Origin of the sequence: Microvirga lenta, from assembly GCF_020532555.1 — a bacterium.
GTDB classification, from domain to species: Bacteria; Pseudomonadota; Alphaproteobacteria; order Rhizobiales; family Beijerinckiaceae; genus Microvirga; species Microvirga lenta.
Genome location: NZ_JAJBBR010000001.1, coordinates 1 through 56,848, shown reverse-complemented (window position 1 = coordinate 56,848; position 56,848 = coordinate 1). Strand labels below are relative to the sequence as shown.

Genomic DNA, 56,848 nt, shown 5'->3' with positions numbered 1-56,848 from the left:
AGGAGCCGATGACGAGCCTCAACCCGGTTCATACCGTTGGGTTCCAGATCGTCGAGGCGCTGCGGGCTCACCGCAAGGAAACGGCCGCTCGCCTGAAGGAGGAGGCGATCGAGGCCCTTCGCAAGGTGCGCATCCCGTCGCCCGAGCGCCGGTTCGACGAGTATCCGCACCAGCTTTCGGGCGGCATGCGCCAGCGCGTGATGATCGCGATGGCCCTTGCCTGCAAGCCGGATCTCCTCATTGCGGACGAGCCGACGACAGCCCTCGACGTCACGATCCAGGCGCAGATTCTGGAGTTGCTGCGGGAGCTTCAGGCCGAAACCGGCATGGCGATCATCCTGATCACCCACGATCTCGGCGTCGTCGCGCAGGTCGCCGACGAAGTGGCCGTCATGTACGCGGGGAAGGTCGTGGAGAGGGCGCCGGTCAGCCGGGTGTTCCAGGATCCGCAGCACCCCTACACGATCGGCCTCATGGGCTCGATGCCGCGGATGGAGGAGGACGTGGATCGCCTCGTTGCCATCTCCGGCGTCGTACCGCCGCCCTTCAGGCTGCCGCCAGGCTGCCGCTTCAATCCGCGCTGCCCCTTCGTCGGCAGCGAATGCCGCGTCGAGCAGCCCGCCCTCGCGGCCCTGACCGACGCTCATGCCGTCGCCTGCTGGAAGGCCCCGCTGGAGGAACACGTATGACGAAGCCGCTTCTCGAGCTGGAGGACGTCCGCAAGCTCTACCCGGTCAAGAAGGGCCTCATCGTCCAGAAGGAGGTCGGCACCGTCCGTGCGGTCGATGGGGTGAGCTTCCAGCTGATGCCCGGCGAGACGCTCGCCGTCGTGGGCGAAAGCGGGTGCGGAAAGTCGACGACCGCGCGACTTGCGATGCGCCTGATCGAGTCCACGTCCGGAACGATCCGTTACGACGGGCAGGACATCACCAAGGCCACCCGGCAGGACATGCGGCGCCTGCGCCGCGACATGCAGATCATCTTCCAGGATCCGTATTCGAGCCTCAACCCGCGCATGACGGTCGAGGAGATCATCGCCGAGCCGATGGTCGTTCACAATGTAGGTGACAGGGCCTCTCGCCGGGATCGCGTGCGCGAGCTCCTGCGCCTCGTCGATCTGGCGCCCTACCATGCGGACCGTTATCCGCACGAATTCTCGGGCGGCCAGCGTCAGCGCATCGGCATCGCCCGGGCGCTGTCCGTGTCGCCCCGTCTCGTGGTCTGCGACGAGCCGGTTTCGGCCCTCGACGTGTCGATCCAGGCTCAGATCGTGAATCTCCTCAAGGATCTCCAGAAGGAGTTCGGCCTCACCTATCTCTTCATCTCTCACGGCCTCGCGGTCGTGAAGCATGTGTCCGACCGTGTTGCCGTGATGTATCTCGGGCAGATCGTCGAGATCGCCGACAAGAAGAGCCTCTACGACAACCCGCGCCACCCGTATACGCAGGCCCTGCTGGCGGCTGCGCCTGAGCCTGATCCGTCCCGCCGCACGGCGATGAAGAGCCTGGGCGGCGACCTCCCGAGCCCGCTCAGTCCGCCATCCGGATGTCGGTTCCATACCCGGTGCCCGCTGGCACAGGAGCGCTGCCGCTCCGAGGTTCCGGCTCTTCGGGAGATCGGCGCCGGCCATCGGGCGGCCTGCCATTTCGCCGAGAGCGTCCCCGCCTTCGACCGCTTCCGGAATGGAGAGGGCATCCACCCGCGCCTGCAGGAGCGGCTGGCGCTCTATGCCCGCCACAAGGCGGCGCTTGCAACAGTCAGCGCATAACGAAAAGACCTTCAAGGAACGCTCAAATCATGAATGGTGCCGACCGCCTTTGCGAGGAACTCCTCGCAAACGATATCGATGTGTGCTTCGCCAATCCCGGCACATCCGAGATGCATTTCGTGGCGGCCCTCGACCGCAAGCCGCGCATGCGCTGCGTGCTCGGCCTGTTCGAGGGTGTCGTGACGGCCGCCGCGGACGGATATGCGCGCATGGCCGACAAGCCTGCGGCCACGCTTCTCCACCTCGGTCCGGGTCTCGCCAATGGGCTCGCCAATCTCCACAATGCCCGGCGCGCCTCGACGCCGATGATCAACGTGGTCGGCGAACACGCGACCTACCACATCCGGCACGACGCGCCGCTGACCAGCGATATCGAGAGTCTGGCCCGCCCCATGTCGCAATGGGTGCACCGCATCGAGAAGGCGGAGGATGTGGGCCGCGATACCGCAGCCGCCTATGAGGCGGCGATGTCGCTGCCAGGGGTGGCGACGCTCATCCTGCCGGCGGACGCGGCCTGGGGCGAAATCCCGGATACGCCCGTGGCGCGGACGGCATTGCCTCTCCCCGCTTCCGTCGATGCAGGCACCATGCGGAAAGCGGTGGAGGCGATCCGGTCCGGGCGCCGCACGGCGCTTCTCCTGAGCGGAAAGGCGCTGAGGGCAGAGGCTCTGGAGACGGCGGCCCGCATCGCCGATGCTGCGGGCGTGCGCCTGATCGCGCAGATGTCCAACGGGCGCATCGAGCGGGGAGCCGGCCGCGTCCCGATCGGCACGGTGCCCTATCCGGTCGACATGGCGCTCGAAGCGCTGAAGGACATCGAGTGCGTCGTCCTGATCGGCTCACAGGTTCCGGTTGCCTTCTTCGCCTATCCCGGCAAGCCGGGACGCCTGATTCCGGACCATTGCGAGGTGGTCGAGCTGGCGACGCGGGCGAACGACCTGAAGGAGGTGCTGTCATGGCTGGCCTTCGAGCTCGGCGTCAAGCCGGATGCGCCCGTCACGGTCTCGCAGCCCTGCACGGAGTGGGAGGCGCTGCCCGATGGGGATCTGACGGAGGACGCCATCTCGATCGCCGTGGCGCAGATGCTGCCGGAGGGGGCGATCATCTGCAACGAGTCGCTCACATCGGCCCGCCGCTTCTTCGGGCTGTCCCATCGCTCGGCTCCGCACGATTTCCTGTCGCTGACCGGAGGCGCCATCGGTATCGGCATTCCTCTCGCGGTGGGGGCGGCGGTCGCCTGTCCCGACCGCAAGGTGATCGGCCTGCAGGCCGATGGCAGCGGCATGTACACGGTGCAGGCGCTGTGGACCCAGGCGCGCGAGAATCTGGATGTCGTCACCATCGTCTTCGCCAACCGGAAATACGCCATTCTCCAGGGAGAGATGCGGGCGGTGGGCGCAACCGATTTCGGCCGCAACGCTCAGCGCATGCTCAATATCGATGAGCCTGCCTTGGACTGGGTGAGCATGGCGAACGGAATGGGAGTGGAGGCCGCCCGAGCGACGACCGTCAGAGGGTTCGTGGATCTGCTGAAAGCCGCGATGTCGCGACGTGGTCCGTTCCTGATCGAGGCCGTCATCTGACGTCCGTGCATCGCTGCAACGAAGGTCCCTATCGGCGCGGATCTTGAAGACTGCGCATCCAGCAGGCACCGGGATCGAGCCTGCAAGGGCCATGCAGGCCCTTGCGTTCACGACGCTGCCGACTGCCTCCGAAAACCTGACAGGCAGCGGGCCGACGAGAAGGCTCGTACCGGCTTCCGCCTGGGCCATGGACACCGTTGAGACCCCCTGCATCGCCTACCTTGGGCTGCCTGTCGAAGGTGGCCGGGTTGCCCCATGGCGCGGGCTCGTGTAGTTAAGTGGCTGAAAAACATAGCACATTTTAAGTGTTCTAAACTGGACGCGGTTCCGCCGCTCCGAAGAAGGAGGTTCCTCGCGTGAAGTCCGCTCGTTCCCTGCTCGCCGCCACGGCGCTCCTCGGTGCGCTCGCATTCTCGCCCGCCTACAGCGCCGCTCCGGAACCTCGGGAAGTGGTCTCGACCTATGCGGACATCGCACAGGCCATGTACGAAGATGCGCTGAAGGCCGCCCGCAATCTGAGCAAGGCGGTGGATGCCTTCCTGGCGACGCCGAACGAGGCGAACCTGAAGGCGGCCCGCGAGGCGTGGCTTGCCGCGCGCGTGCCCTATCAGCAGACGGAAGGTTTCCGCTTCGGCAATCCGCTCGTGGACGAGTGGGAGGGCAAGGTGAATGCCTGGCCTCTGGACGAGGGGCTGATCGATTACGTGGACACGTCGTCCTATGGCGAGGCGTCGGACGAGAACCCGCTCTACCGCGCCAACGTGATCGCCAACAAGCAGATCCGCATCGGGCGCGACCAGGTCGATGCCGGCAAGATCACCAAGGAGCTCTTGAGCGAGAAGCTGCAGGAGGCGGGCGGCGTCGAGGCCAATGTCGCCACCGGCTACCACGCCATCGAGTTCCTGCTCTGGGGGCAGGATCTGAACGGAACAAAGGCCGGGGCGGGCGCGCGGCCTGCGAGCGACTACTCGCTCGACAACTGCACCCACGGCAATTGCGAGCGCCGCCGCGACTATCTGCGCGCTGCGACGGAGCTTCTCGTGGACGATCTGTCCGAGATGGTCGAGGCCTGGAGCGCCGACGGCGCCGCCCGCAAGGACCTGACGGCGAAGAGCCCGGAAGAGGGGCTTTCCACGATCCTCACCGGACTCGGCAGCCTCTCCTATGGCGAACTGGCCGGCGAGCGCATGAAGCTCGGTCTCATCCTGCACGATCCCGAGGAGGAGCATGACTGCTTCTCGGACAACACCCACAACTCGCACTATTACGATCAGGTCGGCATGACCGCGATCTACAACGGCCGCTACGTTCGCCCAGACGGCAGCGTCTTCGAGGGTGCGAGCCTGGCCGAATATGCCAAGAGCAAGGCCGGCGATGCCGCCGGCAAGGTCGAGGCCGCCATGAAGAGCGCGACGGACAAGCTCGGCGCCATCAAGCAGCGTGCCGACAAGGGCGTCGAGGCTTACGATCAGATGATCGCCGAGGGCAATGCCGAGGGCAACCGCGTGGTCGAGGAGGGCGTCAATGCGCTCGTCGCGCAGGCTCGGGCCATCGAGGGATTGGTGAGCGCGCTCGGTCTCAAGATCGAAATCGAAGGCTCCGACAGTCTCGACAATCCCTCCGCGGTGCAGTGAGGCTTCCATGCTGACGCGCCGCACCGTTCTGGGCGGCATGGCAGGACTTGCGGGAGCCGGCGCTCTCGCGGGGATCGGAATGCGGACCTCGCCTGCGCGGGCGGGCGAAGGTCTGCCCGCGCGGCCTTCCGTCCCTGCGGGGCGTCGGCACGATCTCACTTTCGTGGCGGCCGAGCGCGAGGCGCGGCTCCTGGGGCCTTCCGGGCCCGCGTCGCGCGTCTGGACCTATACGGACGATCTGTTCGGCGTCGTGCGGATGCGCCTCGGCGACACGCTGTGCGCGCGGCTCGACAATCGGCTGCCCGAGCACACCTCCATGCACTGGCACGGCATCCGCGTGCCCAACAGCCAGGACGGGGTGCAGTATCTGACCCAGCCGCCGGTGAATCCGGGCGAGACCTTCGCCTACGAGTTCACGCCCCCCGATACGGGCACCTTCTTCTTCCACCCGCATTGCAACGAAACCGGGCAGGTCGGCCGCGGGCTTGCCGGCATCCTGATCGTCGAGGGCGACGAGCAGGAGCCGTCCCATGCCGATCTCGTGCTCGCCAACAAGGACTGGCGCTTGGCGGAGGACGGATCGTGGCTGTCCTTCGACACCCTGGAAGGCGCAAGCCGCGCGGGCACCTTCGGCACCGTGCGCGCGGTCAACGGAGAGCAGGCGTTCTCGGCGGAGGTTCCCGCCCATGGGGACATTCGCCTTCGCATCCTCAATCTCGACGCCACCCGCATGATCGAGGTCGGCGTCGAGGGAGCCGAGGCTTACGTGATCGCCACGGACGGCAATCCGATCACGCCTTTCCCGCTGCACAGCTGGCGCCTTGGCGCGGCGATGCGGCTCGACGTGCTCGTGCGCGCGCCCGCCGCGGGCACGACCTTCCGGGTGCTCGACTACTTCTCCGCCGAGCCCTGGCCGTTGGCGACGGTGCGGGCGGCCCCGTCCGGCCTGCAGCCGCGTCCCTTCTCGCCCAAGCCGCTCTACGCATCGAGCGTGCCGCGCGCCGATCTGAAGAATGCCGAGCGCATGAGCTTTGCGTTCAGCGCCGCGACGGGCGCGGCCGGTTTCGTGCAGGCGGTGGCGCAGGACGATCCTCTCGCCAAGGTGCTGCTCGACTCGCTCTGCGTGCAGGAATCGACGTTCTGGGCCATCAACAAGACCTCCTGGCCCAATGCCGATCACCGCCGGATGCCTCCACCGCTCGCCATGCTGGAGGCGGGCCGGTCCTACGTGTTCGAGCTGATGAACGCGACGCCCCATCCGCACCCGATCCATCTTCACGGCCATATGTTCGAGGTTCTCTCCGCCTCGCGTTCCGACGTGCCGCGCTTTCTCGCAGACACGGTGCTGCTGCACCCGAAGGAGCGGATCGAGATCGCCTTCGTGGCCAAGCGCGGCGACTGGATGTTCCACTGCCATATCCTGGAGCATCTGGAGTTCGGCATGATGGGCTATGTGAGGGCTGTGTGATGCGCGCCGCCCTCGGCCTCGCCCTGGCAGGCATCGCGCTCGCGGGGAGTGCGGTCGCCGAGGGGCGGATGAGCCGCACCATCGGAAAGGCGCTGTTCGAACGGGCCTGGGTGCCCGCGCCGTCCTCGACGCGGGCGAATGACGGGCTCGGCCCCCTGTTCAACGCCCGGGCCTGCATCTCCTGCCATGCGGGCCTGGAGCGCATGCCCGTTGCGACCGACGCCTCGGGCAAGATCGTGAGCGACAATCTCGTCCTGCGTTTCTCGGACGGGGCGGGCAGGCCTGATCCGGTCTATGGCAGTCAGCTCCAGACTGCCGGGGTGCCGGGCGTCGCGCCCGAAGGCCGTCTGGCCTTTGACGAGACAGGACCCATTCCCCTTGCGCTGGCCCATGGGGCGCCCGCATCCGGCACCCGCTACGGCGCGCGTCTCGCGCCGGCCTTGCGTGGGCTCGGGCGCCTGGAGGACGTCCCCGATGCGGTCCTGACCGCCCTGGCCGATCCGGCCGACGAGAACGGCGACGGCATCTCGGGCCGCGTCGGCCTTGTCCGGGCGCCCGATGGCACGCAGCGGGTCGGGCGCTTCGGCTGGAAGGCATCCGCGGCGAGCCTTGCCGGCATGGTCGAAGCGGCCTTCTCGACCGATCTCGGCCTCTCGACGCCGGGACGGCCCGCGCCCTGGGGCGATTGCGGAGAGCGTCAGCCGGAGTGCCGTGCCGCGCCTCATGGCGGAAGCTGGAACGAACCCGAAATCACGGGCGAGCTGGTCGCCATGATCCGCGACTACCTGGCCGCCGTTCCGCCGTCCGCGCGCGCCGCACCGGCCGACCATGCACGGAGCGAAAGCACTTTCGCGCGCATCGGCTGCGCCGCCTGTCACGTGCCCGCCTTGTCCTCGCCGCGGGGAACGGTGGAGGCCTATACCGATCTTCTGCTGCACGACATGGGCGAGGAGCTCGACGGCGGCGCGACGGAGCCGGGCGTGGAGGCCCGCGAATGGCGCACGGCGCCGCTCTGGGGCCTCTCGCGGATCCTTGCATCCGGCGCCGGGCTCCTGCATGACGGGCGCGCTACGACGCTCGACGGGGCGATCCGCGCCCATGGCGGGGAGGGCGGCCATGCACGCGCGCGCTACCTCGCTCTCGACCATGACGAGCGGGAACGGCTTTTCGCCTTCCTGTCCTCTCTCTAGGAGCTTGCTGTGCCACGTCTTCTCGCCGGCATCGTCTTCGTTCTCGTCTTCGCATTCGGCATCCCTGCGAGCGCGGCCGACCACCGGGAGACGGCGCTGCGGGCTGCGCGCGACTTCGTGCTGCCGCGCTACGAGGCGCTGGCCGCCGCCACGTCGGCCCAGGTCCGGGCATGGGCCGAATTCTGTAAGACATCGCCGCCGCGCGATCCGGCGGCTCTCGACGCGGCCTTCGGTGCCGCCGCGGATGCGTGGGCCCGCATCGAATTCCTGCGCTACGGCCCCATCGGGGCGGAGTTCCGCTTCGAGCGCATGGCCCATTGGCCGGAGCGCCGCAACGCCGTCTCGCGGGCGCTGTCGGGCCTCGTCGCCCGCCCGGATGCGGAGGTCTTCGCGCCGGAGCGCTTCCGGGAAACGAGCGTCGCCGGACAGGGGCTCTCGGCCCTGGAGCGGCTTCTGTTCGAGGACGAGACCCGTTCCGCTCTCCGTTCCGGCGCACCGCCCGCCGAGCGGCTTTGCCGGATCGGGCAGGCGATTGCGAACGCCCTGGCCTCGACCTCGCGCGATGTTGCCGACGAGTGGCGGCGCGACACCTTGCCGGCGCTGGAGAATGCAGGCGAGGCGCAGGCGCGCGAGGCGGTGACGCGCTTCGCGACGGAGCTGATGACCGGGCTGCAGGTCGTCGAGGAGCTCAAGCTCGGCGGCCCGCTCGGGCGCGGCATCGATGCGGCCCGTCCGAGCCTCGCCGAAATGTGGCGCAGCGGACGCGCGGCGCGGACGATCCGCCTCAACCTCGAAGCCGCGCGTGCGCTGGCGGCGGCGCTGCTCGGCCCGCAGGCGGACGGGGAGGGACGCACCGTCGTCGACACCATCGGAGGCGCGTCCCTGATCGCCGAAGGCACCCCGGAGGATCTCGGCGAGGCCGCGGCCGATCCGGCCCGGCGATCCCGCGTCGTCCTCCTTCGCGACGCCGTGGCCTCGGCCCGAGCGGTGACGGCGGCCGCTCTGCCGCCGATCCTGGACATCACGACGGGGTTCAATTCACTCGATGGCGATTGACCGCAGAAGCTTTCTCGCCGCCCTCGGAGCCGCAATCGGCGCGGGGCTCGCCCCGCGCGCCGCGCTGGCGGGAGAGCCCGTCTACGTGTCGGCCTGCGCGGACGCGGCGGGCGTTCACCACGTCGCGGCGTTCTCGCTCGACGGAAGCCTGCGCTTCGCGACGACTCTGCCCTCGCGGGGGCACGACATCACGCTGCGCCCTGGCGGACGCGAACTCGTCGTCTTCGCGCGCCGACCCGGCAACTGGCTCGCCGTGCTCGATCCCGGCAGCGGACACGTCCGAAAGGTGGTGCCTGCAGCGCCCGACCGGCACTTCTACGGCCACGGCACGTTCTCGCCCGACGGCCGGCTGCTCTTCGCCACGGAAAACCGCATTGTGACAGGTGAGGGGATCGTCGGAATCTACGACGCCGATGCCGGTTACGCCCGCATCGGCGAGATGGCCACGAACGGCCCCGGTCCGCACGATCTCGCCTTCCTGCCCGGCGGCGAGCGCCTCGTGATCGCCAATGGCGGCGTGCGCACGCACCCGGACAGCGGCCGCAAGGCCCTCAACGAAGGCGCCCTCGAACCGAGCCTGGCGCTTCTGCGCGCCGGAACCGGCGAGGTCGAGAGCGTGGTCGAGCTCGGGCGGGATCTTCGCAACCTCAGCATCCGGCATCTGGCCTGCGCGCCGGATGGCGAGACCGTGTTCGGGTGTCAGTTCAAGGGCGATCCGCTCGACATCGTCCCCCTGGTCGGGATTCTCACCGCCCGCGGCGAGACGATCCTTCTCGACATGCCGGAGGACGATCTCGCCTCGATGGCGAACTATGTCGGCTCCGTGTCCCTGGACCGATCGGGGGAGCTGATTGCCGCGACGAGCCCGCGTGGCAACGTCGTGGCGATCTGGGACAGGGCCTCGCGCCGCTATCTGGGACGCACGCGCATGTCGGACGTCTGCGGAGTGGCACCCGCACCGCAGAACACGGCCTTCCTCGTCACCTCGGGCAATGCGGGCGTCGGTCTGACGGGATTGGACCGGCAGTCCGTCGAGCGCGTCGGCGGCGATCTCGCCCGGTGGATCTGGGACAATCACGCCCGGCGCGTCGTTCCCTCGGTCTAGTCTCGGCCGCATCGAGGGAACGCCAAGCTCCGGCCGCACGTTGGCGGGTTACCGGAGCCTTTTGCCTGCCACCGTGAAGGGCTCTGGCCATGACAGAAGGGAGGCCAGTTTGGACGAGCTCACGACCATTGCCTATTGCGGCTCTCCTCCGGTGCCGGGTTCCGTGGCCTGGAACACGGATCCGATCCTGATCGGCATCCTGGCGGCCACCGCAGGCCTCTATGCCCTCGGATGCCGGAGAAGCACGACGGTGGACGGGCGCCGGCAGGCGAGCTTCTATCTGGGCTGGGCCATTCTCGCGGCGGCCCTCGTCTCGCCCCTGTGCAACCTGAGCGTGGCGCTCTTCTCGGCCAGGGTCGCGCAGCACATGATCCTGATCCTCCTGGCGGCGCCTCTCGTCGTGCTTGGGCAGCCGGGCGCAGCGCTTCGCGCCCTCGCTCCCGGATGGACGCTCGGACGGCTTGGCCATGCAGCGGAAAGGCACCTGCCTGCCATCGCCACAATCGGCTTCGCCGTCACGCTCTGGACCTGGCATCTGCCCGGCCCCTACGACGCCACGCTCCGGAGCGACATCGTCTACTGGATCATGCACCTGACCACCTTCGCGGCGGCGCTGGGGCTCTGGCACACCCTGTTCAGCCGCATGGAACGCGTCGGCTCCACCATCCTGGTCAGCTTCGCAACCACCATTCAGATGAGCCTCCTGGGCGCTCTCCTGACCCTGGCGCCGCGCCCGCTCTTCGAGCCGCATGCCGGCACGACCTGGCCCTGGGGTCTCTCGCCCCTGGACGACCAGCAGCTCGGCGGCGTGATCATGTGGGTGCCCGGTGGGTTGCTTTTCACCCTCTTCGGGCTGGCCGCCATCGCCGTCGGGCTGCAGCGCCTCGGCTCGGCGGGGCCGGACCCTGTGGTTCGCGGATCTTAAATTCCGCCCGGCGCCGGCTGAAGACGGCGCGGACGCGGGGCCGATTGCCATCTGAAAATCCGGGTCTCAGCCCGGGTTCGATCCCCAGGCAGCGGCCTTCGAGAGAAGCTAGATGCAAATCATTTGCAATTGCATTGACGACTGCAAATCATTTGCACTAGCATTGCAGAGTGACGGAAGCCGCGCCTGCGGCCTCGCGCCCGACCGGCCGGAGATGCCGGAAGAGGAGAGGACGAACCCGATGCCCCTGTCGAAGCGACGTTTCCTGGGTCTCGCCGCCGCGCTCGCCGCGCTGGCGGCCTTCTCGGGCGCCGTGCCTCCGGCCCGGGCGCAGGCCGGGCCGATCAAGGTCGTCGCCACGACGGGGATGATCGCCGATGCCGCCCGGCAGGTCGGGGGCGATCTGGTCGAGGTTAAGGCCCTCATGGGGCCGGGCGTCGATCCCCATTCCTACCGGCAGACGCGCACCGACATCGTCGCCATGATCAATGCCGACCTCGTGCTGTGGCATGGTCTCTACCTCGAAGCGCAGATGGAGGATTTCATGCGCGACCTCGGCCGCAAGCGCGCCGTGGTCGCGGTGGCCGAGGCGCTGCCGAAGGAGAAGCTTCAGGCTCACGACGATTACGCCAACAAGTTCGATCCCCATGTCTGGATGAATCCGGACCTGTGGTCGCACGTGGTCATCGCCGTTCGCGATGCGCTCATTGCGGCCAGGCCCGAGGCGAAGGCCACGTTCGAGGCCAATGCCGAGGCTCATCTGAAGGACCTGGCGGAACTCGCCGCCTATGCGAAGAAGGTGCTCGCCTCCGTTCCTGCCGAGAGCCGCGTGCTTCTCACCGCCCACGACGCCTTCAACTATTTCGGCGCGGCCTACGGTTTCGAGGTGCTCGGCATCCAGGGCATCTCCACCGAGAGCGAGGCGGGACTGAGCCGGATCTCCGAACTCGTGGACATGCTCGTCTCCCGCAAGGTCCGCGCCGTCTTCGTGGAGTCCTCCGTCTCCGACCGCAACATCCGCGCCCTCGTGGAGGGCGCCGCGGCGCGGGGCCACAAGGTTATCGTCGGCGGCGAGCTGTTCTCCGACGCCATGGGCGAGAACGGCACCTACGAGGGCACCTATCTCGGCATGATCGACCATAACGCGACGACCATCGCGCGGGCCCTTGGCGGCGAGGCGCCCGAACGCGGGATGCGCGGCCGTCTGTCGGTCGGAAGCTGAGAGGCCATGCCATGACAGCCGCCCCTGTTCGGATCGCCGCCGAGGAAGGACGAGCCATGCACGCGGCCCTTGCTGCCGATCATCCGCTCGTCGTCCAGGGCATGACGGTGTCCTATGGCGAAAGGCCCGCGGTCTTTTCCGTCGATGCGGCCGTACCGTCCGGGAGCATGGCCGCGATCATCGGCCCTAACGGAGCGGGCAAGTCGACGCTCCTCAAGGCCGCCCTCGGCATCGTGCCGCCGCTCTCGGGAACGGTGACGGTCTTCGGCCGACCCCTGGCGGAAGCCCGGAGCCGCATCGCCTATGTGCCCCAGCGGGCGAGCGTCGACTGGGATTTCCCGGCGCGGGTGATCGATGTCGTCCTCATGGGGCTGTACCGGGAACTCGGACTCCTCCGCGTGGTGCGGAGGCATCATCGCGAGAAGGCGCTCGCCTGCCTGGAGCGGGTCGGCATGGCCGATTTCGCGGCCCGCCAGATCGGCCAGCTCTCGGGCGGCCAGCAGCAGCGCGTGTTCCTGGCCCGGGCTCTCGCTCAGAATGCCGATCTCTATCTGCTCGACGAGCCGTTCGCCGGAGTCGATGCGGCCACGGAGAAAGCCATCATCGACGTGCTCAAATCGCTGAAGGCGGAAAGGCGCACGGTGGTCTGCGTCCACCACGATCTCGCAACCGTGGTGGATTATTTCGACCATGTGCTCCTCATCAACGTGCGCAAGATCGCCGAGGGGCCGGTGGCCACCACCTTCACGGCCGAAACCCTTCAGGCCACCTATGGCGGACGCCTGGCGACGACGCATATCGACCAGCTCAAGCTGCCCACGGCCTGAACCGATGCTCAGTCCTTTCGTGAGCGCTCTGCTGCTGCAATCGGGCTACAACGCCGCTCTGGTCGCGGTCGGGGCCGCGCTCCTCGGCATTGCGGCCGGAAGCGGCGGCGCCTTTCTGTTCCTGCGCAAGCGCGCGCTCGTGAGCGATGCGGTCGCCCATGCCACGCTTCCGGGCGTGGGGCTCGCCTTCATGGTCATGGTCGCCCTCGGCGGCGACGGGCGCAATCTCCTCGGTCTGCTGCTGGGCTCCGCGCTGTCGGCGAGCCTCGGCCTCCTGATCGTCGAGTGGATCACGCGCCGGACCCGTCTGGCCGAGGACGCGGCCATCGGCGCGGTCCTGTCCGTCTTCTTCGGCTTCGGCATCGTGCTTCTGACGGTCATCCAGACCATGTCCCGCGGCAAACAGGCGGGTCTTGAGGGCTTCCTGCTCGGCTCGACGGCCGGCATGCTGTTTCAGGACGCCGTCATCATCGCCATCGGCGGCGCCGGCGCCATCGCCACGATCGTCCTGCTGCGGCGGCCGATGACGCTGGTGGCCTTCGATGCGGAATTCGCTGCCGCCTCGGGCGTTTCCGTCCGCACCATCGACCTCGCGATGATGCTTCTCGTCATGGCCGTCACGGTCGTCGGGCTCAAGGTCGTCGGCCTCGTCCTCGTCGTCGCCATGCTCATCATCCCGTCGGTGACGGCGCGGTTCTGGACCGACCGGACCGACCGGCTGGTGGGCATTGCGGGTCTTGTCGGCGGCGCCTCCGGCTATGTCGGCGCAGCCTTCTCCGCGTCCGCGCCGCATCTGCCGACGGGGCCGATCATCGTGCTCGTCTGCTTCGCGCTGTTCCTCGCATCCCTCCTGGTCGCGCCCGTCCGGGGCGTGCTGGCCGCTCTCCTCCGCCGCCGGCGCTTTCAGGTGCTGGTGCATCGCCGCCAGGGCCTGCTCTCCCTTGCCCATGGGGAGCCGATCTTCGATCCGCTGACCCTCGCCGTGCTGCGCCGCTCCGGACTGATCCGCCGGGACGGCGTTCCGACCGAGGCCGGCAGGGCGCAGAGCGCGAAGGTGCTCCGCGACGAGCGGCGGTGGGACATCGCACGGCAGATCTACCAGGACGACGCGGTGTCCGGCCGGTACGACGGCCTGACGCCCATCGAGACGGTGCTGACGAGGGACGAGATCGCGGAGATCGACCGCCGCATCGGCAGCCCTTCGGTCGTGGGAGGGGCAGCCTGATGGGCGCCGAGTTTGTCCAGTTGAGCCTGACGCCCCTGGCGATCGGCGTTCTCGCCGCCATCGCCTGCGCCTTACCGGGCAATTTCATGATCCTGCGCCGGCAGGCTCTCATCGGCGATGCGATCAGCCATGTCGCCCTGCCGGGGATCGTCGTCGCCTTCCTGATCACCGGCACGATCGCCACCTGGCCGATGATGATCGGGGCCGCAGGCGCGGCCGTCGTGGCGGTGGTGCTGATCGAGGCGATCAGGCGGCTCGGCCGGGTCGAGCCGGGAGCGGCCATGGGCGTGACCTTCACGTCCCTGTTCGCGGCGGGTGTCCTGCTGCTGGAGCAGAGCGATACCAGTTCCGTGCATCTCGACGTGGAGCACGCGCTCTACGGCAACCTCGAAAGCCTGATCTGGCTGTCGGCGGAGGGCTGGGGCTCGCTCCTCGACCGGGAGGCGCTCGCCGATCTGCCGCCGGAACTCGGACGCATGGCGGCGGTGACCTTGCTCATCGCCGTGCTGACCGCCTTGTTCTGGCGCCCTTTGAAGCTCTCGACCTTCGACGAGGGATTTGCCGCCACCCTCGGCATCCGGACCGGGCTTCTGAGCCTTGCGTTGGTGATGACGGCCGCCGTCGCGGCGGTGGCGGCGTTCGACGCAGTCGGATCGATCATCGTGATCGCCATGTTCATCTGTCCGCCGGCCGCCGCGCGGCTCATGACCAACCGCCTGGAGGTGCAGGTGGCCTGGAGCCTGGTCTTCGCGACCCTGTCGGCGGTTCTGGGCTATGTGCTGGCGGGCTACGGGCCGCTCTGGCTCGGCGGCAACGATGCGGTCAGCGCGGCCGGGATGATCGCGACCGTATCGGGCGTGATCCTGGGACTGGCCTGCCTTTTCGCGCCGCACCGCTCGCGCATCGGCGCGCCGCGTGAAGCGGAGGGGTGAGGTGGAAGGTCAGGAGGCTGCCCAGTCGCGCCGTCGCGTCGACCCGGATCTGGGAGGTTTGCCGCCGATCGCCGCAACGGCATTCCGGCCGTCGGATTTCGCCCGGTAGAGAGCTTCGTCCGCTTCCCCGAGCAGGTGCTCGACCGTGCTGGCATTCGCGGTCGCGCACCCGACGCTGACCGTTGCCTGGATGGGCAGTCCCAGAACGGCTTCCGCGGCCGATGCGAATGACTGCCTGATGTCCTCCGCGACGGCTCGAGCCTCATTCCTGTCGAGAGGCAGAACCGCCGCGAACTCGTCGCCTCCCAGACGCCCGAAAGCCTTTCCGGGGACCTTTTCGCTGAGCGTTCGGCTGAAGATGCGCAGCGTCTGATCCCCAATGTCGTGGCCATGATGGTCGTTCAGGCCCTTGAACCGGTCGAGGTCGAACAGCAGGCAGCTCACGGGTTTCTGGCCCGCCGCCCTGATCAGGCCCGCGGCCCTGTCGAAGAAGGCGCGCCGGTTGGGAATGCCGGTCAGGGGATCGACGAGGGCGGCATGCTTGTAGGCAATCTCCATGCGCTCCTTGGCCATCGACAGGAAGATGAAGGCCAGGGCCGGCATGTAGACGACAAGGATGAGCGCCATCTCGGACGACCAGCGTTTGGCAAAGACGTCGATCCAGAACACCGAGGTCGCCGACACGCCGAGCACGCCCCGGAACGCATTGAAAACGGTCAGGCCGACGAGGAGGAAGACCGCTGCGAGCTGGGATGTCAGGCGGTGCGGTCCGTGTCGCCAGAGTTCCCAGGCCGAAAGTCCGGCATAGGTGCCTGCGATCAGGGACATGACGAGCAGTCGTGCCCCTGCATTGTCCAGGATGGCCAGGAACGCGACCAGCCAGACCACGAGGCCGACGACGAGCGACTGGAACGCGCCCGAACGGCCGTTGAACACCCTGCATCCCGAATAGAGGGCGCCGTAGGCCAGGGCCATGAAGCCGTTGGCGACGAGAAGCACCCTCATGCCGGGGGGTCTCTGGTCCAGGCTCACGAGAGCCATGCCGCAGAAGACGAGGACGAATGCGCTGCCCCACCAGGCGAGGGCGGTAATCGTGCGGTTGATGAGCCAGGCGAATAGAAGCAGGATTCCGAGGACCGCCGTCGTCAGAACGAACACGAAACCAAGCGTCGGTGGGTCTAAGTTCATTGGTGAAAAATGATTCGGTGAAACAGGTCGGGACGAGGCGGTTCCGGACTCTAGCGCGGGAAGCTGGCTCGATGCTTGTCTCCCGACGACCTCCGGGCCCGATTACAGCAAGTCGGCTTTCCCGGCTAGCCATAGGCAGGGATCGCGCATGCTGAACCTTACGAAAGCTTAATGTCAGCATTCAGTTTGCGTTCACTGGCCAGGAGCCAATTTCGTATCCGGCATAAGACATATCGATGCCTGTGGAGATAGTCGTGAAGAGAGTTGTTTCAGGTCTTTGTGCGTTGTCGCTCGCCTTTACTTTCGCAGGATCCGCGCTGTCGAGCGCGAATGCTGCACCGTTTCCAGCGATTTCTGGAAAGAGCGGTGATGATGCTGTCCAGCAGGTCCAGTTTCGCCGTGACGGCGACCGGGATCGGTTCGAGCGCCGCTTGGAGCGCCGGCGCTTCGAGCGTCGCTTCGAGCGGCCGCGGTTCGAGCATCGCGGCAGATGGGGCTACTACAACGGCCATCGCGGCTTCAGGGAGTACCGCCGTGGCTATCGCCACTACAATGGCTGGTGGTTCCCGCCGGCGGCTTTCGTTGCCGGTGCCATCATCGGCGGCGCCATTGCCAACCAGCCCGCGGTCGCAGCGCCCCCCATCTATGCTCCGGTCCGCCTGAGTGCGGCGCATGTGGCATGGTGCGAGCAGCGCTGGAAGTCCTACCGGGTATCGGACAACTCCTATCAACCCTATAACGGGCCGCGGCAGGCCTGCGTGTCGCCCTACGGCGGATAAGTCCCGAACAAGCGACTGATCGAGGCGGCTCATCGCGAGCCGCCTTTTTCTTGCGTCGGCGCGCCAGCCTTGACGATTCCGTGATGGGCGCCGTCCTTGACCGGCCGAGGAAGCGCTCCAGCCTCTATAGCGTCTCCCCGACTGCTGATAGGTGTCTCATGTCGAGACTGGCTGTCATTCTCCTCGCGATCCTGTTCGGCACGCCGGCCTGGTCTCAAACGAGACCGAACACCACGGCCATGAGTTGTGCCCAAGCGGCCGGTCTCGTGCGATCCCAGGGCGCGATCGTGCTGAACACCGGCCCCTACACCTATGACCGCTTCGTGAGCGGTGGCGGCTTCTGCGCGGTCACCGAAGGATACGAGACGGCCTGGGCTCCGACCGCCGACAATCCCCAATGCTTCGTCGGGTACCGGTGCCGAAGCGTCGCGCCGGGCCAGTCCAACCGGTAGGTTGCGGGCGAAGCGCCGTCGGCTCCTCCCGGCCGGGCGGAAAACGGTCCTTGGGCGATCGATCTTTTCCTCTATATGTGCGTGCCGTGCTGCGCGAACGGCCCCGCTTCCCTCGATGGAATCCTTGGATCAATCTGCCTCACCAAATCAGGATCTCGGCGAACGGGAGTTCCGCGAGCTTGCCGATTTCGCCCCCGTCATGATCTGGCGCTCGGGCCTCGACAAGCTGTGCGACTGGTTCAACAAGCCGTGGCTCGACTTCACCGGACGCCCGACACTTTCCAAGCCGATCGAAATCCGCAACCTCGAAGAGGCTTTGGAGAAAGTGCTCGGCCACTGAACCCGGAAAGCGCGATGTCTCAGGTGAACCCTGGCTTGCTGGGCAATCCGAGCCGCTTGAGCATCATCACGACGGGGCACATGCCCGTAAACGATGCCTGCACCAGGTGAGCGCCGAGAATGCCGGTGAGCCAGAGCCAGTTGAGGTTCACATAGACGGCGAGCAGGATGCTGACGATGATGAGCCCGCCCACCGTCAGAAGAATCGCGCGTTCGACTGTCATTGCATTGCCTCCGTCAGAGACCGACAGGGATCTTACACCGAAATGGGGGGACGGACAAAGGATACGCTTGTCCGTCCATACCCGTCTTCAGGGGCGCTCCTAGAGCAGGGCGTCCGCCCGCGCCGCCGCGAGGGCCTCGGCGTCCGAGATCGCACAGAGGAACGCTTCCTCGCAGTGCAGGACCTTGCCGCAGAGATTGCCCGTGCAGGCGGATTTCCCGTTGGAGCACTGCTTCCTCTTGGGGGCGGCGAAGCCGGTCCAGAGCGGCAGTCCCAGAGCCGTCCAGACTTCGACGAGAGCCGCGCTCAGAGCCGCGATCTGCTCGTCGGTGTGGAGCGGTGTGGGCGTGATGCGCAGGCGCTCGGTGCCGCGGGGCACGGTGGGATAGTTGATCGGCTGGATGTAGATCCCGTGCTTTTCGAGAAGCCGGTCGGTCGCGGCCTTGCAGGCTTCCGCATTGCCCACGATCACGGGCACGATATGCGTCGGCGTGTCGAGGAGCGGAAGCCCGGCGAGCGACAGGGCGTCCTTGGTCTTGGCGACCTGGAGATGCTGGCGCTGCCGCTCGATGGCTGAGCCCTTGAGGTGGCGGACGGAGGCGGTCGCCGCCGCCGCGACGGCGGGCGGCAAGGCGGAGGTGAAGATGAAGCCGGGCGCGAAGCTCCTTACCGCATCGACGATCGTCGCGGAGGCCGCAATGTATCCGCCCATGACGCCGAAGGCCTTGGCGAGCGTGCCCTCGATCACGTCGACCCGGTGCATGACGCCCTCGCGTTCGGCGATGCCGCCGCCCCGGGGGCCGTACATGCCGACCGCATGGACCTCGTCGAGATAGGTCATGGCGTGGTAGCGCTTGGCGAGATCGCAGATGGCGTGGATCGGCGCGATGTCCCCGTCCATGGAGTACACGCTCTCGAACACGATCAGCTTCGGCCGGTCCCCGGCCGCCTTGAGCAACTCCTCCAGGTGGGCGAGATCGTTGTGGCGGAAGATCTGCTTGTCGCAGCCGGACTGGCGCACGCCCTCGATCATCGAGTTGTGGTTGAGCGCGTCCGACAGGATCAGGCAGTTCGGGATGAGCTTGGCCAGGGTGGAGATGCCGGTCTGGTTCGAGACGTAGCCCGAGGTGAAGACGAGGGCCGCCTCCTTGCCGTGCAGGTCCGCAAGCTCGCTTTCGAGCGCAACCATGGGGTGGGACGTGCCGGAAATGTTGCGCGTGCCGCCAGCGCCGGCGCCCATGCGCTGTGCGGTTTCCGTCATGGCGCGCACCACGTCGGGGTGTTGCCCCATGCCCAGATAGTCGTTGGAACACCACACGGTGACCTCGCGCGGCCCGGCGGGGCCGTGCCACTGAGCGGCGGGAAAGTGTCCGGCCCTGCGCTCGAGGCCGGCGAAGACGCGGTAGCGCCCTTCGGCCTTGAGACGGTCGAGAGACGCCCGGAAGAAGCCGTCGTAGTCCGCGGCCCGAGGCGCGGCGTTCTGCGGCCGGCTTTCCTCTTCGATCCCGCCCGGGACCGGGAGCCAATGGGTTGGGTCGAGTTCGCGCATGAGGGTGGCGGCGTCCACCCATTTGCCGTCGAAGAAGCGGCTCGTCTGCCAGCCGGCGCCCGAGGCGCAGTGAACCAGGATCGTGCCGTTCGCTCCATCGTTCTTCGGTGCCGTCGCAATCGGTTGGGGCTTGCTCCAGTTGGCGTTCATTGTCGGTCCCTCCAGCTGAGGAAAAGCTTAGCACTCCCCTGACAGGCGCCCACGGACCAAGGACGGCGCAGAGGAGGGACTAAGGTCCGATGAAGGCGATAAACCAGCGGGCGTTAGGGGCCGAGGGAGCCTGAGACTTGCGCAAACGGTCAAGCTTCGTCATCTCTCCCGCGCTCGCCGGAACCGCAAGGATTCCGGCTGGGCTGATTCCCTCCTCACGGACCTGACCGACCATGTCGCATCACCGCGAATTCCCGCCGCTGTCCGGCGCTTCCGCCTTGAAGCCCCTTCCATCGTTGATCTTCGGCTCCCGCTGGCTGCAACTGCCGCTCTATCTCGGGCTCATCGTGGCGCAGGGCGTCTACGTTTTTCTGTTCCTGAAAGAGCTCTGGCACCTCGTGCTGCACGCGACCGAATTCACCGAGCAGCAGATCATGCTGGTGGTGCTCGGGCTGATCGACGTGGTGATGATCTCGAACCTTCTGATGATGGTCATCGTCGGCGGATACGAGACCTTCGTGTCGCGCCTGCGGCTGCACGAGCATCCGGACCAGCCCGAATGGCTGGGCCATGTGAATGCGAGCGTCCTCAAGATCAAGCTCGCCATGGCCATCATCGGCATTTCGTCGATCCACCTGCTGCGGACTTTCATCGAGGCGGGTCATGTCGGCGTCCCCGGCAAGAGCAACTACACGGAAACCGGCATCATCCTCCAGACCGTGATCCACGCGGTCTTCATCCTCTCCGCCATCGGCATCGCCTATGTCGACAGGATGTCGGCCTCCACGCCCGACAAGGCTCACTGACCGGACGCGGCGAGGGCGGGGCCGCATCTCGCGCCCCGCCGGAATGGGATGTCAGCGCCACAGGCCGCCGAGGGGGAGCAGCGGATCGTCTTCCTCCGGGATCCGGAGCGGCTGCGGTTCGGCGGCGGGGAGCAGGCTCAGCACGAACGCCCTCGCGATGCGAAGAGAGAGAAGCGTCTTCATCGGCCACCTCCTTCGATGGATGGGCCGGAGGCTAGCGCAGGCTCGGTGCCGCGACTGTGACCGACCTCACTTCGGGGCGGCGGGTGGAACGTTCCGGCGCGGAGCCCTAGAACAGGGAGATGTCAGAGGACCGTCCCAGCCCGCCGCGCCGTTCGAGATTGCTGCCGGTGATCGTCGGGCGGCTCCTGATCGCGGCCCTTGCCGGCTTGGCGCTCGTGTCGGGCCTCGTCTGGACGGGGACCATCGTCGTTCCCGACCGCTTCAACCCCTTCGCGCCGCTGCGTATCGCGGATGCGCCGAACTGGCTGACGCGCATGAAGCTCTCGCGCCTGGAGGACAAGGCCGGCCAGTGCCTCGCGGTGATCGAGAACTCTCCCCTGCGGTTCAGCCCCGTGCCGGACCAGGTGCTCGGCGAGGGCTGCGGCTTCGCCAACGCGGTCGAGGTGGCGCACTCGACCGTCGACTTCAGCCGCAGCTTCACGGCCACCTGTCCGCTCGCCGCCGCCTGGGCCCTCCTGGAAACCCATGTGCTGCAGGATGCGGCCCGGCAGCATCTGGGCCAGGAGGTGGCGAGCGTCATCCATTTCGGCACCTATGCGTGCCGCAACATCAATCATCGTGCCTCGGGGCGGCGAAGCGAGCATGCGACGGCCAACGCCATCGACATCGCCGGCTTCGTCCTGGCCGACGGGCGGAAGATCACGCTCCTCGACGATTGGAGCGGTTCCGACCCGCGAGAAGCCGCCTTCCTCCGGGCGGTGCGGGACGGGGCCTGCCGCTTCTTCGACGTGGTGCTGAGCCCCGACTACAACGAGGCGCACCGGGATCATTTCCACTTCGACATGGGTCCCTACGACACCTGCCGCTGACCGGGATCACCGCCCTCCGGACACGTCGAGCAGGGCGCCGCTGACATAGGAGGACGCGTCGCTGAGCAGCCAGACGATGGCCTCGGCGATCTCCTCCGGCCGTCCGGCGCGTCCGAAGGGCGTCGTCGCCCCGACGCGCTGGGCCCGGTCGGGCTGGCCCCCGCTCGCGTGGATGTCCGTTTCGGTGACGCCCGGTCGAACCGAGTTCACGCGCACGCCCTCGGCGCCGAGCTCCTTGGACAGGCCCAGGGCCAGGGTGTCGACGGCGGCCTTCGAGCCGGCATAATCCACATATTCGAAGGGCGAGCCGAAGCGCGCGGCGATGGAGGAGACCAGCACCAGGGAGCCGCCCCGGCCGCCGCGGCCCTTCGAGAGCCGCCGCGCCGCCTCGCGGGCGCAGAGATAGGCGCCGAGGACGTTCACCTCGAACATCCGGCGCATGCGCTCTCCGCTCATGTCGGCCAGCGCCTGCGGCGGGCCCACGATGCCTGCATTCGCCACCACCCCGTCGAGCGGACCGAGCGCCTGCTCCACCTGGTCGAACATGGCGACCACGTCGGCCTCGACGGCCACGTCGCCCTGGATGGCGACGGCCCGGCCGCCGGAGCGGGTGACGAGATCGACCACCTCGTCCGCCGCCGATCTGTTCTGGGTGTAGTTCACGCCCACGGACCAGCCTCTCTCGCCGGCCAGAAGGGCCGCCGACCGGCCGATGCCGCGGCTGGCGCCCGTGATCAGGATCGTCTTCATCTCCGCCCTCCAGGTTCTCGAAACCGGAGGCGACCTTAGCAGCGATGCCGCCGCCGATCACCTGACGGCTCAGCTTGAAGCGTGCGGGTCATGACGGAATTGGCAGGGGAGGCAGGAGTCGAACTTGCACCCTCCGGCTTTGGAGGCCGGCGCTCTACCGCTTGAGCTACTCCCCTGCAGAGGATGACGTAACGTATACGACGTCGAACGGCATCCTAATCCGGCGGGACCGTTCTTTTAGGAGAAGCGGAGGGGCCTTGTCAGTTCGTACATTCCCGTACGGGGTTGCATGGCGGCACGGGGCCCCTCGTGGTATCGATGGGCAGGCATCGCATGGGAGGCCCGCATGACGATCCGGCGCCGCACTCTTCTCATAGGGATGGCCCTCGCGGCCGCGAGCCCCGCCGCTCGAGCCCAGCAGGCGGCCGGGACGCCAGGGACGGGCACGGCCGCCGCCGATATCGCCGCGCCCCAAGGCCTTCCGGAGATCGGCAAGTGGATGCTGACCGCGCAAGGGGTGCCGTCGGACTGGCTCGGAGAGATCTTCGAGGGCAAGAACCTGCGCGAGCCCATCAACGTGATCATCCTCGACGAGGGCGCGACGAGCGCGGAGGACGCCAAGGCCCGCCTCACCGCAGCGGCCGCGAAGGCGGGGTACCCGGTCCGGTTCGGGCATTCCACCGGCTACCAGGGCTCAATCGGCGGAAGGCTCTATGCCCAGCTTCCCCAGGGCCGGGACGACGCCTTCTCCAACAACGTGTTCGAGCTCGACAACAACCACGGACGGATCTTCGGCCCCCATAGGATGGGCGACGCCTATGTCTTCACCGCCGCCTTCAGCCGCGAGGACGTGGCGCCGTTCCGGGCGGTGCGCCATCGCTACGCCTCCTTCAACCAGGCGCGGGACAGCTTCACCCAGAGCCTCGACCGGACGACCGGCTACAAGGTGGCGCGTTTCGTGAACCTGGACAACGCCCTGATCGGCGACCCGAAGTTCACGACCGGCGACCATGACGGGATTGCGGTTCTGCTGCGGGCGGGGCGATAGGGATCTCCGCTCGAGAGCCAAACATCCACCACACTGTGCAGCGCCTTCACCACCATCAGCTAATGCACCTGATGGGCTCATAATGCTCCTTTGAGGTGCAGGGGGGTTGCAGATGCAACCCCCTGAAGCAGAGTTGGCCTGGAAAGCACCCTCGTGCTCCGTTTCACAGGGCTGCGGGAGTGGCAGAAGGGGGATACAGTGAGAAACATTAAATACAACCCCATACACAGTAAAGTCATAGATCATGATGTAGGGCTGCAATAAGCTGGAATTGAACGGCTGTGTCTATGAACACTTAATGGTGCGACAATTGATGCACAATAAAAAATCATAAAAGATTTTTTGGGTGGTGGCGCTCTATTTGGAAAGGGCGGTAGTTTTGGGTATGGATTCGAAACGGAGATACTCCATGACTACTCTGCCATCGACCAGCCCATGGGGCGACGAGCTGCCGGTCGGCGTCCGCTTCAAAGCCGCGACCGGGACCAGTGATGTTGCGCTGCAAGAGGTCCTGATCCGCCAGATCATTGACGCCCTCCCGGCTTCGCAAAAGAGGCATCCGGCCGATCAGGCATCGCTGGCGGATGCCGCCCTTGCGGCTTTGACAGAACTGCAGCCGAAGGATTCCAGTGACGGCCTGCTGGGTGCAGGGATTGTCACCGCGCATTTTGCCGCCATGGATTGCTTGAAGCAGGCAATGGATGTGGGGCAGTTGCCGCATGTCCGGGACATGAACCTGCGGCATGCGGAGAGGCTGCTGAGGAATTACCTGCAACTGCAGGAGGCCTACGATCGCCGCCGCGGGCGGGGCCTGGCCCACGTCACAGCCGGCAATTTCCTGACCGTGCAGCCTGGTGGGCAGGCCGTGGTCCGGATGGATGCGCAGGTGGGGCAAGCAACGACTGATGTCGATGCGCCTGCCCCCCTCCACGAGCATCACCGCGATGAGATCGGCGCTATCGACGGATCAGCCGGTGTCGTCAAAGACGAGAGGATCAGGGGCTCCGCGGTGTCCGTATCTCAGGACGAGCGAATCAGGCGGTCGCCTGGGCCGTCGGACGAGAGGATCGTCCGTCGTGGCTGATCATGTGCGCAACACGGGGCCGATGCGGAGCAGCCTGCGGTGCGGTGCCAGGACCCGGTCTGGCATGTCGTGTCAGGCCCCCGCGGTGAGGGGCAAGCGGCGCTGCCGGATGCACGGTGGGGCATCCGGGACGGGAGCACCCCAGGGCAATCGCAATGCCCTGACGCATGGGCTGTCGACGCGGGAGATGATTGAACGGCGCAAGGCGGTGAACGCGATGCTGAGGCGCTCGCGCCATATTTTGGGGGAGATTGACTGAACCCACCAGCGGCGTGTGGCGGACGGGTGCTTTGTCGGAGCCCGGTCTCGTTGCGCACGCCACCTTGCTTGGATGCGCTTGCTTTCTGGGCGCAGCGTCATTCAGGTTGACGTAAACGGATCGGCAGCTGGTGTCTCTCGCCCAGGGCGGAGGCCGGAAAGGATGACCCATGTCGCATTGGCGGCAGAGGTACGGGACGCGATTGAAAGGCAGTATTGGAGCGGAGTCGCACTGACTGCGATCGCCAGGGCCTTCAAGGTGTTCCGTGCGAGGATCAAGTGGACAGCTGACGCGTTGGGCTGGGCCCGTGGTCAGGCGGGCGCGAACGGGAAATCCATCGGTTCATGGCGGGGTGGGGAGGAGGCTGCTAATTAGGGCCTCTGTCGCCCGTCAGCGCAGCGTGCTCATCGAACAGCAAAGGCTGGCATGGATTCATATCTCTGCCGTGCGAGAGAACGCCTATCGCTTCCTCCGCGGCGAAGAGCCCCGGACTATCAGGGGCCTTGCGACCGATGGCAGCCAGGGCCGTGTCTCCGTCACGAGGAAGCTGCTCACGATGGCCGAACGGGATGCCAATGCGCTAATGCGGGCACAAGAGGGTCAGCGGCGGGCGTATGGGTTCGTCTACAAGCAGGAGGCCAGCACGAAGGAAGAGGCGAAGGCGCGGGAAGAACGGCGCAAAATGGTCATGTCGCTCCTCGCGGGCCTCGTACGATTCAAGCGGCTGCAGGCGAACTGACCATGCTACCAAGGAGGCTGCGAACGGGCTCTCATTTCTGAGAACCCGTCTGCGCCCGAAATCAGGGAGAATGCCTCCTGATCCAGAGGGATGGAGACGGGAGGCCATCAGGGCTCCCACGCGATGTTATCCCTCGCGGGCCTGACGCCTTTGCCAGGGCGTCAGAGGGGCAGATTGCATGAATAGCCGCAACGGCCGCGCCGCTGTGATCGTGAGACCCGATGGGATCGATCGTCGCCGGTGATCTGCTGGCTTCCGCAGACACCGATGGCGGCGTCCCGCGCGATGTGGCTCCAACGGGCTGTTCATCGGGGCTGTGCTCTTCCCGGTGATCGCGGCAACCGCGTTCATCTCGGATGCCTCATACAAACGGGATGATCTCCTCAAGTTGCTCGGGCTTGTGCGGTGCTGTTCGCGTGTGGCGTCGGCACGGGCGGACTTGGCGTGCTCGCATGAAGGGCTGTGAAGCAAGCCCGCAACCGAGAATCATCGAAGGGACGGTATCTGGCCCATGAGCCGGCATGACCAGAGGCCCGGCACCGTGATCGCTATGCCGGAGCGCCTGGGCCTTTCCTCGAGAATGCAGGTTTCAAGGACACGGCTACCACGTGCCCGCTTGGTACTGACGGCGCCTGCCGGTGGCGCAATTGCATGAGTTTTGGTGTTCCCCTTCCTACCGAGCGTTGGGTTTCGTCCAAACGCCCGCTCCGCCTCCGTGGATTTTCGCGTCTGTGGTTCATCATTCAAACGGAACTGTGTCGTCGACGGCGACACCCTCTATCCTGACGGAATGACAATCAGGCTCGCCGCTATCGATACCCCTGAGATCTCCAGTCCACGATGGTCCTCTGAGCTGGCGCTTGTGCAAAGAGCCAAGCTCCGGCTGCTGGGGCCGATGAACGCTCGTCCCTTCGAGGTGATCGCTTCGGGTGGTCGGGATCAGAGTGTCTATGGGTGCAAGCTCTGTGTCATCTCCTATCACGGGCAATCGGCCGGGGAGGTCCTGATCGCCGGGGGTCTGACACGGCGCTGGGATGGCGTGCGGCGCAGCTGGTGCAGATGACGACGCGTGCCAGCAAGAGGTGTAAGATGCCTCTCCTGGCCTTTGGATCGAGCACACTTGAGAGGACGGTGAGCTGGATCAGGATCTGCCGCTTTGGTCGCGGGTGGACTGGAGGATGCGATGACTCCAGTACTCGCCGCGAAGACCTGCACCCCCCTGCCGCGGGGGCATTCCACCGCTGTCACCCGAGAAGGTTGAGATCGTGCGAAAGCAGGTGCCGGAGTGGTCGGTTCATGATGACGCCCGCCAGATTGAGCGGACCTACGCGTTCAAGACCTTCGCTGCCGCCTTCGCGTTCGTGCGCAAAGCCGCCGATCTTGCGGAGGCCGAGGGGCATCACCTCGACTTCCGCTTTGGTTGGGGTTATGCCACGATCTCGCTCAAGACCAAGAAAATCAAAGGGCTGCACGAGAACGACTTCATCATGGCGGCGAAGCCCGACAACATTTCTCTCGGTCCTCGATACGACGGGACAGGTGCATCTCCGGATGCGGTGCGTGGTTTCGCGGGAATGCCGATAAGTCGCCAGGAGGATCCATCGGAGCGCTGGCTGTTCATGGCGGAAGCTTGGTACTCGCCTCGGCCGCACCAACGCGAATTCGGCAGCCGTATCTAAACTGAAGCGAAACCCGTGCTGCGCTGCGTGTTCCTTTGAGTGGTGGCAAGATATCAGTGCCGATGGTCTCGCCACCATGGCACTGGTGCACGACGCTTTGCGTAACCCATAATGATCACGACCGCGCCGCGCAGGCCACGTGGGAGACGATCGGGCACATTGGCGCGGAGGCGCCCGGACGGCCGTGATGACATCGGCCAGGGCCCCGGTGCTCGTCAATTTGAACAGAAGGTCGTCGTACTCGTCCTCACTTTCACTGGCGATGAGCGGGCGCTGAGCAATGAGGGATCCGAAATCCGGGGAAGGACGTGGAGGTCGGGGGCGTGGAGGGCAGCTATCTGAGGAGGCGGGGGTGGAGGACTTGGACGGGCTAGACACGGATGCAACGCATCCTCCCTCGTGTCCGGACCACCGCTCGATCCACGTCACTTCAGGGGTGTTTGAACGGCGGGAATGAGGAAGCCGGCTGGTGCACGTCAGTCCAAACGATGAATTCGGAAGAGCCCAGAAACCGAGGGCACGCCAAGTTCCTTGAGGAGGGGCGCCATGAGAGCCATGGCCCTGTAGGTCTGTGAGACGAGCGGATGTCGCGGCTCCTCCTGTTCCTCTCCTGTCGTCAGATCTGATCAGACTGCTCTCGGTTACCGATCGGGTCGCGGAAGCGAACTCCTGGGCCTCCCCCGTTCTCGGGGATGAACTGGAGGCCCGCTCGCTCGAACGCCTCGATCAACATCCGATTGATCCGTTGCGAGAGGCGAGCCGTTTCGTCTTTAACCTCAAAGGCTCCGATCGTGGATCGTGCGACATCCGATGCAGAGGCGAGATCATTCTGCTCCATACCGGCAAGGGCTCGAGCCGCCCGACAGAGGCGGGGTGTCAGACGCACAGTCATCGGTGGGATTGCTGAATGCAAAAATGTTCACCATATACATTTTTCTTGACAAATCGAGGTAAAAAATGTATTTTATGTATATAGATCCTGTTGAGGGTTAGACACATGACTTGCCATCCTCTTCCATTCGCAGTGGCTTCTACCATGCAGAACCCACTGTATCGGAGTAAATCCTGCCCTGCAGTTAAAGCTTTTGAAACTCGGTCTTTCTGGGCCAAGATCTACACGCTCCGCAAGACCGAGCAGGTCTCTCTGATCGCAATCTGGAGCAAGCGGCATAGCCGTCGCTCGCACGTGTGGAGGTCTTTGCAGGAGATAGAAAGTACTTATGCGTGTTCCGTAAGGGCGCCTTCCCGCGATCATTACAGGGAGCAAGTCCAATGACCGGTACGTCTCGTGAACGCGGCTTTGAGGCACAAGGGTCCTCCTCACACGCCTCCGACAGTGCAGGCGTGCCGACTGTTGCCTCGCTGGGTTTACAGGTGCGCCTCGTTTCCATTGATCAGAATCGAGAAAAGGAACTAGCGCGGCTGATCGTTGCTTGTGAAAGCCTGCGGAATGAATGCGAGCGCTTGTTCCGCCGGATTGTTGCGGTGCTGAACGAGGATCGCGGCAGCGCGCAGGATGGTCCCTCCTCACCCTCTGATCGGTGATGGTGACGTCTCATGCCGTACGCAGAGATTCACGACATGGGCACAACAGCGCGTCGGAAGCTCACGCCGCACCGGCGGCTCAAGGTGTGGGAGAGGACGGGCGGGGTATGCATGCTGTGTGATCGCATGATTGATGGCGCACGCGAGCGTTGGATTGCAGAACACATCCGTGCACTTGAACTGGGAGGTGCGGATGACTTGGAAAACCTGGGACCTGCGCATGAGGCGTGCGCGACAGAAAAGACCCGGGATGATCATCGCCGTGCTGCACACGCCAAGCGGCAGAAGATCCGGTTCATTGGCGCTGAAGTGTCCAAGAGGCCAATGCCATTTGGAAAGGCAAGCCCTTGGAAGCGAACCATGTCGGGCAGGATCGTTCCGCGATAGGGGCCCATTCTGCCAAAGGGAGCGGAAAGTTGGGACGTCAACCGGATCCCAGCGCTATCTGTATGTGGGTATCGACCGCTGCTCGCGCTGGGTCCATCTGGCCGTCAAGGACGATGCACTGCCCCTTCAAGATCACGCATGTGCTCACCGACCGCGGCTCGTGCTTCACCGCCGACGGCTTTGCAGAGGCCTGCCGCAAGCTGAAGGTGGTGCAACGCAGGACCAAGCCTTTTATGCCGCAAACTAATGGACTGGCTGAGCGCTTCAATGGTTGGGTGCAGCGCGAGGTGCTGGGCATCACGATCGACAGTTATCGCAAGCTCGAGATCCTGCTCAAGGGCTTCAACCAAGCCTACAACAGGAGACGTCAACGCGTCCTCAAGGACGCCTCACCCGAGCAGGTTGTCCGAAGCCGTACTTACGTACGGGCGCCGGTATTTGGGCGCGCTGCCGGCATTGGGCGTCGATGGGATACGGCAGACGGTTCCATTCGGATTTTTCGATCAGATCACTCCGTTCAAGGAGGGCGAGGTCCTCCTTGAAGCGGCGGCGCTCCTGCCGGACCACGCTCTACGGCAGATCACAATTCGGATCCACGGCGAGAACAGGCATTACACCGCAACGGATTTCCACCAGCGGACGCAATCGCTTCAAGGAGGTCCGAAAGGAGGTCCGAGACGTCGTCGCTCCCATGAGCGGATACCGTGGCGAGGATGTCCTCGACCTGATGTCGTCCTGCGATTTCATCGTGGTTCCATCGGTATGGTGGGAGAACTCACCGGTAGTCATCCAGGAGGCGCGCCTAGCCGGGCGACCGCTTATCTGCTCCAACATCGGTGGAATGTCGGAGAAGGTGGATCTGAGTGTCGATCATGTGTTTCCTGCCAGGAGCCCAGGCGCGCTCGCGAACCTGAACGCAGGGATTGCGACCGGCCAGATTTCACCGGACCAAGCCCACTCGGCGACGCTAGCCGAAGCCCGTGCGGAGAGAGATAATAGACACTTCGCGCAATATCGGACACTTTATCAGACGGTTTAAGGCACCTCACAAGATCTCTGGCACGGTCGAGGCCGATCCAAGACGACCGTGTGACGAGGATGGCAGGGCCAATGGAAAATCTGCGCTCCCTGTCGAGACTTGATGAGACGAGCGGCTCCGCGGCAGTCCGCCGAGGCCTAGCCGACACTTTTGCCTTCGGGGGTTAACTTGTTCGATCTGACACCAGGGTCCCTGGGCTCGAAGAGCCGTTGAGTCGTCCCGGGACTGCATTCTGCGATAAATTAGGCTTAGTGAGCCATAAAAGTTCAGGTGGTTGGTTTGCTGTGAATGCTATCGCGGGGTGTGAATGCCAGATGGTTGCCTTGGAATTGAATTCGCCTTCGTCAGGCTTCTCTGGTCCTCGGTGGTGCCGGCTGAGCCCAACTCCAACCCATCGGGGCGGAAGAATCGTCCTCAATGCATCGCATCGGTGACACTATCCCCCATCTGGGCGGCCTCCGCAGCCAGCAGCAGGGCCTGACCAAGTTCCCTGGCATGGGCAGGAGTCATTGCAACCGGCATGCGGTGCCGGATGCCGTGGGCGAACTCAACTGGAGTTGTGGCGAGTTCAATGACCATCATCGCGTCCCGGCCGTTGATCGTGCCAACCGAAAAACGGGTGAGGGCCCCGATCTTGTCAGTGGGTTGAAGCATCCTGATCTCCAATACTTGTGATCGGGAATCTCTAAACCCATAGCCCCAGCCGTGTCTGCTCTCTGGACAGAGAGTGGATATTGTATCGCGAGTCGCAATGCAGCGGATCAACTTGTGGGGGCGCGCAGACTATCCCGAACTGACCATCCCGATCGGCAGGCTCGCCCGCCGGGGCCGCTTCTGTCGTTGATCTGTTGACCCCATCACTCTTCAGCGGGCGGAGTGTTGGCGACACGGATGCCGGGTGCTAGGACGCCGGCTCTCGATTTTGATCTAAGCGGCTGGCGATGAGTTTGATCAGTGCCCTTTCCTGGCCTTTACTGTACTTGGTCTCAGAATGGGCAATCCGCCTCCTCATGCTCGTCATCATCCCCTTCCGGCGCTCTCCCGAGGCCGCGAAGGGATGGCTCTTGTTCTTCTTCTTTCTGCCCTGGCCAGCACTCTTCCTGTACGTCTTGATTGGACGTCCGAACTATCCCAGGTGGCGGCGGGACAGGTTCGCCCGCATGCCGCAGGTGCTCAAACCGGCCAGGAACAAGATTCGGGACGTAACGGCACAGCAACTCCCCGACCTGCCCGGAAATCTGGTCCAGGCCGCCACCCTGATCGAGAAGCTCGGGCAGTTTCCAAGTCTCGGCGGCAACAGGGCGGAACTACTGCCGGACTATGCGGGGACGATTGACAGGATCGTCGCCGATATCGACCGGGCCCGGTCGCACGTCCACTTGCTCTTCTACATCTTTGCCGACGACCGGTCCGGGAGGGCGGTGATCGAGGCCCTCGTGCGCGCCGTCGATCGCGGGGTTGCGTGCCGGGTTCTCATCGATGCCCTCGGCTCTCGCGCCTGGGCTCCCCGCGTGATCGCGGCTCTCGAGGCCAGTGGCGTGGCGGTGCACCTGGTCCTGCCGGTCAACCTGCTCCGGAGGCGCTCGGCGCGAGCGGACCTCCGCAACCATCGGAAGATCGCCGTGATCGACGGCGAAATCGGGTATGCCGGGTCGCAGAACATCGTCAATGCGGATTTCAACCCTCGCGTCACGAACCAGGAGCTGGTCGTGCGGGTAACGGGCCCAATCGTCCTGGAGCTTCAAGCCGTATTCGTCGCCGACTGGTTCCTCGAAACGGAGGAGGTGCTCGATGCGATGGCGCTTTTCCCCGAACCACGCTCCACCGGCACCATCGTGGCCCAGGTCCTGCCCAGCGGCCCCGATTATCCTGAGGCGGGCGTCGAGCGTCTGGTGGAGGCTCTCGTCCACGGCGCCCGCAGGAGGGTCGTCATCACAACGCCCTACTTCATTCCCAACGAGGCGCTGCTCCATGCCCTCGAAACCGCTGTCCTGCGCGGTGTGGACGTACATCTCGTTTTGTCCCGTCCCGTCGACCAGATCCTGGTGAGCCTGGCTCAGAAATCCTATTATGCGGAACTGCTGGAGGCGGGCGTCAGGATTCATCTTTATCGGGACAAGCTGCTCCACGCGAAGCACCTCACCATCGACAACAGAGTTTCCCTCATCGGCTCCAGCAATATCGACATGCGCTCCTTCACCCTCAACTCGGAAGTGAGCCTTGTCCTGTTCGACCGGGAGTTCAACGCGCATCTGCGTGAGGAGCAGGAGCGCTACTTCGCTGCAAGCGACACCGTCGATCCGGAGACTTGGAGGCGGCGGTCGCTCGCCTCGAAAACGGTCGAGAACATCGCACGCATGCTGAGTCCTCTCCTGTGAGCGCGATCAGCAGAAAGTTCCGCTTGTTCAGATGACGTAGCGGCAAGAGGCAAGTTTAAGTTAACTCCCATGACCTAGAGCTCTCCGCCAATCACAGACAGATCATGGGGGTGCCATGCAGGAAGATACTTCGCTTCCGGACCGGCTCCGGTTTTTTGGGATCGACGATGCCACCTGCTTGGAGCTCCAGGCAGTATGGAAAAATATTGCGGGATCGCTGCAGGGGGTTCTGGAGCGCTTCTACAGCCACGTGCGCGAAGTTCCGCATCTTTCCGCCCTCATCGGAGCGCAGCAGGGGCGTCTCATCCCCGCTCAGGCCCGTCACTGGGAAAGACTGTTCAGCGGCCGGTTCGATGCCGACTACGTGGCGAGCATCCGCCGCATCGGCCTCGTGCACCACAAGATCGGGCTGGAGCCGCGCTGGTATATCGGCGGCTACGCCTTCATCATGAACGAGCTCGTCGGCATCCTGTCCACGAAGCATCGTTTCTCTGGCGCTGTCCTGGCCCGGAAGATCGCCGCGATGAACAAGGCCGTGATGCTCGACATGGACTTTGCAATATCGGTCTACCAGGATGCTCTGGTCGATGAGCGCCAGGCGCGCGGGCGGGCGCTGGCCGGAGCGATCGCGTCGTTCTCCGAGGCTGTCGAGGCGAGCCTCACCATATCGGGAGAGGCGAGCGGGGCCTTGTCGGAGAGCGCTGTGAGCCTGGACGCCGCCACCAGCGCGGCAAGCACCCTGGCGAGCGAGGTGGCGAGCACCGCCGAACAGACGGCCCTCAACATGCAATCGGGTGCCGCGGCCACGGAGCAGCTGGCCGCCTCCGTTCGGGAGATCGGCCAGCAGGCGAGCCGCTCGGCGGATGTCGCGCGCCGGGCTCTGGAGAATGCGCTGCGCACCCGCGGATCCGTTGTCGGTCTGGCCGAGCAGGCAAAGCAGATCGGGGACGTGATCGAGCTGATCGGCCAGATTGCTGCCCAAACGAACCTTCTCGCCCTCAACGCGACCATCGAGGCCGCCCATGCAGGGGAGGCGGGAAAAGGGTTTGCGGTCGTGGCGCAGGAGGTGAAGTCCCTGGCGACCCAAACCGCCAAGGCGACGACCGAGATCGGCTCGCGCATCGGCGCCATTCAGGACGCAACTCAGAAGAATGCTCTCGAGATCGACGAGATCGCACGCATCATCGAAGAGCTCAGCGGAATCGCTACGGCCATCGCGACTGCCGTCGAGGAGCAGGCCGCCGTCACCTCGGAGATCGCGATGAATGTTCAGCAGACGACGGGTCACACCCAAACCGTCGTGCAGCGTATTGAAACCTTGAACGGATCGGCGGCATCTGCGGCGACGGCGTCGCAGCACGTGTTCTCCGCGAAGCAGACGCTGGATCAGCAGTTGCTCCGCCTGAAGGAGGATATCGACCGCTTCCTTGCCGCCGCGCGCGCCGCATAGGGGCGGCATCATTCCGGCGCCGGGACGCCATGCCGGATCGAGCCCGGCATGGCTTCAGCCCTGGTTGGGCGGTCCCGGAAGAACGAACTGGTGGAGCTTGGCCTTCTTGTAAGCACGGTGGAGGCGGAAATAGGCTTCCGCCTCGTCAGCGGGAACGGCCGGGCTGAAGAAAAAGCCTTGGCCGTAGTCGCAGCCGAGTGTCTGAAGGCACTTGAGCTGAGTCCAGTTTTCGAGCCCTTCCGCCACAGTCCGCATCCCAAGGCTCTTCGCCAAACCTAGGGTCGCCCGCACGATGGCCCAGTCGTCCGAATTCGAGGCGAGGTCCGCCACGAAGGAGCGGTCGATCTTGATCTGATCGACGGCATAGCTTTTCAGATGCGTCAGCGATGCGAAGCCGGTGCCGAAATCGTCGAGGGAGATCGAGACGCCGAGCCTCCTCAACTCCGACAAGGTCTCGGAAATCTGCGTGGCCTTGTCGTCGAGAAGAACGGATTCTGTGATTTCCACCGTCAGCTGCGAGGGGGGCAGCTCCTTCTCGGAGAAGATCCTCGCGACTTTCTCGGCATAGTCTCCGCGCTTCAATTCGGGAGCTGTCACGTTGATCGACATCTTGCAGACCGGCATGTCCGACGCACGCCACCGCCTGAGGTCATCGCTGACCCTTTGCAACATGTGCTCACCGAGGAGGATTGCCGCGTCCGCATCCTCGAGCGCAGCCTTGAAATGCGCCGGGTACAGAATGTCCCCGTTGGGCAGGGCCCAGCGTGCGAGAGCCTCAAATCCGTAGGAGCGCCGATCCGACAGCCGCATCTGGGGCTGGTAATAAGGGAGGACCTGCCCGACCTCGACGGCATTCTGGAACGCCGACAGCTGTTGCAGGCGCTCCATCAGAGCAGTCCGCATCTGCGGCGCAAAGAGTTGCGCACGTCCCCGACCTTCGGCCTTCGCGCGGTTCAGGGCGATGTCGGCGCTCTGGATCAGTTCGTCGATGTCGGAACCGTGCTCCGGGAAGAGGGCCACTCCGAGACTCGCGGAGGAACGCAGCTTCGAGGTCTGGTGCCTGATCGACGCCGCCGCGATTTCAAGCATCTTGCCGGCGACGGAGCCCACATCGCTCTCTGACGACAGCCCCGTCAGCATGAGGGCGAATTCATCGCCTCCATAGCGGGCGGCAAGATCGTTGCCTTCCATGAGAGATTGAAGGTTCCGGGCGATCTCGATCAGAACCGCATCGCCAGCCTGATGCCCGAGAGTGTTGTTAAGATCCTTGAAGCGATCGAGCCCCATGAGGAAGAGCGCGATCATGCGGCCGTCCCGGCGGGCCTCGTCGAGCGCGGTGCCGCCGCGGCTCTGAAACTGGCTTCGGCTGCTGAGCCCCGTCAGCGTGTCGGGGCTGGTCGGCTGCTTCAGACGCTGATCGATGGCAGTGCGGGCTGCTTGGACCTGTGCCGCAGGGGACTGGCGCGCGCCCCCCTCCCACGGTTCCTGATCGACGGCATTGGAGCGGGACCTTGGATCGGAATCGCTCGGTTGCGGCGCTGGCTCGGCTCCATGAATCTTCTTCGACACGGCGGTGCCGCCGGTCAGGAGCTGCAGCGTCTCTTTCCCCGGAGAGTCATAAACGGCGAGAATATCGTTGCGCGATAGCAGCATGCGACTCATCGGACTGCCTTCCAGCGCTCAATCTCCGGCTCCTAAGCCAACTCAATTGAACGGCACAAGTAGCCTAAGCTCTCCAAATTCAGGTTGATTGGACGGAAGGTTGCCCATGGATTGATGTTGGATGATGTGAATTAATTTTCATTGAATCGCGCGACGGATCATCCCCGATCCTGCATGAAGGGAGGACATCCAATGGGTATCGGCTGTGCAAGCAGAGATATTAATGAAATATCGTATCTTTCAATAAAAGAACTCTCGCAGGAATACTAAAATTTTATTCGATTTCACCTGTTATTAAATCTAATTGCACAAGCAATAACTCGGGAGAAACCTGAGTACATGCCGTGAGCTTTATTACAAATCGAAAACTCTCCACGCTGACGACTGCGGCCATGATTGCTTTCGTGATCGTGACGGCCGCCGCGCTCTTCGCTGTCGTGTCGCTCCAGAGCTGGTCGGACGTTCACACCAACGCAGTGGCTCAGCAGCAGGCCAATGTCAGGACGTTTACAGGCATTCTCCAGGGTGCCGTCAAAAGCCTCAAGGTCCGCAAGGATGGTTCCGGCGCCATCAACGGCATCATCGTGAACGACGACGCGGTGTTCTACAGCGACGAGTTGGTCGATCGGATCGCCGAGGCCACGCAGGCTCCGGCAACTCTCTTCGTGCGGGACCCGGCGTCCGGCGACTTCATCAGGCGTGCCACGAACATGCGCAACCCGGACGGCTCGCGCGCCGTCGGCACGGCCATGGATCGCAAGGGCGTCGTCTTCCCGGTCGTCTCGTCCGGCCAGACCTATGTCGGGCAGGCCGCCGTGCTGGGCAAGAACTATCTGCTGATCAATCTTCCAGTTTTCGGGCAGAGCGGACAGATCCTCGGAGTGCTCGGTAGCGGTGTCGAGACGACGGAGCTTGCAGCTTCGGCCAACCGTCTGATGTGGCGGATGGGGATCGCCTCCCTCTTTGTCGTCCTGGCCGTCGGTCTGGCTGCCGTTCTTTCGGCCCGCATGCTGTTCCGGCCCATCCCCAAACTGGCGACCGCGATGAAGAGCCTCGCCGATGGCGACACTGCCAGCGAGGTTCCGTATGTGTCGTGGAAGAACGAGATCGGCGTCATGGCGCGGGCGGTCGAGGTCTTCCGCCACAACACCCTCGAGCGCCAGCGCCTGGCCTCTGAACAGGAAGCCGAAAGCGAAGCGACGATGCGCCGCGCATCGAAGCTCGATGAGCTGACCCGCCTCTTCGAGAGCAATGTCTCTGCGCTGACGCAGGGTCTGGCATCCGCCGCTTCGGAGATGGAGGCGACCGCTCAGAGCATGACGAGCACCGCCAACCAGACGAACCAGGAATCCGTGGCAGTCGCGGCCGCAGCGGAGCAGACTTCGGCCAATGTCCAGACGGTGGCGGCAGCGACCGAGGAAATGGCAATCTCCATCCGGGAGATCGCTCAGCAGGTCACGATGTCGACCCGTATCTCCAGCCAGGCAGTCGAGAATGCCGACCGCACGAACGGGATCGTTCAGGCGCTGGCTGCCGGTGCGGAGCGCATAGGCGACGTGGTGACCCTGATCAATGGCCTTGCCTCACAGACGAACCTGCTCGCCCTGAATGCCACCATCGAGGCGGCCAGGGCAGGGGAGGCCGGCCGGGGCTTCGCGGTCGTCGCATCGGAGGTGAAGAACCTCGCCAGCCAGACCGCCAAGGCCACCGAGGAGATCGGGGCGCAGATCACCCAGATCCAGGGAGCCACCACCGAGGCCGTCGGCGCCATTCAGGGCATCCAGAAGATCATCGACGAACTGTCGGCGATTTCCACCGGGATTGCCGCCGCGATGGAGGAGCAGGGGGCTACGACGAGTGAGATCTCCCGCAATGTCCAGGAGGCCGCCCGCGGCACCGAGCAGGTGACCGGCAGCATCGACAATGTAAAGCACGGAGCAGGGGAAACCGGCGCAGCCGCGGCTCAGGTGCTGGGGGCCGCACAGGAGCTGGCCCGGTATGCCGAGAGTCTCGGGCGGGAGGTGAATTCCTTCCTGTCCGGCGTCCGGGCCGCCTGACGAGGCTGTTCCTTCACCGGCCCTTGAAGACCGACCGGCGCGGCAAATCATGTCGCGCTGGTACATGCCACCCCAGAACATGGTGGCGGATCGCAGAAAGCGCCACTCGCATTCCGACCACGTCCCCCCTTCGTTCAGGACGCATCCTCGACCGACCGCATCCGCTGAAGATCCCGGCTCCCGATGGAGCAACGCGATAGGCTGCAACAAGGGGTTGCAAGTCTTCTTCCTCCGCAAGCCCTCAGGTGCCCGCGCCAGCTTCGGGCAAGATTGCAGGCTTAGGCAGGGGGCGGAAGTTATCGACGTTGGAGGATTCCGTGGGAGCGGTCTATCTTTTCGATCTGGCCTCGCGGCAGGCCCAATGGCTTGCCGTCCGTCAGGCGACCGTTGCAGGCAACATCTCGAACGCCAACACTCCTGGCTTCAAAGCACTGGACGTCGAACCGTTCACGAGCGTCCTCAACAAGACCCAGCTCGCCATGGCGGCGACGAGTAGCGGGCACCTCGCGACCGATGCGCCGCACGTTCGCCCGACCAAGGTTAAGGCGACCGACAGCTGGGACACGATGCATTCGGGAAATTCCGTCAGCATCGAGCAGGAAATGGTGAAGGCCGGCGCCATCAACCGTGAGCACAGCCTCAATACGAGCATCGTGAGGGCCTTCCACAGGATGGTCCTGGCAAGCGCGAAGGGTGGACAATGATCGATCCTCTGCAGGCATCCTCCCGGCTGGCCGGCGCGGGCCTCGAGGCGCAGTCGACCCGTCTTCGCGTGATCTCCGAGAATATCGCGAACGCCCAGTCGACTGGCAAGACGGCAGGGTCCGATCCCTACGCCCGCAAGACCATCACCTTCCGCAGCGAGCTCGACAGAGCCCTCGGCGCAGCGTCCGTGCAGGTCAAGGAGGTCGGCGTCGATCAGGCGCCGTTCAAGATGGAATACGACCCAGGCAACCCGGCGGCAGACGAGAACGGCTTCGTGAAGATGCCCAACGTCAACATGCTGATCGAGATGGCCGACATGCGTGAGGCTAACCGCTCCTACGAGGCCAATCTGCAGATGATGAAGCAGGCCCGCTCCATGATCTCGGGACTGATCGACCTGTTGAGGGCATGACAATGATTGACGCGATTTCATCGATTTCGGCGTTTGTGGAGCGTGCCGGAGAGGCGGCGGCGTCCTCGCAGGTAACGAGCCTGCAGAAGGCAGCGCCGGTGGCTCAGGCGGGCCAGAGCGCTGATTTCGGCGACATGATGCTCCAGGTTGCGGCGAAGGCGACCGAAACCCTGAAGGCAGGCGAAGCCGCTGCCATTTCCGGCATCCAGGGCAAAGCCTCGGTGCAGCAGGTCGTCGAGGCCGTCATGGCCGCCGAGCAGACCCTCCAGACGGCCATTGCGATCAGGGACAAGGTCGTGGCCGCCTACCTCGAAATCTCGCGTATGGCTATTTAAGGAGACGGCTATGAGAGCGCTTGCTATCGCTGCCACCGGCATGAATGCCCAACAGCTGAACGTCGAAGTCATCGCGAACAACATCTCGAACGTGAATACCACCGCGTTCAAGGGGGCGAGAGCCGAGTTCACGGATCTTCTCTATCAAGCCGAGCGCCTGCAGGGTGTGCCGAACCAGGCGGGCGAAAACCCGGTCCCGGAAGGCGCCATGCTCGGCCTCGGCGTTCGCTCCGCGGCAATCCGTAACCTGCACCGCCAGGGTTCTCTAACGAACACCACCAACCAGCTGGATCTCGCGATCAACGGCAGGGGCTGGTTTCAGGTGACCAGCCCGAACGGCGAGACGATCTATACCCGTGCGGGATCGTTCAACAAGAACGGCGACGGCCAGCTCGTGACGATCGACGGCTATGCTCTCGAGCCGGCCATCATCATTCCGCCGAATACGATCGACATCAGCATCAATCAGTCCGGCGAGGTCTTCGCGAAGGTCGATGGCGAGGCTCTGCCCCAGAACCTGGGCCAGCTCCAGCTCGCGAATTTCGCCAACGATTCCGGCCTGGAGCCGCTCGGCAACAACTTCTACCGTGAAACGCCTGCCTCGGGCGCGCCTGTCGTCGGCGCCCCTTCGGATGCGGGCTTCGGTGCACTCCACCAGGGCTATCTCGAGGGATCCAACGTGGATCCGGTGAAGGAGATCACCAATCTGATTTCCGCACAGCGAGCCTACGAAATGAACTCGAAGGTCATCCAGGCTGCTGATGACATGGCCGGAACGGTGTCGAAGGGCATCCGCTAGCCGAGCGGAGTGATTGATGATGAACGTGCTTAAAAAACAACCGACGAGAAAACTGCTGGCAGCTCTCGCGATGCTTGTGGTCGGCACGCAGTCAGGGCTGGCGGAGCAACTGGTGCTGCCCGTCCCGTCCGTCACCATCTATCCAGGTGACATCATCAAGGACAGTATGCTGAGGGAAAGGACCTTTCCCCCGAATTTCCGGGCGAGACTGGCTGTCGTGGATTCCACCCTCGCCCTCGTCGGCAAGACGGCGCGGCGCACTCTGCTCCCTGGGGAAGCTATTCCCAGCAACGCCATCGACGAGCCGAAAATCGTCATACGCGGCGCTCCGACAGAAATCATCTTTCAGGAGCAAGGGCTGACCATCACAGCGATGGGCACACCGCTGCAGCCGGGCAGCCTCGGCGAGATGATCAGGGTTCGCAATATCGATACAGGCCGCATTGTTCACGGTGTCGTGCAGGCGGATGGCCGCGTGCGGATTGGTAATTGATCATGTTTCGGTTGTTTGTTTTTTTGATTGCCGCGCTCGTTGCGAGCTCCTCCTACGCTTCCACGCGCATCAAGGACATTGCCGCGGTTCAAGGCGTGCGTGACAACCAGCTCGTTGGTTACGGTCTCGTCATGGGATTGCAGGGAACCGGCGACACGCTGCGCAATTCACAGTTCACCGAACAGTCCCTGCAGTCCATGCTGGACCGGATGGGCGTCAACGTTCGCGATATCCCGCTGCGCACGCGCAACGTTGCGGCGGTGACCGTCACTGCCGATCTTCCGCCCTATGTCGGAACCGGGTCGCGCATCGATGTGACGGTGACATCCCTCGGCGACGCCACATCGCTGAAGGGAGGAACGTTGATGCTGACGGCTCTGATGGGAGCCGACGGGCAGGTCTATGCGGTTGCTCAGGGTCCCGTGGCCGTCTCGGGCTTCTCCGCAGTGGGGCAGGCCGAAACGCTAACCCAGGGCGTTGCAACGGCGGGGCGGATCCCCAACGGCGCGCTGATCGAGCGCGAGGTTGCAGGCTCCTTCCGGGACATGCCGTCCCTCATGCTCGAACTGAAGAACCCGGACTATAAGACCGCGACCCTGATCACGGACGCAATCAACGATTATGCCCTGCGGCGGTACGGTAAGCGCGTTGCATCGCCTCGGGATTATCGAACTGTGGTCCTTCAGAAGCCGCGCGATATCGGCACGACCCGCTTCATGGCCGAGATCGGCGATCTGAGGGTGCAGCCCGACACACCCGCCCGCGTGGTTGTCGACCAGCGGACCGGCACCGTGGTGATCGGCAAGAATGTTCAGATTTCCACCGTCGCCATGACCCACGGCAATCTGACCGTTCGCGTGACGGAGATGCCGCAGGTCTCGCAGCCCGAGCCCTTCTCCGACGGACAGACAGTGGTTGTGCCCCGCACCCAGATCGAGGCCAACGAACAGGACGGCCACCTTGCCGTCATCGGTGGCTCCGACCTCCAGACACTGGTTAAGGGGCTCAACCAGATCGGTCTGAAACCGACGGACATCATTGCGATCCTGCAGGCGGTCAAGACGGCGGGAGCTCTCCAGGCGGAGCTGGTCGTCCAATGACGCTCGTGACACGCACTCTCTCCACACCTCCACAGCATTCCTAGGGTCACTGGAATCGGACGTCTGAACCATGAATTCGACGAAGAACCAGCAGGCTTCCCGCCTTTTACTCGCCGCCGGAGCCATGATCCTGGCCGTTGCTTCCGGGGCTGCGGTATCAGCCCAGGACAAGCCGGCAGACGGTCGCGGGCCGGCGCAGACCAAGGCTGCTGAAGCATCCAAGGATCAGAAGTCCAACCGATACTGCACGAATATTGCCGATGCAGCCGCCGATGCCAGATTTGCCTGGCAGAAGGAAACTTTGACGGCTCTCGAAAAGGAGATCGAAGAGCGGATCAAGGTTCTGGAGCAGAAGCGTGCCGAGTACGAAGAATGGCTGCAGCGCCGCAACGACTTTCTTGCCAAGGCCGATGAGTCCGTCGTCGCCATCTATTCAAGGATGCGTCCCGACGCTGCCGCTCTGCAGCTGGCGAACATGCATGATGAAACAGCGGCCGCAATCCTGGCAAAACTCAATCCGCGCAGTGCGAGCGCAGTTCTGAACGAGATGGAACCCGCTCGTGCCGCGCAGCTCACCAATGTCATTACCGATAAACCGAAGCGCACTCAAGACAGCGAGAAATCAGGATGAGGCACATCTTATCGTCCGTGGCCATGCTGTCCCTCGCGGCCTGTGCGACCAACCCGAATGAACTGGGGCGCGAGCCGATCATGACCCCTGTCGGGTATGGTCTCAACGTCGCGCGCGAGCCTATGCCGACCGTGTTCGCGTCGACCGGACATGGCACCTATCACTCCCTTTGGAACCAGAGCAGCGCCGATCTTTTCCAGGATCCGCGAGCGAAGAAGGTCGGTGATGTGATGACGGTGAACATCTCCATCAACGACAAGGCGCAGTTCGACAACGCATCCGATCGCTCGCGCAGGTCGAGCGCTGGGCTGGGATTGGATTTCGTCGGCGACTTCAATGGCGCGGCCGGCGAAGCGGCCGCAGAAGGAAACCTCCGGTCGAGAACGTCGTCGGAAGGACAGGGGTCCATCGATCGTTCCGAGAAACTTAGGCTGTCGGTGGCTGCGGTGGTAACCGAGGTCCTGCCGAACGGCAATCTGCTCATCAGTGGATCCCAGGAGGTGAGGGTGAACTTCGAGGTTCGCGTTCTCAATATCGCAGGTATCGTGAGGCCGCGAGACATCTCCCGCAACAACACGATCAGCTACGACAAGATTGCCGAGGCACGCGTGTCGTATGGTGGGCGAGGGCGTTTGACCGATATCCAGCAGCCGGCTTGGGGGCACCAGATCTATGATGCCGTCACGCCATTCTAAGACGAAAAAGCGGTAGAGGAACCATGGCGAAGCGTCCAAAACCCGCATCTACGGACTCTGGCTCCGGCGGAGGCAAGGGCTGGCTGGGTATGCTGGTCGTTCTGACGTTGCTCGCTGTCGGAACCGGAGGGGCCTTCGGCCTGTTCCTCGTCTCTACCGTCGAGAAGGCCGTAGACGAGAAGAAGAAGGGAGAGGAGGAAAAAGCGCCTCAAACGCTCGTCTATTCCGGCGATCTAGTCCTGAGGGCCGTGGCGCCAGTCGTGACGAACCTCGCGGGCGCGAGCGACGTTTGGGTTCGCCTGGAGTCGTCCATCGTCTTCACCAATGGCTCCGTCGAGAACCCTGACGTGATGACCGCCGAGATCCGGCAGGACATCCTGGCCTATCTGCGCACGCTTACCCTTGCGCAGATCCAGGGTGCAAGCGGACTCCAGCATCTGCGCGAGGACCTGAACGAGCGTGTCTCCATGCGGTCGAAGGGCTTGGTGCGCGAGCTGATTGTCGAAACCCTGATTGTCCAATGATTGCTGCTCGAGCCAAGCCCTTCGCGACGATTGAGCACATATCATGCGTACACATCGAGCACGTAAACGCTTGGTGGTGAGGCTGGCAACTCGCCGGCACACTCTCACGTCAACCTTCTTTTCTTCCAGCCGGGGCTGGTCTCACGATGATGCTTAGAGTCATATTGGTCGCTGTGTTTTCGGCCCTTGCGACGGCGGCGAGTGCACAGGTGCCCAGCCTTGAGGCTCTCCTCCCCGCCGGAGACGGAGCTGTCACAGGTAGGATTATTCAGCTCGTAGCGCTGCTGACGGTCCTCTCCCTGGCTCCGGGACTTCTGATCATGGTCACGAGCTTTACCCGTTTCGCCGTGGCTCTCTCCTTCCTTCGCTCAGGGTTGGGACTGCAGAGTACACCGGCCAATCTCTTCCTGATCAGTCTGTCGCTGTTCATGACCTTCTATGTGATGGCTCCGACTTTCGACAGGGCTTGGCAGGACGGCATCCGCCCTCTGACCGAAAACCGCATTACAGAGGCGGAGGCCTTCACGCGGGTGGCCGACCCCTTCCGCGAGTTCATGCTGACCCATGTCCGCCCCAAGGATCTTCAAACGTTCAGCGACATGGCCGCGGCAAGCTTCCCGAGGACAGAGGGAGATTCCAAGATCGACCTGCGGGTCATCATCCCCGCCTTCATGATTTCCGAGCTGCGGCGTGGATTCGAGATTGGGTTTCTCATCGCTCTCCCGTTCCTCGTCATCGATATGATCGTAGCCATGCTCGTCATGTCCATGGGCATGATGATGATGCCGCCGACGGTCATAGCACTGCCTTTCAAGATCCTGTTCTTCATCCTGATTGACGGGTGGAACATCCTGATCAGCGGGTTGGTGAGGTCGTACTTCTGAAGACGTGATCGCTCGTGCTGTCGAGTCGCACTTAAGCCACCAATGGTTCTTATCAGCAAAGATTGCGCATCACCTTACGTTTACGAGATCCGGAGGACAGCTTCGCACATGCTCCAGCGGCTAGTGTCTTGTTAAACCCGCATGACATGGTGCTGATATGGATCTGCAGTCACCCGAAAATGGCGTTCAGAATCTTGTAGGCAGATCTCAGGATCGCTCTGAGCGAATTCGTTCGGAAACAGCTAATCGAACTGTGCGTTCAGCTTCTGAAGAGCCGTCGGTGAAGCTGAGTGTTTGCATTCTCACTTACAACCGTTCCTCATATCTTCGAAAAACACTGGAGCATCTCTTCGACAATTTGAACTTTATGTTCCGGTATGAGGTGATCGTTTGCGACAACTGCTCGACTGATGATACTCCCGATGTTGTCAATGCCTTCGAAAGCACCCGTCCTGAGTTGCGCTACGTCCGCCAGACGGAGAACGTTGGCGCCGAAGCCAACTTGGTAGCTGCTTATCATTTGGCGAGAGGCGAGTATATTGTCTATCTCGCTGATGATGATCGTCTGGAGTTGGAGAGCCTTGGTCAGATTCTTCGATTCATGGATAAGAACCTAGAGGTTGGTGTTTGCCACTGCCCCTGGGAGTTGTGGGATGATGTGGAGCAGAAGTCCCAGGGACGTTTTTACAATGTGAGTTCTCCCAGGATTTTTGGACGCTCCGACAGTCTAGCATTGTGCGAGTTTGTGCTTGGAAATCACATATTTCCCGAAATTTGTGTCTACCGTGCTGAGATCATGCGGCGGGTTATGTATATGCCGCACCGTACTTACTGGGCTTTCGTCCACGTTATGGCGGTTTTGAGTCATGCTCAGGTCGCCTTCCTGCCGACTCCGTATTATCGTTTTATCACTCGGCATTCGCCCGGAGAGAAACGTGAGCAGCATGGTAACAAGCAAGCCGTAACTGGGGCAGGATGGGATGCCTATCGTGGTGGACTTGAGGCAATGATCCATCAGGCATTCCGGCTCCAAGGGATGCCTGGTGTTCCGGATAAAAACCGGCAGCAGGTCGCGCAGAATATACAAATGTTCATAAATATGCGTATGCAAGTTGCTTTGCGGCTCCTTATTGGGAGCAAGGATTTCATTGCTGCGTATGATGTTCTGATAAGGCTCTCGGTAGCAAACGCTCTACCTCCCGACCAGGTGCGAGAGCTTCACAGTTTCCTTGCAGGGCGCGGTGCCCTTCAGCGATTTCTTCAGATCTACAACTCCACCACGCAATTGGAGCGCATCGGGTTGTACGCAATGGCGGACGCGCTCGTCGTCCAAAAACTTCTCCATGATATGCAAAACAACCTAACGATCGAAATTCTTTCGGATGATAATCTCGCGCGAGAAGATAAATCCCGTATTTTTATCATGACCAGTAGTCATGAAAGTCGGTGCTTGCTTGTGCAGATGGGGTTCTGGCCAGGTCTCGTTCATGTGGAACGGGATCTCATGAGCACTTTCGCGTCCTAAGCATCGCGGCACCTTACGGTATGTGCTTTCCGGCCGTCCGGAAACTAAATTACTCGGACTTGGCTTGTCGCTTGATCGCAGTGGCAGGGCACATGCATCAAGGGTAGCTGATGCGAAGTGAGCGGGCGTAGTGGAGGATAGAATGAAAGTTGTGATTCTCGCTGGCGGACTTGGTACACGCCTGATGGAGGAGACGCAAACACGTCCTAAGCCTATGGTTGAAATCGGCGGCATCCCAATTCTATGCCACATCATGAGCCACTACAGTGCCTATGGATTCGATGATTTTGTGATCTGCCTTGGGTACAAGGGCTACATCATCAAGGAGTATTTTGCCAATTTCGTGCTTCACCGGTCCGACGTCACTGTCGACCTCGCCAGGAATTCTGTCGCCTTCTCGCGAAACGAGCATGTCCCGCCGTGGCGCGTCAGTCTCATCGACACGGGTGCCGAGACGATGACCGGAGGAAGGCTTAAGCGCATACGCCATATGCTTCCCGACAACGAGCCCTTTATGATGACCTATGGCGATGGTCTGTCCGATGTTGACCTGCAGTCCCTTCTCCACTTTCATCAAAGCCGTGGCCTTGATGCTACCGTTACGACCGTACGTCCACCTGGCCGCTTCGGTGCAACTCAGATCGAGGACGGGCGCGTCGTCCGGTTCATCGAGAAGCCGCTCGGAGACGGTGGTTATATTAATGGTGGCTTCTTTGTGCTCCACCCCCGTGTCATAGATCGCGTGGCCGACGACCAGACCCCCTGGGAGGCCGAGCCACTGACGGGGCTTGCTGCCGACGGACAGCTGGCTGCCTTTGTCCACGACGGCTTCTGGCAGCCCATGGACACTCTTCGCGATCGGCAGCAGCTTGAGCGAATGTGGGCAGAGGATGCCGCCCCATGGGCGAAGGCTGTGCGCCAGAGGGGTTTACTCGCGGCATGATCTCCACTTCGTTTTGGCAGGGCCGAAGCGTCCTGCTGACTGGGCATACAGGCTTTAAGGGCTCATGGCTCGCTTGCTGCCTCGACCGTCTCGGGGCGGAGGTGTTCGGGTTTGCCATGGAGCCGGATACAGCGCCCAGTCTGTTCTCAATGCTGCCTCCGCTCCGCAGTCTGCAATCGCGAATAGGCGACGTCCGGGACGGAAGGGCTCTTGCCAGCGCTATAGCAGACGCCCAGCCGTCGGTTGTGATCCACATGGCGGCGCAGCCTCTCGTCCGCCGCTCATATAGTGCGCCTTGCGAGACATTTCACACAAATGTCACCGGCACAGTCAACTTGCTCGAGGGTCTGCGCAGTCACGAGGCCGTTATGGCCGGGTTGGACGCCGTGCTCATTATTACAACGGACAAGGTCTATCAGAACAATGGAGATGGACGGCCGTTTCGTGAGAGCGATCCACTGGGGGGGCGCGATCCTTATTCCTCCTCGAAGGCTGCGGCAGAGTTGCTCACGGTATCCTGGGCCAGCAGCTTCTTCGCCCCGGCCGGTGTTCCAGTTGCGACTGCAAGGGCCGGCAATGTGGTGGGCGGTGGCGACTGGTCACAAGACCGGCTGATCCCGGATCTCTGGCAAGCCGCCAAATCGAACCAAACGGCGGTTCTGCGCAATCCAACAGCAACCCGCCCCTGGCAATTCGTCCTCGAACCCCTCTACGGATACCTCGCCTATATCGAAGCCTTGGCCGATCGCAACGGGGCCAGCCTGCCGCAAGCTCTCAACTTTGGTCCGGTTGCCGGAGATATATTGACTGTGGCGGAGGCCGCCGACCTCGTCCTTGAAGGATTGGGCTCGAACCAGGGCTGGCGACTTGCCGAAGGTGTGCATCCCTATGAAGCGCCCCAGCTAACCTTGAACGCTACACTCGCAGAACGCACACTTGGCTGGCAGCCAAAGCTCAATGCGAGAGCAGCTCTACTCTGGACGGTCGAATGGTATCGAGCCGTCGACGCTGGCCGAACTGCAGTCTCCATGATGTCGGAGCAGATCGCTCGCTACGAGGCACTGGCATGATACACGCTGTCCCGTCTTGCCTTGGCTGCGGTGCGCCATTGACCCGCTCTTTGGTCGATCTTGGCCTTCAGCCACTTGCCAACTCCTATCTTGATCCGCATTCACCTACGACTGAGCCAAAATACCCGCTCCATGCGCGGGTATGTGATGCCTGCCTTTTGGTGCAGGTTGAGAAGGTAGTGCCGCCGGAGGAGATCTTCAGTGACTATGCCTATTTCTCATCCTATTCGGAGTCCTGGGTCGCTCACGTAAAATCTTATGTCGGGGCGATGATCAGGCGCTTCGGCCTGAACCTATCTAGTAAAGTCGTGGAGATCGCGAGCAACGATGGCTATCTACTACAACACGTGGTAGGCGCCGGGATCCCTTGTCTTGGCGTAGAGCCGGCGGAGAATGTTGCCAGAGTGGCGCAGGCCAAGGGCATTCCGACGGAGGTTGCATTCTTCGGTCAGGCGACAGCGGAGCGCCTTGTGGCCAACGGCCATTCAGCCGATCTGGTGATCTGCAAAAACGTGCTAGCCCACGTGCCCGACATCAATGACTTCGTGGCTGGTGTCGCAACACTAATGAAGCAGAATGCGGTGCACACTGTCGAGTTCCCGCATCTCCTCAACCTTCTAGAGAGAGCGCAATTCGACACCATCTATCACGAGCATTTTTCTTATCTATCTTTGTTCACGGTCACGATGCTTTTTTCACGTCACCGCTTGCGCGTCTTCGACGTGGAGGAGATTCCGACACATGGTGGCTCCCTCCGTGTCTTCGTCTGCCACGATGAGGCTCAGCATGTGCGGACCCCGGCTGTGGAGCGTGTTCTTACTAAGGAGCGTGCAGCGGCTCTTGACCGTCCAGAGGGATATGCCGAATACGAAGTCAAGGTGCGACAGGTGCGCACGGACTTTGTCTCTTATCTCAAAGCAGCCCGACGAAGTGGCCGAACCGTTCTCGGCTATGGAGCTGCCGCTAAGGGAAACACCTTCCTCAATTATTGCGGCGTGACGGCCGACCAAGTCGATTTTGTGGTTGATCGCAATCCGGTGAAGCAGGGCAAGCTCCTGCCCGGAAGCCGGATTCCCGTTTGCGCCCCGACCGCGCTGGATGCTGCCCAGCCGGCTGATATCATTATCCTGCCCTGGAATATTCGTGACGAGGTGGTCGATCAACTTTCGCATCTGCGCAAACGTGGTGCACGCTTCGTCACTGCGGTCCCAAGCCTGACTATACAGGATTGAGCCTGTGCGCTTCACAGTAACAGAGATCCCGGGTGTGGTGGTTGTCGAACTTGATCCACACCGAGACGAAAGAGGTTTTTTCGCCCGTAGCTTTTGTGAGGAGGAATTCGCTAAAGCAGGTATCTCTATGCGGGTCGTTCAGACCAGTATTTCGCACAATCCGGTCGCGCGTACACTGCGCGGCATTCACTTCCAACATCCTCCGTACGAGGAGCCCAAACTTGTGCAATGTGTAAGAGGGCGCCTGTGGGACGTTGCGGTCGACCTGCGAGCAAACTCGCCAACGTATGGTCGCTCGCTTGGTATTGAGTTAGCACCTGAGCGAGAATGCCTCTTGTATATTCCACCAGGCTGCGGTCATGGATTCATCACTCTCGAGGACCGCACTGATGTGTTGTACTTCATGGGAGCGGCGTTCGTCCCTGGTGCCGGTGGCGGCATCTTATGGAACGACCCGGCCTTCAGCATCTCATGGCCTGTAGAGCCAGTTGTCATCTCCGAGCGGGACGCCTCCTATCCGACTTTCAATGTGGACGGATAGGATCGAAGTCTACCTTGCAAAACACAAGACAAATCGATGATCATTATTGCTGAGACAGCTCGAGTGTCAGCCCTCGCGGATATCGAAGATTCGGTGCGAGGTTCGCGCATTATAATAGAAGAGGGGGCGGTCATCGATTCGTTTGTAAAGATAAAGCCTGCAGGAGGAATGGGTGATGTGGTCATCGGGCATAACTCCGTTATAAACTCGGGCTGTGTGCTTTACACAGGGCATGGCATTAAGATTGGTGCCAACGTGTTAGTGGCTGCTAATTGTACGTTCGCTCCTACTAATCACGAGTTTAGAGATCCGGAACGTCCAATTAGAGAGCAAGGCTTCATGCCGAGCCGTGGAGGGATCATCGTGGAGGACGATGTATGGATAGGGGCTGGTGTTGTTCTTCTTGATGGTGCGATCCTTAGATGCGGATCTGTTGTGGGAGCCGGATCAGTCGTGCGATCGGAGCTTGTTCCCTATTCTATCAACGTTGGAACTCCAGCGAAGCAGGTCGGGCGGCGAGCATGAAAGCGACTGTCTTTGGAGCGACTGGCTTTATTGGCGCTCGCCTTGTCCAATACTTACGCGCTAAGGGTTATGAGGTCTTCGCACCTGAGCGGGGAAGTCGGTCGTGGTGTAATCAGCCACTCGGGCACGTTTTCTATTGCATCGGTATCACAGCAGACTTTCGCAGAAGGCCACTAGACACGGTCCAAGCCCATGTTTCCGTAGTATCAGATATCCTTCATCATGGGATCTTTGACTCTTTTTTATATCTCTCATCTACGAGAGTTTATTGTCGGGCATCCGGCGCTCATGAGACAGCGGTGACACCGGTTGTATCAGCCGATCCAAGCGATCTGTATAACCTGTCCAAGCTTACGGGCGAAGCGGCATGTCTGGCGCTGGGCCGCGACCATGTGCGCGTCGCTCGCCTCTCAAATGTTTACGGATCGGATTTCTCTTCCGAGAATTTTCTGTCATCGATCATCCAAGACGCCTTTCGTACAGGGAGAATTCTTCTCAGAACAGCTCCGGATTCTGAGAAGGATTATATTTGGATTGAGGATGTTGCTTACGCTCTCGAACAGATTGCACTTAAAGGCAGTGAGCAGATTTACAATGTGGCGAGCGGAGAGAACACACGCCATGGCGCGATCACTCAAGTTCTGAGCAGTGTGACCGGATGCGATGTTGTTGTACAAGAGGGTGCTCCAATCCAACGCTTTCCCACAATTGATACAACACGGCTGTCGAGGCTCGTCAGCTGTGAATTTCGTCCACTGCTCGCTCATCTTGAATTGCTTGCCGAGGAGTTCCGATCCCAACTTGGCGGGAATATTGAGGCAGCTCTTACCGCGTCAAAGCGGCCTGCGCCAACAAGATAGCGAATATTCCTGTAGATTTCGTGTTAATGGCTTTCCGTGCCGCAAGTCAGAAGATGCTCTAAATGATCAAGATTGACGAAAAGAACGGCCTTGTTGTCGTCGAGACGCCAACGGGTGAAGCCGCCTATCAGATGGATACGCCGGAAGCATTCAAGATTGTTTCTGATGCGTGGTTAAGATGCGGATGGGACACGAAGTATGTTTACAGCTTCAGCTGGATGGGGCGTCCGGTCATACAGCTCCCTGAGGACATGATCCGAATCCAGGAGGTACTCTACCGCGTCAAACCGAATGTCATTGTGGAAACTGGTGTTGCGCATGGCGGATCCCTCGTTTTCTATGCGAGCCTGTGCAAGGCGATGGGCAAAGGGCGAGTGATCGGGGTCGATATCGAGATACGACCTCATAATCGAGCTGCAATTGAAACTCATGAAATGAGTCCCTTGATAACGCTTATCGAAGGCAGTTCAACGGAAGAGGGGACAATGGATCAGGTCAAAGCGCTGATCCAGCCAGGTGAGAGCGTTCTCGTTATTCTCGACAGCAACCACTCGAAGGCACACGTTCTCGCAGAGTTACAATCATACGGTCGCCTCGTTACCCCTGATTCCTACATCGTCGCTACCGACGGCATCATGTCGAAAGTCGTTGGAGCGCCCCGAACCCAACCAGATTGGTCATGGAACAACCCGCTTGAGGCTGCACGCGAATTCGCTGATACAAATCCGGACTTCGTACTTGAGGAGCCGATATTTCCATTCAACGAGGGTAGGATCCAAGAGCGTGTCACATACTGGCCTCAGGGGTTTCTAAGGCGCCTTCAAACCGCACATTGACTCCCGCGCAATACAGTTCGAGCGTGGTGAGCGTGACTTTTGAAGCTTGACGCATGCTCCTCGCTCAACCCAACTTCACCTCAGTGTCGACAATGCACTGCAGAGTCAGAAGTAAGCTCCGCGCATGCTTCGCGTGCATTATGACATCTCATAAGAGCACTATGGTGGCAGAATGAATCGGCAGCAGCGGCGTATGGCGGTGAAGCAGGCAGCGAAATCAAGCGGTGCTCGCGTGCATCGTCTGTCTGAGATCGATATGGCGGTGCACCTCTTTCATACTGGCAAGATGGTTCAAGCAGAGGCTACATCTCGGGCTATCCTTGCGGGCGCTACAAACGACGCTCAGGGGCTTCACCGCCTCGGTATGGTTGCCGACCACTTCAAAAGACATCATATTGCGGCCGAACTAATTGGCCGTGTCATTGCGTTGAGACCAAAGGATGTTCAGGCCCATACCAATTTGAGTGGCGTGCTCAGGGTGATGGGTCGCCTTGCCGAGGCAGCCGAAGTCTGCAGGAGGGCCATTGCAGTCAGACCTGACTTCCCTGAGACGTACACCTCGTTGGGGCAGGTTCTGCGTGATCAAGGTCTGTTTGCAGATGCGCTAGCGGCATACCGCAGCGCCATTGCTTTAGATCCCAACCATGCAGCGGCACATCTAAACCTCGGCCTCCTCTTATCCGAGTTGGATGAATTGGATGCTGCTCTTGCTGAGTTTCAAGAGGTCACAAGAATTCAGCCAAACTCCGTTGATGCGCATCGACGTATCGTCGGAATTTTGCGGAAAAAGGAGCAGCTTGAACAGGCGGCGGACTATCTCCGGCGTGCGATCGAGGAAGATCCCCATCAGTCTGTATATCATGCGGAGCTAGCGCTGACGCTTACAAGTCAAGGTCGGCTCCTGGAAGCTGTGGAAGCATACAGAAAGGCTTTGGCGTTCCGGTCTGACGATACTGCCGTACTGAATAATCTCGGCAATCTTCTCGATGAACTCGGCAGGCTCGATGAGGCTGCGGCAGCGTACCAGTTCTCTGTTCAAGTCGATCCGCAGAATATAACGGCTCTATCGAACTTAGGGATAGTTCTGAGAAAAAAGAATCGCATCCGAGAGGCTATCGGTGCATTCCGAAAGGTTCTTGCTTTGAACCCTGCTAGTGCTGCAGCGCTAGGCGAGCTCTATCAGTTGCGCTTGGCAGCTTGTGATTGGAAGGGTATTGCAGATGATGAGGCTGCTGTTCTGCACCTTTGCCATCAACAATCAGCCCATGATATGCCCCCGTTCATCTTGCTTGCGGCGCCAAATGCCACCGCGGCCGACAGGATGAATGGCGCTCTGCTATGGACTGGAAAGTATCGAGTTCCCGAGAGTCGTAGATTTTCCCATCCTGCTCCGTTCATTTCCAAAGGTCAGAAGCGTAAGATCCGAGTCGGATATCTGTCAGCGGACTTCTACAACCATGCGACGGCCTTCCTTGCTGCGGAGTTGTTCGAGAGGCACGACCGCTCACGTTTCGATATCATAGCTTATTCACATAGTAAGGACGATCATAGTGCTATGCGCCAGCGCCTGGTGCAGGCATTTGATGAGTTCGTAGATATTAGCTTGATGGGGCACCCGGAAGCAGCGCAGAGGATCAACAATGATAGAATTGATATTCTGATAGATTTAAAGGGGCATACGCAGGATGCGCGAACTCAGATATTCGCATATCGTTCTGCTCCGATCCAGGTCAATTATCTCGGGTACCCTGGTACGATGGGAGCGGACTTCATCGATTATATTATTGGTGACCCGACTGTTACTCCAATGGATCAACAATCTTACTACAAGGAAAGGATTGTTCAGCTTCCACATTGCTATCAGCCCAATGACACCAAACGTGATATATCGCTAGAGGTGCCGACCCGAGTTGAATGCGGGTTGCCAGAAGGTGCGTTCGTATTCTGTTGCTTTAACAATACTTATAAACTGATCCCAGCTTTGTTCGACATTTGGATGCGTTTGCTGAAAGCGGTACCAGGCAGCGTTCTCTGGCTTATTGAAGCGAACGATGTGGTAAAGCATAATCTGCGCAGTGAGGCAGCAGCCCGTGGTGTCGATCCGGCACGACTGGTGTTTGCCCTAAAGATGCCGGTGCCGAAACATTTAGCACGGCATTGCCATGCCGACCTGTTTCTCGACACGCTGCCATACAACGCTCATACGACCGCGAGTGATGCCTTGTGGGCTGGGCTCCCCATCGTCACGTGCTTGGGCGATTCCTTTGCTGGAAGAGTGGCTGCTAGCCTCCTGAGATCCATCGGGATGCCGGAACTTGTAACGTTCACTCTCGAAGAATACGAAGGTCTTGCTTTGAAGCTGGCTACGCAACCTTCAATGCTATCTGACATCAGGCGAAAACTCATCCATAACAGGTTGTCGGCTCCAGTGTTCGACATCGAGACATATAGCCGTGATCTCGAGCGGGCCTATACTCGCATGGTGGAGATTTGGCAGTCCGGCCGTCCACCTGAAGCCTTTGCCGTTGCCGATCTCGAACCAGCCGAGGAATGACCCGGGAGCGCAACTCGGCGTTCAAAATGTATTAACTATTCTGAGCCTTAATAGAGCCGCCAAGTTCTTGATACTTGACGGTCGCAGCGGCATTGCGCACAGTAATGTTGTCGCTAAGACACTCATGGCAGATTGAGTGATTCGCTCTGTTGAGCTCCACTTGAAGGCATGAAGCCGCTCTGCCGTACCGGTGCAAACCCGGTATGTCCCTCCATCATCTGTATGCGTTAGAAGGGACACTCCCATGACCAGCATTAACACCAACAACTCCGCGATGTTCGCCCTGCAGACCCTGCGGTCGATCAACAAGGAACTCGATGCTACCAACAACCGCGTCTCGACCGGCCTGAAGGTCAATGGCGCCGGCGACGGTGCCGCCTACTGGTCGATCTCCTCGACCCTCAAGTCCGACAACGGCGCTCTTGGCGCGGTCAAGGATGCCATGTCGCTCGACAAGAACTCGGTCGATGCGGCTTATGGCGGCGTCACCAAGGTCCTCCAGCACCTCGACAACATTAAGAGCAAGCTGACCACCGCGACCTCGGCCAACGCCGATCGGACCAAGCTGCAGACGGAAATCGACTCCTACCTGGCGCAGATCAAGTCGGTCTCTGACAACACCGTGATGAACGGCGACAACTGGCTGTCGACGGATACAACGCCGACGAGCTTCAATGCCGAGAAGGGCATCGTGTCCTCGTTCTCGCGTAACGGCTCCAGCGTGAAGGTAGAGACCACGAAGCTCGATACCAGCGCTTTCATCCTCTACGATAAGAGCACGACTGGTACCAACGACGGCGCGGCCGGCACGGCAGCACGTACTGCGATCGCCACTGCTGCAACCGACGCCAATGCCGCTGTCACGGTGGCTGTTGGTACGGCAGGCGAGATCGGCGGCTTCATGGACACGGTGTACGACGTCAGCGGCACCGGCATCGGCGGTTCTGCCATCACCATGTCGGTATCCACCATCAAGATCGACGATCTCGGTGATACCACTGAGGATCTGAACAAGATCCAGACGTACATCAAGCTGGTTGATGCGACGATGCAGCAGCTTCAGAACGGTGCGACGAAACTCGGCACCGCTTCGAGCGAGATCGGTTCGAACCAGGAGTTCGTGCAGAAGCTGATCGACATCAACAAAAGCTCGATCGGTGCACTGATCGATGCGGATCTGGAAGAGGAGTCGACGCGTCTGAAGGCGCTGCAGACCCAGCAGCAGCTTGGTATGCAATCGCTGAGCATCGCCAACAGCGCTTCGCAGAACGTGCTGTCGCTCTTCCGCTAAGCGGAAAGCGGAAGCCCGAGAAACTCAGAGCTGACGAATGGCCACGCTCCATCGGAGCGTGGCTTTTTGTTTGCTCCAGTACCCTCCAGGCATGAAGCACTCGACACGATTGACGAATATTTCCACAAAATTAACTTTCTATTCAGAAAATTATGGTTAACAGTTAGCCGATAAGACATTCCGAGCCGACGGTAGTGCCTGTGATACGCAGACTCTAACTATCGCCCGGGCAACACTATGGCAGATTGAGTGATTCGCTCTGTTGAGCTCCACTTGAAGGCATGAAGCCGCTCTGCCGTACCGGTGCAAAGCCGGTATGTCCCTCCATCATTTGAACTGATTCCTTGAAGGGACACTCCCATGACCAGCATTAACACCAACAACTCCGCGATGTTCGCCCTGCAGACCCTGCGGTCGATCAACAAGGGCATCGATGAGACCAACAACCGCGTCTCGACCGGCCTGAAGATCAACTCCGCCGGCGACGGTGCCGCCTACTGGTCGATCTCCTCGACCCTCAAGTCCGACAACGGCGCTCTTGGCGCGGTCAAGGATGCCATGTCGCTCGACAAGAACTCGGTCGATGCGGCTTATGGCGGCGTCACCAAGGTCCTCCAGCACCTCGACAACATTAAGAGCAAGCTGACCACCGCGACCTCGGCCAACGCCGATCGGACCAAGCTGCAGACGGAAATCGACTCCTACCTGGCGCAGATCAAGTCGGTCTCTGACAACACCGTGATGAACGGCGACAACTGGCTGTCGACGGATACAACGCCGACGAGCTTCAATGCCGAGAAGGGCATCGTGTCCTCGTTCTCGCGTAACGGCTCCAGCGTGAAGGTAGAGACCACGAAGCTCGATACCAGCGCTTTCATCCTCTACGATAAGAGCACGACTGGTACCAACGACGGCGCGGCCGGCACGGCAGCACGTACTGCGATCGCCACTGCTGCAACCGACGCCAATGCCGCTGTCACGGTGGCTGTTGGTACGGCAGGCGAGATCGGCGGCTTCATGGACACGGTGTACGACGTCAGCGGCACCGGCATCGGCGGTTCTGCCATCACCATGTCGGTATCCACCATCAAGATCGACGATCTCGGTGATACCACTGAGGATCTGAACAAGATCCAGACGTACATCAAGCTGGTTGATGCGACGATGCAGCAGCTTCAGAACGGTGCGACGAAACTCGGCACCGCTTCGAGCGAGATCGGTTCGAACCAGGAGTTCGTGCAGAAGCTGATCGACATCAACAAAAGCTCGATCGGTGCACTGATCGATGCGGATCTGGAAGAGGAGTCGACGCGTCTGAAGGCGCTGCAGACCCAGCAGCAGCT

General features: G+C 62.3%; 57 protein-coding genes, 1 tRNA gene and 1 pseudogene (1 of these 59 cut by a window edge). 51 read left to right on the top strand and 8 right to left on the bottom strand.

The window, feature by feature from the left end; genetic code table 11:
• The 13 genes from LGR44_RS00285 to LGR44_RS00225 all read left to right on the top strand — a co-directional run.
• A protein-coding gene (locus tag LGR44_RS00285) for an ABC transporter ATP-binding protein (RefSeq protein ID WP_226735992.1) crosses the window boundary here: on the top strand, positions 1–689 show its 3' portion. 292 nt of this gene lie to the left of the window's left edge; 689 of the gene's 981 nt are visible here — the last part of the coding sequence; the start codon falls outside the window, past its left edge; it ends in the stop codon at positions 687–689.
• Complete coding sequence (locus LGR44_RS00280) at positions 686–1,768, top strand: ABC transporter ATP-binding protein (RefSeq protein WP_226735990.1); 1,083 nt, start codon at positions 686–688, stop codon at positions 1,766–1,768. Before LGR44_RS00285 ends, LGR44_RS00280 begins: the two co-directional genes overlap by 4 nt.
• A 29-nt stretch (positions 1,769–1,797) precedes the next feature.
• Positions 1,798–3,351 (top strand): acetolactate synthase large subunit, encoded by a 1,554-nt coding sequence (locus LGR44_RS00275; RefSeq protein WP_226735988.1) that lies wholly within the window; start codon positions 1,798–1,800, stop codon positions 3,349–3,351.
• 356 nt (positions 3,352–3,707) lie between these two features.
• Positions 3,708–4,985: an imelysin family protein gene (locus LGR44_RS00270; RefSeq protein WP_226735986.1), complete on the top strand. Its 1,278-nt coding sequence runs from the start codon at positions 3,708–3,710 to the stop codon at positions 4,983–4,985.
• Positions 4,986–4,992: 7 nt separating this feature from the next.
• The gene (locus LGR44_RS00265; RefSeq protein WP_226735984.1) at positions 4,993–6,453 is read left to right on the top strand and encodes a multicopper oxidase family protein; all 1,461 of its coding nucleotides are present in this window, start codon (positions 4,993–4,995) and stop codon (positions 6,451–6,453) included.
• The gene (locus LGR44_RS00260) at positions 6,453–7,643 is read left to right on the top strand and encodes a di-heme oxidoredictase family protein (RefSeq protein WP_226735982.1); all 1,191 of its coding nucleotides are present in this window, start codon (positions 6,453–6,455) and stop codon (positions 7,641–7,643) included. The genes LGR44_RS00265 and LGR44_RS00260 overlap by 1 nt, the downstream gene beginning before the upstream one ends.
• 9 nt (positions 7,644–7,652) lie before the next feature.
• Complete coding sequence (locus tag LGR44_RS00255) at positions 7,653–8,699, top strand: imelysin family protein (protein WP_226735980.1); 1,047 nt, start codon at positions 7,653–7,655, stop codon at positions 8,697–8,699.
• Positions 8,689–9,804 carry a DUF1513 domain-containing protein gene (locus LGR44_RS00250; RefSeq protein WP_226735978.1) on the top strand — a complete coding sequence of 372 codons (1,116 nt, stop codon included), beginning with the start codon at positions 8,689–8,691 and terminating at the stop codon, positions 9,802–9,804. The genes LGR44_RS00255 and LGR44_RS00250 overlap by 11 nt, the downstream gene beginning before the upstream one ends.
• A 109-nt stretch (positions 9,805–9,913) precedes the next feature.
• The gene (locus LGR44_RS00245; RefSeq protein ID WP_226735976.1) at positions 9,914–10,729 is read left to right on the top strand and encodes a cytochrome c oxidase assembly protein; all 816 of its coding nucleotides are present in this window, start codon (positions 9,914–9,916) and stop codon (positions 10,727–10,729) included.
• A gap of 241 nt (positions 10,730–10,970) precedes the next feature.
• A complete protein-coding gene (locus LGR44_RS00240; RefSeq protein ID WP_226735974.1) occupies positions 10,971–11,951 on the top strand; it encodes a metal ABC transporter solute-binding protein, Zn/Mn family in 981 nt (326 codons plus the stop codon).
• An 11-nt stretch (positions 11,952–11,962) separates the two neighbouring features.
• Complete coding sequence (locus LGR44_RS00235) at positions 11,963–12,778, top strand: metal ABC transporter ATP-binding protein (protein WP_319004788.1); 816 nt, start codon at positions 11,963–11,965, stop codon at positions 12,776–12,778.
• A gap of 19 nt (positions 12,779–12,797) precedes the next feature.
• Positions 12,798–14,003, top strand: coding sequence for a metal ABC transporter permease (locus tag LGR44_RS00230; protein ID WP_226735972.1), 1,206 nt, complete (start codon positions 12,798–12,800; stop codon positions 14,001–14,003).
• Positions 14,003–14,935 carry a metal ABC transporter permease gene (locus tag LGR44_RS00225; RefSeq protein WP_226735970.1) on the top strand — a complete coding sequence of 311 codons (933 nt, stop codon included), beginning with the start codon at positions 14,003–14,005 and terminating at the stop codon, positions 14,933–14,935. The genes LGR44_RS00230 and LGR44_RS00225 overlap by 1 nt, the downstream gene beginning before the upstream one ends.
• 9 nt (positions 14,936–14,944) lie before the next feature.
• Here the strand turns inward: LGR44_RS00225 and LGR44_RS00220 are convergent, their stop codons facing one another.
• A complete protein-coding gene (locus tag LGR44_RS00220; protein WP_226735968.1) occupies positions 14,945–16,123 on the bottom strand; it encodes a GGDEF domain-containing protein in 1,179 nt (392 codons plus the stop codon).
• A 254-nt stretch (positions 16,124–16,377) separates the two neighbouring features.
• Between LGR44_RS00220 and LGR44_RS00215 the strand changes: the two genes are divergently transcribed.
• The 3 genes from LGR44_RS00215 (at position 16,378) to LGR44_RS00205 (ending at position 17,694) form a co-directional block, all read left to right on the top strand.
• Positions 16,378–16,902 carry a BA14K family protein gene (locus LGR44_RS00215; RefSeq protein WP_404809895.1) on the top strand — a complete coding sequence of 175 codons (525 nt, stop codon included), beginning with the start codon at positions 16,378–16,380 and terminating at the stop codon, positions 16,900–16,902.
• A gap of 158 nt (positions 16,903–17,060) precedes the next feature.
• Positions 17,061–17,354 (top strand): hypothetical protein, encoded by a 294-nt coding sequence (locus LGR44_RS00210; protein ID WP_226735966.1) that lies wholly within the window; start codon positions 17,061–17,063, stop codon positions 17,352–17,354.
• Between the two features lie 124 nt (positions 17,355–17,478).
• Positions 17,479–17,694 carry a single stranded DNA-binding domain-containing protein gene (locus LGR44_RS00205; RefSeq protein WP_226735964.1) on the top strand — a complete coding sequence of 72 codons (216 nt, stop codon included), beginning with the start codon at positions 17,479–17,481 and terminating at the stop codon, positions 17,692–17,694.
• A 19-nt stretch (positions 17,695–17,713) separates the two neighbouring features.
• Here LGR44_RS00205 and LGR44_RS00200 read toward each other — a convergent pair whose 3' ends face one another.
• The gene (locus tag LGR44_RS00200; protein ID WP_226735962.1) at positions 17,714–17,917 is read right to left on the bottom strand and encodes a YgaP family membrane protein; all 204 of its coding nucleotides are present in this window, start codon (positions 17,915–17,917) and stop codon (positions 17,714–17,716) included.
• A 99-nt stretch (positions 17,918–18,016) separates the two neighbouring features.
• Positions 18,017–19,615: a 5-aminolevulinate synthase gene (gene hemA / locus LGR44_RS00195; RefSeq protein ID WP_226735960.1), complete on the bottom strand. Its 1,599-nt coding sequence runs from the start codon at positions 19,613–19,615 to the stop codon at positions 18,017–18,019.
• 233 nt (positions 19,616–19,848) lie between these two features.
• Between hemA and LGR44_RS00190 the strand changes: the two genes are divergently transcribed.
• On the top strand, positions 19,849–20,421 hold the full coding sequence (locus LGR44_RS00190; protein WP_226735957.1) for a TIGR00645 family protein: 573 nt from the start codon (positions 19,849–19,851) through the stop codon (positions 20,419–20,421).
• Between the two features lie 51 nt (positions 20,422–20,472).
• Here the strand turns inward: LGR44_RS00190 and LGR44_RS21680 are convergent, their stop codons facing one another.
• Positions 20,473–20,604 carry a hypothetical protein gene (locus tag LGR44_RS21680; protein ID WP_264196253.1) on the bottom strand — a complete coding sequence of 44 codons (132 nt, stop codon included), beginning with the start codon at positions 20,602–20,604 and terminating at the stop codon, positions 20,473–20,475.
• A gap of 119 nt (positions 20,605–20,723) precedes the next feature.
• Between LGR44_RS21680 and LGR44_RS00185 the strand changes: the two genes are divergently transcribed.
• The gene (locus tag LGR44_RS00185; RefSeq protein WP_226735955.1) at positions 20,724–21,473 is read left to right on the top strand and encodes an extensin-like domain-containing protein; all 750 of its coding nucleotides are present in this window, start codon (positions 20,724–20,726) and stop codon (positions 21,471–21,473) included.
• Positions 21,474–21,479: 6 nt separating this feature from the next.
• Here LGR44_RS00185 and LGR44_RS00180 read toward each other — a convergent pair whose 3' ends face one another.
• A complete protein-coding gene (locus LGR44_RS00180; protein WP_226735953.1) occupies positions 21,480–22,223 on the bottom strand; it encodes an SDR family oxidoreductase in 744 nt (247 codons plus the stop codon).
• 100 nt (positions 22,224–22,323) lie between these two features.
• A tRNA-Trp gene (locus tag LGR44_RS00175) sits at positions 22,324–22,399 on the bottom strand.
• A gap of 170 nt (positions 22,400–22,569) precedes the next feature.
• On the opposite strand from LGR44_RS00175, the gene LGR44_RS00170 reads away from it, so the two are divergent.
• The 9 genes and pseudogenes from LGR44_RS00170 (at position 22,570) to LGR44_RS21675 (ending at position 30,003) form a co-directional block, all read left to right on the top strand.
• Positions 22,570–23,271, top strand: coding sequence for a hypothetical protein (locus tag LGR44_RS00170; RefSeq protein ID WP_226735951.1), 702 nt, complete (start codon positions 22,570–22,572; stop codon positions 23,269–23,271).
• Between the two features lie 409 nt (positions 23,272–23,680).
• The gene (locus LGR44_RS00165) at positions 23,681–24,355 is read left to right on the top strand and encodes a hypothetical protein (protein WP_226735949.1); all 675 of its coding nucleotides are present in this window, start codon (positions 23,681–23,683) and stop codon (positions 24,353–24,355) included.
• A 22-nt stretch (positions 24,356–24,377) separates the two neighbouring features.
• The gene (locus LGR44_RS21875) at positions 24,378–24,614 is read left to right on the top strand and encodes an HGGxSTG domain-containing protein (RefSeq protein ID WP_319004805.1); all 237 of its coding nucleotides are present in this window, start codon (positions 24,378–24,380) and stop codon (positions 24,612–24,614) included.
• Between the two features lie 400 nt (positions 24,615–25,014).
• Positions 25,015–25,353 carry a hypothetical protein gene (locus LGR44_RS00160; protein WP_226735947.1) on the top strand — a complete coding sequence of 113 codons (339 nt, stop codon included), beginning with the start codon at positions 25,015–25,017 and terminating at the stop codon, positions 25,351–25,353.
• A gap of 1,265 nt (positions 25,354–26,618) precedes the next feature.
• Positions 26,619–27,032 (top strand): 4a-hydroxytetrahydrobiopterin dehydratase, encoded by a 414-nt coding sequence (locus LGR44_RS21870; protein WP_319004787.1) that lies wholly within the window; start codon positions 26,619–26,621, stop codon positions 27,030–27,032.
• Positions 27,033–28,304: 1,272 nt separating this feature from the next.
• Positions 28,305–28,577, top strand: coding sequence for a hypothetical protein (locus LGR44_RS00150; protein ID WP_226735945.1), 273 nt, complete (start codon positions 28,305–28,307; stop codon positions 28,575–28,577).
• Between the two features lie 12 nt (positions 28,578–28,589).
• Entirely contained in the window at positions 28,590–28,964 is a 375-nt protein-coding gene (locus tag LGR44_RS22015) for an HNH endonuclease (protein WP_404809894.1), read from the top strand.
• Between the two features lie 25 nt (positions 28,965–28,989).
• Positions 28,990–29,380, top strand: a pseudogene (locus tag LGR44_RS00140) (integrase core domain-containing protein); the annotation flags it as partial.
• Positions 29,381–29,655: 275 nt separating this feature from the next.
• Positions 29,656–30,003: a glycosyltransferase gene (locus tag LGR44_RS21675; RefSeq protein WP_264196252.1), complete on the top strand. Its 348-nt coding sequence runs from the start codon at positions 29,656–29,658 to the stop codon at positions 30,001–30,003.
• A gap of 414 nt (positions 30,004–30,417) precedes the next feature.
• Here the strand turns inward: LGR44_RS21675 and LGR44_RS00130 are convergent, their stop codons facing one another.
• The gene (locus LGR44_RS00130; protein ID WP_226735940.1) at positions 30,418–30,657 is read right to left on the bottom strand and encodes a hypothetical protein; all 240 of its coding nucleotides are present in this window, start codon (positions 30,655–30,657) and stop codon (positions 30,418–30,420) included.
• Between the two features lie 287 nt (positions 30,658–30,944).
• Here LGR44_RS00130 and cls point away from each other — a divergent pair, with 287 nt between their 5' ends.
• Both cls and LGR44_RS00120 read left to right on the top strand, forming a co-directional pair.
• Positions 30,945–32,381, top strand: a complete 1,437-nt coding sequence (gene cls, locus LGR44_RS00125; protein ID WP_226735937.1) for a cardiolipin synthase — start codon at positions 30,945–30,947, stop codon at positions 32,379–32,381.
• A 115-nt stretch (positions 32,382–32,496) separates the two neighbouring features.
• Positions 32,497–33,831, top strand: coding sequence for a globin-coupled sensor protein (locus LGR44_RS00120; protein WP_226735935.1), 1,335 nt, complete (start codon positions 32,497–32,499; stop codon positions 33,829–33,831).
• A gap of 54 nt (positions 33,832–33,885) precedes the next feature.
• Here LGR44_RS00120 and LGR44_RS00115 read toward each other — a convergent pair whose 3' ends face one another.
• On the bottom strand, positions 33,886–35,493 hold the full coding sequence (locus LGR44_RS00115; RefSeq protein WP_226735933.1) for a putative bifunctional diguanylate cyclase/phosphodiesterase: 1,608 nt from the start codon (positions 35,491–35,493) through the stop codon (positions 33,886–33,888).
• Positions 35,494–35,885: 392 nt separating this feature from the next.
• Between LGR44_RS00115 and LGR44_RS00110 the strand changes: the two genes are divergently transcribed.
• The 22 genes from LGR44_RS00110 to LGR44_RS00005 form a co-directional block, all read left to right on the top strand.
• On the top strand, positions 35,886–37,550 hold the full coding sequence (locus tag LGR44_RS00110) for a methyl-accepting chemotaxis protein (RefSeq protein WP_226735930.1): 1,665 nt from the start codon (positions 35,886–35,888) through the stop codon (positions 37,548–37,550).
• 317 nt (positions 37,551–37,867) lie between these two features.
• Positions 37,868–38,254 carry a flagellar basal body rod protein FlgB gene (gene flgB, locus LGR44_RS00105; RefSeq protein ID WP_226735928.1) on the top strand — a complete coding sequence of 129 codons (387 nt, stop codon included), beginning with the start codon at positions 37,868–37,870 and terminating at the stop codon, positions 38,252–38,254.
• A complete protein-coding gene (flgC, locus tag LGR44_RS00100) occupies positions 38,251–38,667 on the top strand; it encodes a flagellar basal body rod protein FlgC (RefSeq protein ID WP_226735926.1) in 417 nt (138 codons plus the stop codon). Before flgB ends, flgC begins: the two co-directional genes overlap by 4 nt.
• A 2-nt stretch (positions 38,668–38,669) precedes the next feature.
• Complete coding sequence (locus LGR44_RS00095; protein WP_226737059.1) at positions 38,670–39,002, top strand: flagellar hook-basal body complex protein FliE; 333 nt, start codon at positions 38,670–38,672, stop codon at positions 39,000–39,002.
• A 10-nt stretch (positions 39,003–39,012) separates the two neighbouring features.
• The gene (gene flgG / locus LGR44_RS00090; protein WP_226735925.1) at positions 39,013–39,801 is read left to right on the top strand and encodes a flagellar basal-body rod protein FlgG; all 789 of its coding nucleotides are present in this window, start codon (positions 39,013–39,015) and stop codon (positions 39,799–39,801) included.
• 70 nt (positions 39,802–39,871) lie between these two features.
• Entirely contained in the window at positions 39,872–40,294 is a 423-nt protein-coding gene (gene flgA, locus LGR44_RS00085) for a flagellar basal body P-ring formation chaperone FlgA (RefSeq protein ID WP_377034050.1), read from the top strand.
• A gap of 2 nt (positions 40,295–40,296) precedes the next feature.
• The gene (flgI, locus tag LGR44_RS00080; RefSeq protein ID WP_226735920.1) at positions 40,297–41,394 is read left to right on the top strand and encodes a flagellar basal body P-ring protein FlgI; all 1,098 of its coding nucleotides are present in this window, start codon (positions 40,297–40,299) and stop codon (positions 41,392–41,394) included.
• Positions 41,395–41,464: 70 nt separating this feature from the next.
• Positions 41,465–42,025 (top strand): MotE family protein, encoded by a 561-nt coding sequence (locus LGR44_RS00075; RefSeq protein WP_226735918.1) that lies wholly within the window; start codon positions 41,465–41,467, stop codon positions 42,023–42,025.
• The gene (gene flgH, locus LGR44_RS00070) at positions 42,022–42,720 is read left to right on the top strand and encodes a flagellar basal body L-ring protein FlgH (protein WP_226735916.1); all 699 of its coding nucleotides are present in this window, start codon (positions 42,022–42,024) and stop codon (positions 42,718–42,720) included. The genes LGR44_RS00075 and flgH overlap by 4 nt, the downstream gene beginning before the upstream one ends.
• 23 nt (positions 42,721–42,743) lie before the next feature.
• Entirely contained in the window at positions 42,744–43,244 is a 501-nt protein-coding gene (locus tag LGR44_RS00065; RefSeq protein ID WP_226735914.1) for a flagellar basal body-associated FliL family protein, read from the top strand.
• 146 nt (positions 43,245–43,390) lie between these two features.
• Entirely contained in the window at positions 43,391–44,128 is a 738-nt protein-coding gene (fliP, locus tag LGR44_RS00060) for a flagellar type III secretion system pore protein FliP (protein ID WP_226735912.1), read from the top strand.
• A 280-nt stretch (positions 44,129–44,408) separates the two neighbouring features.
• The gene (locus LGR44_RS00055) at positions 44,409–45,653 is read left to right on the top strand and encodes a glycosyltransferase family 2 protein (RefSeq protein ID WP_319004786.1); all 1,245 of its coding nucleotides are present in this window, start codon (positions 44,409–44,411) and stop codon (positions 45,651–45,653) included.
• A gap of 142 nt (positions 45,654–45,795) precedes the next feature.
• The gene (gene rfbF / locus LGR44_RS00050; protein WP_226735908.1) at positions 45,796–46,596 is read left to right on the top strand and encodes a glucose-1-phosphate cytidylyltransferase; all 801 of its coding nucleotides are present in this window, start codon (positions 45,796–45,798) and stop codon (positions 46,594–46,596) included.
• Entirely contained in the window at positions 46,554–47,666 is a 1,113-nt protein-coding gene (rfbG, locus tag LGR44_RS00045) for a CDP-glucose 4,6-dehydratase (RefSeq protein ID WP_319004785.1), read from the top strand. The genes rfbF and rfbG overlap by 43 nt, the downstream gene beginning before the upstream one ends.
• Positions 47,663–48,898, top strand: a complete 1,236-nt coding sequence (locus LGR44_RS00040; RefSeq protein WP_226735906.1) for a class I SAM-dependent methyltransferase — start codon at positions 47,663–47,665, stop codon at positions 48,896–48,898. Before rfbG ends, LGR44_RS00040 begins: the two co-directional genes overlap by 4 nt.
• Before the next feature lie 4 nt (positions 48,899–48,902).
• Complete coding sequence (rfbC, locus tag LGR44_RS00035) at positions 48,903–49,439, top strand: dTDP-4-dehydrorhamnose 3,5-epimerase (protein ID WP_226735903.1); 537 nt, start codon at positions 48,903–48,905, stop codon at positions 49,437–49,439.
• Between the two features lie 36 nt (positions 49,440–49,475).
• Positions 49,476–49,964: an acyltransferase gene (locus LGR44_RS00030; protein WP_226735901.1), complete on the top strand. Its 489-nt coding sequence runs from the start codon at positions 49,476–49,478 to the stop codon at positions 49,962–49,964.
• Positions 49,862–50,824 (top strand): NAD-dependent epimerase/dehydratase family protein, encoded by a 963-nt coding sequence (locus tag LGR44_RS00025; protein WP_319004784.1) that lies wholly within the window; start codon positions 49,862–49,864, stop codon positions 50,822–50,824. The genes LGR44_RS00030 and LGR44_RS00025 overlap by 103 nt, the downstream gene beginning before the upstream one ends.
• A gap of 62 nt (positions 50,825–50,886) precedes the next feature.
• Complete coding sequence (locus LGR44_RS00020; protein WP_226735897.1) at positions 50,887–51,660, top strand: cephalosporin hydroxylase family protein; 774 nt, start codon at positions 50,887–50,889, stop codon at positions 51,658–51,660.
• 193 nt (positions 51,661–51,853) lie between these two features.
• A complete protein-coding gene (locus LGR44_RS00015; RefSeq protein ID WP_226735895.1) occupies positions 51,854–54,214 on the top strand; it encodes a tetratricopeptide repeat protein in 2,361 nt (786 codons plus the stop codon).
• Between the two features lie 244 nt (positions 54,215–54,458).
• On the top strand, positions 54,459–55,505 hold the full coding sequence (locus LGR44_RS00010) for a flagellin N-terminal helical domain-containing protein (protein ID WP_226735893.1): 1,047 nt from the start codon (positions 54,459–54,461) through the stop codon (positions 55,503–55,505).
• A 360-nt stretch (positions 55,506–55,865) separates the two neighbouring features.
• Positions 55,866–56,848, top strand: a 983-nt coding sequence (locus LGR44_RS00005) for a flagellin N-terminal helical domain-containing protein (RefSeq protein WP_226735891.1), incomplete at its 3' end; no start/stop codon positions are given.

Bases quoted from the DNA above. Each gene is read 5' to 3' on its own strand.
- LGR44_RS00240 (WP_226735974.1), top strand. From the start codon at position 10,971: ATGCCCCTGTCGAAGCGACGTTTCCTGGGTCTCGCCGCCGCGCTCGCC.
- LGR44_RS00030 (WP_226735901.1), top strand. From the start codon at position 49,476: ATGATCATTATTGCTGAGACAGCTCGAGTGTCAGCCCTCGCGGATATC.
- LGR44_RS21675 (WP_264196252.1), top strand. From the start codon at position 29,656: ATGAGCGGATACCGTGGCGAGGATGTCCTCGACCTGATGTCGTCCTGC.
- LGR44_RS00040 (WP_226735906.1), top strand. From the start codon at position 47,663: ATGATACACGCTGTCCCGTCTTGCCTTGGCTGCGGTGCGCCATTGACC.
- LGR44_RS00120 (WP_226735935.1), top strand. From the start codon at position 32,497: ATGCAGGAAGATACTTCGCTTCCGGACCGGCTCCGGTTTTTTGGGATC.
- LGR44_RS00015 (WP_226735895.1), top strand. From the start codon at position 51,854: ATGGCGGTGAAGCAGGCAGCGAAATCAAGCGGTGCTCGCGTGCATCGT.
- LGR44_RS00075 (WP_226735918.1), top strand. From the start codon at position 41,465: ATGAATTCGACGAAGAACCAGCAGGCTTCCCGCCTTTTACTCGCCGCC.
- LGR44_RS00225 (WP_226735970.1), top strand. From the start codon at position 14,003: ATGGGCGCCGAGTTTGTCCAGTTGAGCCTGACGCCCCTGGCGATCGGC.
- LGR44_RS00185 (WP_226735955.1), top strand. From the start codon at position 20,724: ATGTCAGAGGACCGTCCCAGCCCGCCGCGCCGTTCGAGATTGCTGCCG.
- LGR44_RS00180 (WP_226735953.1), bottom strand. From the start codon at position 22,223: ATGAAGACGATCCTGATCACGGGCGCCAGCCGCGGCATCGGCCGGTCG.
- LGR44_RS00280 (WP_226735990.1), top strand. From the start codon at position 686: ATGACGAAGCCGCTTCTCGAGCTGGAGGACGTCCGCAAGCTCTACCCG.
- LGR44_RS00065 (WP_226735914.1), top strand. From the start codon at position 42,744: ATGGCGAAGCGTCCAAAACCCGCATCTACGGACTCTGGCTCCGGCGGA.
- LGR44_RS00200 (WP_226735962.1), bottom strand. From the start codon at position 17,917: ATGACAGTCGAACGCGCGATTCTTCTGACGGTGGGCGGGCTCATCATC.
- LGR44_RS00190 (WP_226735957.1), top strand. From the start codon at position 19,849: ATGTCGCATCACCGCGAATTCCCGCCGCTGTCCGGCGCTTCCGCCTTG.
- LGR44_RS00265 (WP_226735984.1), top strand. From the start codon at position 4,993: ATGCTGACGCGCCGCACCGTTCTGGGCGGCATGGCAGGACTTGCGGGA.
- LGR44_RS00110 (WP_226735930.1), top strand. From the start codon at position 35,886: ATGATTGCTTTCGTGATCGTGACGGCCGCCGCGCTCTTCGCTGTCGTG.
- LGR44_RS00130 (WP_226735940.1), bottom strand. From the start codon at position 30,657: ATGCTTCAACCCACTGACAAGATCGGGGCCCTCACCCGTTTTTCGGTT.
- fliP (WP_226735912.1), top strand. From the start codon at position 43,391: ATGATGCTTAGAGTCATATTGGTCGCTGTGTTTTCGGCCCTTGCGACG.
- flgH (WP_226735916.1), top strand. From the start codon at position 42,022: ATGAGGCACATCTTATCGTCCGTGGCCATGCTGTCCCTCGCGGCCTGT.
- rfbG (WP_319004785.1), top strand. From the start codon at position 46,554: ATGGGCGAAGGCTGTGCGCCAGAGGGGTTTACTCGCGGCATGATCTCC.
- LGR44_RS00170 (WP_226735951.1), top strand. From the start codon at position 22,570: ATGACGATCCGGCGCCGCACTCTTCTCATAGGGATGGCCCTCGCGGCC.
- LGR44_RS00210 (WP_226735966.1), top strand. From the start codon at position 17,061: ATGTCGAGACTGGCTGTCATTCTCCTCGCGATCCTGTTCGGCACGCCG.
- LGR44_RS00010 (WP_226735893.1), top strand. From the start codon at position 54,459: ATGACCAGCATTAACACCAACAACTCCGCGATGTTCGCCCTGCAGACC.
- flgA (WP_377034050.1), top strand. From the start codon at position 39,872: ATGCTTGTGGTCGGCACGCAGTCAGGGCTGGCGGAGCAACTGGTGCTG.
- LGR44_RS00220 (WP_226735968.1), bottom strand. From the start codon at position 16,123: ATGAACTTAGACCCACCGACGCTTGGTTTCGTGTTCGTTCTGACGACG.
- flgG (WP_226735925.1), top strand. From the start codon at position 39,013: ATGAGAGCGCTTGCTATCGCTGCCACCGGCATGAATGCCCAACAGCTG.
- cls (WP_226735937.1), top strand. From the start codon at position 30,945: ATGAGTTTGATCAGTGCCCTTTCCTGGCCTTTACTGTACTTGGTCTCA.
- LGR44_RS21875 (WP_319004805.1), top strand. From the start codon at position 24,378: ATGCGGAGCAGCCTGCGGTGCGGTGCCAGGACCCGGTCTGGCATGTCG.
- LGR44_RS00250 (WP_226735978.1), top strand. From the start codon at position 8,689: ATGGCGATTGACCGCAGAAGCTTTCTCGCCGCCCTCGGAGCCGCAATC.
- flgI (WP_226735920.1), top strand. From the start codon at position 40,297: ATGTTTCGGTTGTTTGTTTTTTTGATTGCCGCGCTCGTTGCGAGCTCC.
- LGR44_RS21680 (WP_264196253.1), bottom strand. From the start codon at position 20,604: ATGAAGACGCTTCTCTCTCTTCGCATCGCGAGGGCGTTCGTGCTGAGC.
- LGR44_RS00095 (WP_226737059.1), top strand. From the start codon at position 38,670: ATGATTGACGCGATTTCATCGATTTCGGCGTTTGTGGAGCGTGCCGGA.
- flgC (WP_226735926.1), top strand. From the start codon at position 38,251: ATGATCGATCCTCTGCAGGCATCCTCCCGGCTGGCCGGCGCGGGCCTC.
- LGR44_RS00260 (WP_226735982.1), top strand. From the start codon at position 6,453: ATGCGCGCCGCCCTCGGCCTCGCCCTGGCAGGCATCGCGCTCGCGGGG.
- LGR44_RS00275 (WP_226735988.1), top strand. From the start codon at position 1,798: ATGAATGGTGCCGACCGCCTTTGCGAGGAACTCCTCGCAAACGATATC.
- LGR44_RS00165 (WP_226735949.1), top strand. From the start codon at position 23,681: ATGACTACTCTGCCATCGACCAGCCCATGGGGCGACGAGCTGCCGGTC.
- LGR44_RS00235 (WP_319004788.1), top strand. From the start codon at position 11,963: ATGACAGCCGCCCCTGTTCGGATCGCCGCCGAGGAAGGACGAGCCATG.
- LGR44_RS00025 (WP_319004784.1), top strand. From the start codon at position 49,862: ATGCGGATCTGTTGTGGGAGCCGGATCAGTCGTGCGATCGGAGCTTGT.
- hemA (WP_226735960.1), bottom strand. From the start codon at position 19,615: ATGAACGCCAACTGGAGCAAGCCCCAACCGATTGCGACGGCACCGAAG.
- LGR44_RS00020 (WP_226735897.1), top strand. From the start codon at position 50,887: ATGATCAAGATTGACGAAAAGAACGGCCTTGTTGTCGTCGAGACGCCA.
- LGR44_RS22015 (WP_404809894.1), top strand. From the start codon at position 28,590: ATGCCGTACGCAGAGATTCACGACATGGGCACAACAGCGCGTCGGAAG.
- LGR44_RS00150 (WP_226735945.1), top strand. From the start codon at position 28,305: ATGACCGGTACGTCTCGTGAACGCGGCTTTGAGGCACAAGGGTCCTCC.
- rfbF (WP_226735908.1), top strand. From the start codon at position 45,796: ATGAAAGTTGTGATTCTCGCTGGCGGACTTGGTACACGCCTGATGGAG.
- LGR44_RS00115 (WP_226735933.1), bottom strand. From the start codon at position 35,493: ATGAGTCGCATGCTGCTATCGCGCAACGATATTCTCGCCGTTTATGAC.